The sequence below is a fragment of the Streptomyces solicamelliae genome, assembly GCF_045348655.1.
GTDB classification, from domain to species: domain Bacteria; phylum Actinomycetota; class Actinomycetes; order Streptomycetales; family Streptomycetaceae; genus Streptomyces; species Streptomyces solicamelliae.
In genome coordinates this window covers 4,983,428-5,041,098 of sequence record NZ_CP160404.1, presented here as the reverse complement: position 1 = coordinate 5,041,098, position 57,671 = coordinate 4,983,428, and the positions used below count along the sequence as shown (strand labels likewise).

The window sequence follows — 57,671 nt, the reverse complement described above, 5'->3', positions numbered from 1 at the left end:
CCCAGCAGCTGCGCTACAGCAAGGAGCACGAGTGGCTGTCGCCCGTCGAGGACGGCGTCGCCACGATCGGCATCACCGAGCACGCGGCGAACGCCCTCGGCGACGTCGTGTACGTCCAGCTCCCTGAGGTCGGCGACACGGTGACCGCGGGCGAGACCTGTGGCGAGCTGGAGTCCACCAAGTCCGTCAGCGACCTGTACTCGCCGGTGACCGGCGAGGTCGTCGAGGCCAACCAGGACGTCGTCGACGACCCGGCGCTGGTGAACTCGGCTCCGTTCGAGGGCGGCTGGCTCTTCAAGGTGCGCGTCGCGGAGGAGCCGAAGGACCTGCTCTCCGCCGACGAGTACACCGAGTTCTCCGGCAGCTAAGGACACACTCCCGATGTCGCTTCTGAACACCCCTCTCCACGAGCTGGACCCGGACGTCGCCGCCGCCGTCGACGCCGAGCTCCACCGTCAGCAGTCCACCCTCGAGATGATCGCCTCGGAGAACTTCGCTCCGGTCGCGGTCATGGAGGCCCAGGGCTCGGTCCTCACCAACAAGTACGCCGAGGGCTACCCCGGCCGCCGCTACTACGGCGGCTGCGAGCACGTCGACGTCGCCGAGCAGATCGCCATCGACCGGGTGAAGGAGCTGTTCGGCGCCGAGTACGCCAACGTCCAGCCGCACTCCGGCGCCTCCGCCAACCAGGCCGCGCTCTTCGCGATGGCCCAGCCGGGCGACACCATCCTGGGCCTGGACCTGGCCCACGGCGGCCACCTCACCCACGGCATGCGCCTGAACTTCTCCGGCAAGCAGTTCAACGTGGTCGCGTACCACGTGGACGAGGCCGGTCTGGTCGACATGGCCGAGGTCGAGCGCCTCGCCAAGGAGCACCGCCCGAAGGTGATCATCGCCGGCTGGTCGGCGTACCCGCGCCGGCTCGACTTCGCCGAGTTCCGCCGGATCGCGGACGAGGTCGAGGCGTACCTGTGGGTCGACATGGCCCACTTCGCCGGCCTGGTCGCGGCGGGTCTGCACCCGAACCCGGTCGAGTACGCGGACGTGGTCACCTCCACGACGCACAAGACCCTGGGCGGCCCGCGCGGCGGCATCATCCTGGCGAAGAAGGAGTTCGCGAAGAAGCTGAACTCCTCGGTCTTCCCGGGCTTCCAGGGCGGTCCGCTGGAGCACGTGATCGCCGCCAAGGCGGTCTCCTTCAAGGTCGCGGCCTCGGAGGACTTCAAGGAGCGCCAGCAGCGCACCATCGAGGGCGCCCGGCTCCTCGCGGAGCGTCTGACGCAGACCGACGTCGCCGAGCACGGCGTGTCCGTCCTGTCCGGCGGCACGGACGTGCACCTGGTCCTGGTCGACCTGCGCAACAGCGAGCTGGACGGCCAGCAGGCCGAGGACCGCCTCCACGAGGTCGGCATCACGGTCAACCGGAACGCGATCCCGAACGACCCGCGTCCGCCGATGGTCACCTCCGGTCTGCGGATCGGCACCCCGGCCCTGGCCACCCGTGGCTTCGGTGCCGAGGACTTCGCCGAGGTCGCCGACGTGATCGCGGAGACCCTGAAGCCCGGCTTCGACGCCGAGGCGCTCAAGGCCCGGGTCACCGCGCTGGCGGAGAAGCACCCGCTGTACCCCGGCCTGAAGTAATTTCGTACGCTTTTGTTCGTACGGACCTCTGGGGCACCGCGCACACTGGAAGTGAGCGCGGTGCCCCGCCCCACGTAGCGATCCTGCGTGATCACCCCCACTAGGTTTCCCTCCCCCTCCCCCTGGCGTTTCTGCACCACCCCGGCAGACAACGGCGTCTAGCCCCACAAGGAGTCCCCGTGGCCATCTCGGTCTTCGACCTGTTCTCGATCGGCATCGGCCCGTCCAGCTCCCACACGGTGGGCCCGATGCGGGCGGCGCGGATGTTCGCGCGCCGGCTGAAGAACGAGGGGCTGCTGGCCCCGACCGCGCGGATACGGGCCGAGCTGTACGGCTCGCTGGGCGCGACCGGCCACGGCCACGGCACCCCGAAGGCGGTGCTGCTGGGCCTGGAGGGCAACTCGCCGCGCACCGTCGACGTCGAGACGGCGGACGAGCAGGTGGAGCGGATCAAGTCGAGCGGCCGGATCGACGTCCTCGGCGCGCACGAGATCCCCTTCGACTTCGACGAGGACCTGATCCTGCACCGCCGCAAGGCGCTGCCGTACCACGCCAACGGCATGACGGTCTTCGCGTACGACGCGGAGGGCGAGCTGCTCCTGGAGAAGACGTACTACTCGGTCGGCGGCGGCTTCGTGGTCGACGAGGACGCCGTGGACGGCCAGAGCCCGATCATCCCCGACGACACCGTCCTGAAGTACCCCTTCCGCACCGGCGACGAGCTGCTGCGGATGGCGAAGGACACCGGTCTGTCGATCTCCGCGATGATGCTGGAGAACGAGAAGGCCTGGCGCACGGAGGACGAGATCCGGGCCGGCCTGCTGGAGATCTGGCGGGTCATGCAGGCCTGCGTCTCGCGCGGCATGACCCGCGAGGGCATCCTGCCCGGCGGCCTGAAGGTCCGCCGCCGCGCCTCGGCCCTGGCCCGCAAGCTGCGCTCCGAGGGCGACCCGGCGGCGCACGCGATGGAGTGGATCACCCTCTACGCGATGGCCGTGAACGAGGAGAACGCGGCCGGCGGCCGTGTGGTGACCGCCCCGACGAACGGCGCGGCGGGCATCATCCCGGCGGTGCTGCACTACTACATGAACTTCGTGCCGGGCGCGGACGAGGACGGCGTGGTCCGCTTCCTGCTGGCGGCCGGCGCGGTCGGCATGCTCTTCAAGGAGAACGCCTCGATCTCCGGCGCCGAGGTCGGCTGCCAGGGCGAGGTCGGCTCGGCCTGCTCGATGGCCGCCGGCGCCCTGGCCGAGGTCCTGGGCGGCACCCCGGAGCAGGTGGAGAACGCCGCCGAGATCGGCATGGAGCACAACCTGGGCCTGACCTGCGACCCGGTCGGCGGCCTGGTCCAGATCCCGTGCATCGAGCGCAACGGCATGGCCTCGGTGAAGGCCGTCACCGCGGCCAAGATGGCCATGCGCGGCGACGGCAGCCACCTGGTCTCCCTCGACAAGGTCATCAAGACCATGAAGGAGACCGGCGCCGACATGTCCGTCAAGTACAAGGAGACCGCCCGCGGCGGCCTCGCGGTGAACATCATCGAGTGCTGAGGCCGTACCGGGCCGTGCGGCCGGTCATGGCCGGCCGGCTTCGTTCCATGTGGTGAGGAGCCCGGAGAGGGCTTCCCGCACGGCCTCGGCCCGGGGTTCGTCGCCACGGGCGTCCGGGGCGAGTTCGGCGTGGACGAACGTCGCGCCGTACCGCGTCGCGCCCTCTCCCTGGACGTTCTGCGTTCCTTCCAGCGGGCACCGGTCGGACCATCCCCTGCACACCCGCAGGTCGCTGCTCTCCATGCGGTCGGCGACCGCGTCGGCCTCCGCGGGCGCCGTCTCCGCGGCGCCGGTCGAGAGAATGGCCTCGTAGGGGCGGTTCGAGGCCCTCGCGAAGCCGTGCAGCTGCAGCCCCGGGATGCGCCGTCGCTGCATTTCCATGACGATCGCGTGGAAGACGCTGTCGGTGCGGTGGGCGACGTCCGCCGCGTCCCCGCGGCCCGCGGTGCGGTGGGCGCCGGCGACGACGAGGGCCCCTCCCGGTACGTCCTCGAGAAGCCGGGCCCCGAGGGCTTCGGTGCCGCGGTCCGCGACGGGGTGGGGCACCTGCACGTTCCAGCGGACGCCGGAATCGGCATGGACGTACAGCCTTCCCCACCGTGCCTCGGTACCCGGCTCACGGGCGGCGACCTCGTTGTAACGCCGCCCGGAAGCGGTGTCCGTGAGGCGGTTCACCCGGAAACCCACGGAGTCGAGGAGCCGTTCGGCCTCTTCCAGGTCACCGTCCAGCAGGCGGCCGACGCCCTCGGCCAACTGCCGCCGTTGCTTCTTGCCGGGGGGCGTGTAGCGCTCACGGGATCCGGCCTGCTTGGCGTATTCGACGATCCTGTCGTCGAGGTCCACGAGTTCGCGGCCCTGCGAACCCCCTGCGGCGTCGTCGCGAGAGGTCGACTGGCAGCCGAGGAGGGCCAGTGCGATACCGAGCACAGCGAGGGCCCGCAGGCAATGTGATGATCTCGTGATGATGTATGGGTTTTGGGTTTCGAATCGCATGCGAAGCTCTTCTGGTGACATGGTGTGATTCTCTCCGCATAGGTCGTGCGCTCGCAGGAGCCACGGCCTTCTCCTTGTTCGCCGCCGGCTGCGCGTCGAGCCCTGCGGAGCCGCAGCGTACGCCGGGAGGGCGCGTCTTCACCGTCGCCGCCGCGGGAGATGTTCTCATCCATCCCGAGCTGGTGGAGCAGGCCGCCGCGGACGCGAAGCGTACCGGCAAGGGGGAGGCCGGGCTCGACTTCGGCCCGATGATGGCCGGCGTGCGCCCCGTGATCAGCAAGGCCGACCTGGCCATCTGTCACATGGAGACCCCCGTGGGCAAGCCCCGGGGGCCCTTCCAGGGGTACCCGGAGTTCCTGGTGCCGCCACAGATCCTCACCACGTTGAAGGATGTGGGCTACGACACCTGCTCGACGGCCTCGAACCACACCTACGACCACGGTCTGAAGGCGGTCCGCCGGACTCTCGACGCGATGGACCGGGTGGGGCTCGGCCACACCGGCTCGGCGCGCACCCCCGAGGAGGCGAAGCGGATCAACATCCGCAGCGTCAAGGGGGTCAAGGTGGCGCACCTGTCCTACTCGTGGGAGTCGTTCCTGAACCCCACGCCCAAGAAGGAGAGCTGGGCCTTCAACCGGATCGGTACGAGCGCGATCAAGCAGGCCGAGGCCGAGGCCCGCCGGCAGGGCGCCGAGGTGGTGATCCTCTCCGTCCACTGGGGCCTTGAGCACTACAACGAGCCGAGCGTCCCCCAGCTGCAGCTCGCCGAGCGCATCACCAAGGAGACGGGGATCAACCTCGTGATCGGACACCACGCCCACGTGGTGCAGCCGATCCAGAAGCTCAACGGCACCTGGGTCGCCTACAGCCTCGGCAACCAGGTCGCCCGGCACTCCTCGCCCACGGGACTGACCGAGGAGGGGGCCATCGGCTGGTTCGAGTTCCGGGAGACGGCCTCCGGCTGGGACGTCGCCGCCCGCTACCGCACCACGCTGGTGGACATTCCGCCCGAGGCCGAGGAGGGCGAGAAGCTCCCGGAGGGCACGGTCCGTGATCACCGGCTCGTCGACGTGCGGCAGGTACTCGACAACCCGGGCTCCCTGCCCGCGGACCGTCTCGCCCGGTACCGCCTCGCCGCGGAGCGGACGAGGGGCTTCCTCTTCAACCGGGGGGCTCCTGGAGGCGACGGCATGGCAGAGCTGTCCCTGACGGACTGAGCCTCAGGCCCGCCCCCGTCCACACATCACCGCAGGATCAGAAAGAGCATCAGTGAGTTCGAGCAATGCCGGCTACGCCGTGCGAGGCGGGCGACGCAAGAGCCGCCGGCGTGCGGACATGCCGCTCCTCGGCGGCATCCGTCCGCCGATCGCGATCATGTGTGTCCTGGTCCTCGCCCTGGCGGGCCTGTCGGCGAAGGTGCTCGGCCCCGGCGACGACACGGCCGTGCCGAAGGCGGTGCTGTCCTCCCAGCAGTACTTCGCCGAGGACGGTGCCATCGCCCTGCGCGCCTCCATCGACGAGCGCGTCACGGACCTGGAGCGCACCGCCGCGACGCTGAGTGCGGGCCGCCCGGTCGAGCCCGGACGCATCCTGTCGGACCTGGGCCGGACGTACCAGAAGTGGACCGGCACCACCGTGGTGGACCTGGAGGGCGGAGACGTCCTGGCCGCGCGCGGCGAGAAGATCCCGCTCGCCTGGCTGGACGAGGACGTCCTGACCGGCGAGCGGGCTCTGACGCCCCGGATGGTCCGGCTGGAGACCGGTGACGTACGGCTGATGACCATGGCGGTGCTGGACTGGAAGGACCGGCCCCAGCACCTGCTGATCGCGTCCAGCAGTCTTTCCGTGCCCGCCATCAACCTGGGCCCGTTCCGCTCCATGGCCGTGGTGGCGGAGGGCGGCGAGGTCCTCGGCACGGCCGGCTTCGAACAGGCCGAGGCGCTCAACTCCGACCAGGAGCGCAAGGAACTCGCGTTCCTCCAGAAGCAGATGAGCAAGCTCGCCGTGCGGGCCGCGGCAAGGACCGAGGAGCATCCGGTCCGCGCCAAGGAGCCCGGCTCCCGCGGCTACCCCGGTGTCAGCGGCACCCTCCTCGGCAGCGAGTACAACGGCCGCCTGGCCACCGCCGGGTACGCGTCGCTGGCCTCCTCGGACCCGGCGGAGAAGCAGAGCGTCGCCGCCGGCCTCGGGCTCACGGTCGTGGCCCTGCTGCCCGTGGTCCAGCAGCAGACCGGGCAGCCCGACCGCGAGCTGTACGGCCTGGCCGCCGCCGGCTTCCTCGTCCTGCTCGGGCTGCTCGCGGTGAGCGTCCTGTGGGCGACCGTGCAGCGACCCCTGCTGCGGCTGTTTCTGGAGTCGCGCCGCATCGCCCGCGGCGACCTGACGCGGCCCGTCACCGTGCCCCGCTGGGGAGAGGCGGCCCGTATCGGCACCGCCCTGGAGCGCCTGCGGCGGCAGCTGAGGGGCGAGGACGACGGTTCCCGCTCCGTCCCGCGCCGGGGAGGCCGGCTCGGGGGACGCGGACCGCTCGCGGTGACGGCCGCGCTGCTGCTCGTGTGGTGCGTGCCCGTCGGCCTGCTGCTGAACCGTACGGACGGCTCGGTCAGCGTGCCGACCACCATGGTGAACGACCAGCGGGACCGTACGGATCTCATCGCCGACCGGCTCCGCAGGGCACTCAACGAGGCCCACGCCGACCTCGCCTCGGTCGCCCGCCCCATCGGCGAGGAGACGGCGGGCGACGACACCCGCCTGCTCGAGGACGCCCTGGTCAAGCACCCCCGCTATCAGGCCCTGTACGTGGTGGACGCCGACGGAAGGGTGAGCGCCCGTGCGGGCGAGGAGCCGCATGCCTGGAGCGCCGGTGAGGACCTGCCTCCGGTCCGCGTGTCCGGCAAGGGCGGCAAGGAACCGGTGATCCAGGCCGGCGCCCAGGTACCGGGGCGCAAGGGCAGCACGCTGGTCGGGGAGATCCGGGTGGAGTTCCTCAACTCGCTGCTGGCCCGGCCCGGCCTGGGAGAGGTCCGTGTCGTGGACGCCGACGGCCTCACCGTCGCCGCCAGCGACGGCTTCCTGGCGTTCGAGGAGCTGTCCGGCCAGGCCCTGACCGACCTGGTCCGCGCGGCGGGCGTCCGGGTCGGGGCGGGCCCCGTCGAGAACGGACTGCTCATTCGCGAGAAGGGCAAGGTGACGGTCGCCGCGGCGGCCCCGTTCTCCGGCGGCGGCGTCACCGCCGACATCGGCTGGACGGTCGTCAGCAGGCAGGACGCCGAGCGCTTCCAGATCGCCGCGTACGAGCGGGAGAGCCGCAGTGTGCTCGCCGGCATGCTCGGACTGGCCTTGATCATCCTCTGCCTCGGCTGGGTCTACCTGGTCGTCGTACGGCCGCTGCGGGCCCTGGCCGCCGGCGCCGAGAGGCTCGCGGACGGCGACGTCAAGACCGTGCTGTATCCGCGCTACCAGGACGAGGTGGGCGCCGTGGTCCGCAGCCTCGAACTCCTGCGCCAGCAGGCGCAGGCCCACCGACACAACCAGGCGCGTCGGCCGGCGGAGCACCCGTCCGGCGTCGGCGGAAGGTGACAAGGCCGTGCTCTACCTCTACTTCGTGCTGCTGACCGGCAGCGTGTTCCTGCTGATCGCGGGCATCGTCGAACAGCGCAGGCACTATGCCGCCCTGCACACGATCCCCACGCGGGTGCTCGTCAACGGCATCCGGGGAAAGTCCTCCATCACCCGGCTGTGCGCGGGGGCCCTGCGCGGCGGCGACCTGGTCACGGTCGCCAAGACGACCGGGACGGCCGCCCGATTCATCCACCCCGACGCGACCGAGGAGCCCGTCTACCGCAAGTTCGGCATCGCCAACGTGGTGGAGCAGATCGGCATCGTGCGCCGTGCGGCCGCCTACCGGCCGCACGCCCTCGTCATCGAGTGCATGGCGGTCATGCCCGCCCTGCAGGAGGTGAACCAGAGCAAGCTCATCCGCTCCACTATCGGCGTGCTGTGCAACGTGCGTGAGGACCATCTCGCCGAGATGGGCCCCACGCTGGACGACGTGGCCCGCTCCCTGTGCCGCTCGATGCCCGAGGGCGGGATCTGCGTGACCGCGGAGAAGGAGCGGTTCCACATCCTGCAGGAGGAAGCGGACGCCCGCGACTGCCGACTCGTCTACGCCGACCCCGACACGGTCACCGACGACGAGTTGCGGGGCTTCAGCTGGTTCACCTTCAAGGAGAACGTGGCGATCGCCCTGGCCGTGGCCGAACTCCTCGGGATCGACCGCCGGACCGCGCTGCAGGGCATGTACGACGCGCCGCCGGACCCCGGTGTCCTGTCCGTGGAGCGCTATGTGACGCCCGAGGGCAAGCGGCTCGCCTTCGCCAACGTCTTCGCCGCGAACGACCCCGAGTCCACCCTGATGAACGTCAACCAGCTTCTCGACCTGGGAGCCATCAGCCGGCCGCTGAACGTCGTCATCAACTGCCGGCCCGACCGCGTCGAGCGCAACGGCCAGATGGGCGAGATCGTCCCCGAGCTCCAGCCGGAGAACGTCTTCGTCATCGGCCACCCGTCCAAGAGCGCCATCGACGCCATCCCCGCCGCGTGGCGGGACCGGGTGGTCGACCTGGGCGGCGACCGGCGCCCCGCGGACGAGTTCATGCCGGCTCTGCTCAGCCGGATGCCCGACGGCTCCTCGCTCGTCGCCATCGGCAACATCCACGGCCAGGGCGAGGAACTGCTCGACCACCTCGCCGAACTCCCGGCGGACGAGACCCCTTCGGGCACCGGCCCCGACCAGGCCACCGCCGTGGCTGCCCAGCCGGCGCACCTGGACCCGTACGCCTCCTACCCGCCCGCTTACGAGGAGCGGTACCAGGCGTCCCGCACCATGGAGCTTCCCATCGTGCGGATCCCGGTCCAGCCCACCGCCGCACGCCCGGAGCCCTCGCCCTCGTTCGCCTCCCGGCCGCTGTCCGAGGACGAGCCGAGCCCGCACGAAACCCCGGAGTCCTTCGGCTGGTTCGATCAGCCGCCGCAGGAGAGCGACGGCCCGCGTCCGCGCTCCTGACCCTGCCGGCTGCAGCCGCCCCCTGTCCCGCCTCAACCCGTACCCGCGTCCGGAGCCCCCGTTGACCACCGCCCTGACCCCTGAGATGGCCGCCCTGGGCATCGCCATAGGTCTGTTCTTCTCCCTGTTGTGCTACCTCACGACGAACCTCTCCCCCGGTGGCATGATCACGCCGGGCTGGATCGCCCTGACCCTCATCGAGGACCTCCAGCGGGCGGCCATGGTCGTCGGGGTCACCGCCCTGACCTACGCGGGCACCAAGGTCATGCAGCGCCTCGTGATCCTCTACGGCAAGCGGCTGTTCGCCGCGGTGGTCCTGCTGGGCGTCCTGCTCCAGGCCACGGTGATGATCGTCCTGTCGATCAAGTTCCCGCTGCTGTACGGCAACCAGACGCTCGGTTTCATCGTCCCCGGCCTCATCGCGTACCAGCTGGTCCGCCAGCCCAAGGGACCCACCCTGTTGGCGACGGCCTCCGTCTCCCTCATGGCCTACATCGTGGTCGCCGCCGGCCTGCTGCTCGGCGTCATGCCCGCCGTCTGAGAATCGAGGAACAACGATGACCGCGAGGAAGAAGACTCGCCCGATCCTGACGGGACTCATGGTCCTCGGGCTCGTCGCAGCCTCGGGATACCTGACCGTGGAACTGCGCAAGCAGGAGGACCGGGGCGTCACCGAGGTGCGCAACGTCGGCATCCTCAACGGCCGCAAGGGAGATGCCGGCCAGGCCAAGGAGACGGCCGGGGCGAAGTGGTCCCGGCTGGAGAGCCCGGCCCGCAGCGTGCTGCGCGGCTCCGACGGCCAGGTCCAGGCCGTCTTCACCGACGGGTCCCGGACCGCGACGCTGACAGGACCGGCCCGCACCTTCGCGGAGCCGACCTCGACGGCCTCCAAGGTCTCCACGACGGACTGGGTCCGCCTCATGCCGAAGCCCTGGGCCAAGGGCGCGGAGAAGAAGGCGTGGTTCAAGGACTGGTACAAGGAGTTCGCCGGCAGCAAGGAGGACGACCTCTTCGCCTTCGCGTTCCAGTACGTGACCGGCGCCCCGCAGCGCAAGGACGGACAGGGCGTCCCGTACGCGGGCGACGCGAACTTCGGTCCGCTCAACAGCGCCGGGTCGGCGGGCAACGACCTGCGTCTGGAGCAGTCCGACTTCTACGACTACCTCGGCACCCCCTACCCCTTCCGCGACGGTGTCGTCGGCAAGCCCGAGGCCATGCGGGCCCGCTCGCTGGACTGTTCCGGCTTCATCCGCATGGTCCTCGGCTTCCGCGCCCGCTATCCGCTGATGTCGTCGGACAAGTCCGGTGACGGCCTGCCGCGCACCGCGAACGGCATGGCCCGTTCCAAGCTGGGAGCGGACATCCTGCCGCTCACCGGCGTCACGGCGCAGGACCGCCCGACGGCCATCGACCAGCTGCAGCCGGGCGATCTCGTCTTCTTCAAGCTCGACGCCCGCACCGCACAGCGCCTCGACCACGTCGGCATGGTCCTGGGCCACGACACCCAGGGCCACCTCATCTTCGTGTCCAGCCGCGAGGAGGTGAACGGGCCCACCATCGGCGACGTCGGCGGTGTCTCCCGGCTCGACGGCAACGGCTACTACGCCAAGACGCTGCGCAGCGCGAAGCGCCTGTGAGCCGGAGGCCCTGACCGGCGCGGGACCTGCCTTTGTCCCGCATCCGATTATCTGACGGATTCCCCCTCGTTTCCGGCCTGTGCGGCCGGAACGGGACGTTCACCGTGCCAGTGTGCGGCGCATCGTCGCCTGCCGGGGGGCGGGCTGAGTTCAGGGGGGATTCCTCATGCTGTCCAGACGTACGGTCGTGCGTGCGGGTGCTGCGGTCGGGGCCTTCGGGGCCCTTGCCGGCGGGGTGGTGCCGGTGGCCGGGGCGGTCACGGCGGGGGTGCCGTGGGGGAGGCTGCGGGGGCGGCTCGGCGGGGAGCTGGTGCTGCCGGGGGACCCGGGGTACGAGGTCGCCAAGCAGCTGCAGATGGCGCGGTACGACGTGGTGCGGCCGCAGGGCGTGGCGTACTGCGCGTCCGCCGGCGATGTCGCGAGCTGTCTCCGGTTCGCGCAGGACCACGGGGTGCCCGTCGCCGTGCGCAGCGGGGGGCACAGCCAGGCCGGGTACTCGACGTCGAGCGGGCTGGTCGTGGACGTGTCGCGGATCAGCGCGGTGCGTCCGGCCGGGAGCACCGTGCGGATCGGGGCCGGGGCGCAGGGCGTGGACATCGTGAACGCGCTCGACCCGTACGGGCTCCAGGTCGCCTCCGGCACCTGTCCGACGGTCGCCATCGGCGGCTGGCTGCAGGGCGGCGGCTTCGGGCTGGCCGCGCGGAAGTTCGGGATGGGCGCCGACCGGCTGGTGTCGGCACGGGTGGTCCTGGCCGACGGCACGTCCGTACGGGCTTCCGCCCACGAGCGGCCGGATCTGTACTGGGCGCTGCGCGGGGGCGGCGGGGGCAACTTCGGTGTGGTGACCGAGTACGAGGTCGCGCCGGTGCGGATCCCCTCGCTGAGTCTGTACAACCTCGGCTTCGACGGGGCGGACGCCGTCGACGTGGTGCTCGCCTGGCAGGAGTGGGTGCGGCAGGCCCCGCGCGAGCTGTCGGCGGAGCTCTTCCTGCTGCTGCCCGAGGACTCCCCCGCCGGCACCCTGCCGACGGTCGTGCTCTCGGGCGGGTTCATCGGCGCGCAGGCCGGCTGCGACCGGCTCCTGGACGAGCTCGTGAAGGGGCTCGGGCGCCGCCCGGTCAGCCGCGAGGTCGTCGAACTGCCCTTCCGGCAGGCGATGATGAAGGTGTTCGGGTGCGCCGACAGCAGTGTCGAGGCCTGTCACCGGGTGGGGTACTCCCCGCACGCCCGGCTGCCCCGGGAGCAGTACGCGAGCTACCGGAACGTGTTCTTCGCCCGGACGTGGAACCGCGCCACCGCGGAGGCCGCCGTCGGCGCGCTCACACGTGAGCCCGTTCCCGGACAGTTCCGGTTCCTCGGGCTCTTCGCGTACGGCGGCCGGGTGGGCGATCTCGCGCCCTCGGACACCGCGTTCGTCCACCGCGACACGCTCTTCGAGGCGGGCTATCAGGTCGGGCTGCCCGTACCCGACCCGTCCCGCGAGCAGCGCGAGCAGGCCCAGGCCTGGGTGGACCGGGGGTACGCCACCCTCCTGCCGTCGTCCACCCGCCGGTCCTACCAGAACTACATGGACCCGGCGCTGGCGGACTGGCGCGAGGCGTACTACGGGCGCAACTACCCGCGGCTGCGGGCGGTGAAGCGCGCCGTCGACCCGCACGGGTTCTTCCGGTTCGCGCAGAGCGTCGACTGACCGGAGCAACGAACGGCGACACGACCGGCGAAACGTTTCACGCGGTCATGACGCCGCCGCGCAGGCCAGCCGGCGCGCCGTCAGGGTACGGACGCCCAGCCGGCCCACCGCGCCACGGCGTCCGGGGTCGGTGTGCCGGCCCCGGTCGCCGCCGGCGAAGGCGAGCCGGAACAGCTGGGGGACGCACAGCAGGTGCTCGCCGTTCCACACCGCGGGACGGATCACGTGGAAGGCCGCGAGCAGTTCGACGGAGCGCTCGATGGACGGGACCGAGCGGTGCAGCCGGCGGGCGAGGTACGCGACGGTGACGTCGACCCGCTCGGCCCGGCTGATCTCGGTGAGCACGGCGCGCGCGCTGTGCGGCAGCCGGTCGGCGGACTCGACGAGGTAGCGCCGCACGTCCAGGTGCGGGCTGCTCAGCTCCTCGAGCCGTACCTGGTCGTCGGAGAGCCGGGCCGCGAACTCGGCGAGGCTGCGGCCCGGCCAGGCCGCGATCCGGCTGCCGACCGCGCGGACGGCGGCCGGCAGACCGCCGCACCAGGCCACCACGTCCGCCGTGGCGTCCGGCTCGCGGGCGGCCCGCTCCTCGCCGATGACCCGGGCGAGCAGCCGCCGTCCGTCGGACTCCACCAGGGGGCCCAGTTCGACGGAGGTGACGGTGCCGGGCAGGCCCTCGAGCCGGCGCCGGGAGGTGACGATCACGGCGTTGCCGGGGCCGGCCGGCAGCAGCGGGCCGAGCTGTTCGGCGTCCGCGGCGTCGTCGAGGAGCAGCACCATGCGGCGGCCGGAGGCCCAGGTGCGGAAGAGCCGGGCCAGGTCGTCGGTGCGCTCGGGCAGGTCGGCCCGGTCGTGGCCGGCCGCGGCGAGCAGTTCGCGCAGCGCCTCGGCCGGCTGCTTGGGCGTGCCGTCCTCCAGATGCAGGGACGCCTTGAGCTGCCCGTCCGGGAACGCGCCGCGCATCCGGTGCGCCACCTGCAGGGCGACCTCGGTCTTGCCGACGCCCAGGCCTCCGGTGACCGTGACGATCCGCACCCCGGCGGGCTCCGCGCCCTCGGGGAACGCGCTCGGGGCGAGGCCCATGGCGATGTGCCGCACCTCGGGGCCGCGGCCGACGAAGTCGGCGATGGCGGGCGGGAGCTGGCACTGCACGGGTCCGGCGGCGGGCCGCGCCGGGGCGGGCCGCCGTTCGTTCCCGCCGGCCAGCACGGCGCGCTGGAGCTCCTGGAGGCGGGCGGACGGTTCGAGGCCGAGCTCCTTCGCCATGGCGCGGCGCAGCCGGGCGTACGCGGAGAGGGCCTCGCCGCGCTGTCCGCAGCGGCGCGCCGCGGTCATCAGCTGGGCGCAGAACTCCTCGTGCAGCGGGTACTCGTAGGTCAGGTCGCGGGTCTCCTCCAGGACGGCCCGGTCGTGGCCGAGCGTCAGGTCGGCGGCGATCCGCCGCTCCAGCGCCTGGATCCGCAGGTCGTCGATGCGGGCGGCCTGCGCGGCGAGCACCGGGCCGGTGTCGACGTCCTCCAGGACGCCGCCGCGCCACAGGTCCAGCGCCCGGCGCAGCGCCTCGGCGCCCTCGCGGGCCCGGCCGCGGGCGAGGGCGTCCTTGCCCTCGCGCACCAGGCTCTGGAAGTCGAGCAGGTCCACCCCGCCGTCCCGGACCGGGAGGCGGTAGCCGTGCGGGTGGGTCTCCACCAGGTCGAGGCCCCGGGTGTCGCCGTCGCGGCCGGCCAGGGCCTTGCGCAACTGGTAGATGTACGTCTGGACGGTCTTGCGCGCGCACTTGGGTGGCTGGTCGTCCCAGAGTTCCTCGATGAACCGGTCCGTGGGGACCACCCGGTCCCCGTGCGCGAGGAGGACCGCGAGCACCCGGCGGGCCATGGGCGCGGTCGGCGTCCGCAGCTCCCCGTCGACATGAACCTCCATCGGACCGAGCAGGGCGAAGTGCAGCATCTACGGTGTCCTCACCGGTGGTTGGCTTCGGGGACTGGTACGCACGGCGGTCGGCGGAACCGCCGGGGCCGGCGCGCGAGGCGCCGGCCCCGACCGGTCAGGGGAGCCGCACCGACAGCGCGTGCCGGAAGACGTCGCGCGGGTCCCAGGCGGCCTTGGCCGTCCGCAGCCGGCCGGCGTTGCCGAGGAAGTACAGCTCCTCCCACGGGACGCCGGAGGTGTTCCACTCGGGGTCGGCCATGTCGGTGTCCGCGAAGTTGACGTAACAGCCCTGGTCGGCGTCGCCGGGCACCGGGACGCCGCCGGTCTTGGCGTACAGGTCGCGGAAGAGGCGGGCGATCCAGGCGAGCGCGGCGGTGTCCTGCGCCGGGTCCTGCCAGGTGTTCATGAAGAACGCCTGCATGACGGAGTCGCGCTGGGCGGACGCGGTCGCGCCGGCGGGCACGGTGTTGACCCGGCCGCCGTACGACTGGAGCGCGATCAGAGCGCTGTCGTGGTCGTGGTCGGTGCTGTCGAGGTAGTCGTACAGGGTGTCGATCTGCTCCGCGGTCCAGGCCCGGCGCAGGAAGCTCGACTTGACCTTCTGGCGGCCGGTCTCGGCGTCCTGGGCCTGGGCGAGCGCCTTCTTCGCCTCCAGCCAGGGCACCGCCTCGGTGGGCAGGACGACGGGGAAGTCGCCGAGGCCCTCGGTGACGGCCGCCAGGTAGTCGCTGAGCAGCAGCTCGGCGTCCGGGCGGGTGGCGTCGACGTGGGCGAAGACGACGGCGCCCATGCCCGGGTCGTCGGTGCGGGGGCGGCCGTTGAGGATCAGGCCGGAGAAGAGCGAGGCGTACGGGGAGTCGGCGGCGCTGTTCTCCTCGTGCCAGCGGCCGAAATTCCCCGCCAGGGTGTGCAGGGCGGCGCGGTCGAGGCCGGCCCGGTTGAACAGGACGGTGCCGGTGAGGACGGAGGCGGGCGGGACCGGCAGCGCGGTGCGCGGGTCGTCGCCGGCGGCGTCCGGGGAGCGGAACCAGTAGCGGGTGACGACGCCGAAGCTGCCGCCGCCTCCGCCGGTGTGGGCCCACCACAGGTCGTGGTGCGGGTCCTCGGGGTCGCGGGTGGCGACGACCGCGCGGACCTCGCCGTCGGCGTCGGCGACGACGACCTCGACCGCGAGCAGGTGGTCGGCGGCGAGGCCGGCGCTGCGGCACAGCGAGCCGAAGCCGCCGCCGGCGACGTGGCCGCCGAGACCGACGGTGGCGCTGTCGCCGGCCGGCAGGGCGACGCCCCAGTTCTCGTACAGGGTGCGGTACAGGTCGGCCATCCGGACGCCCGGCTCCACGGCTAAGGCGCCGCGCTCGGCGTCCCAGGCGATCTCGCGCATCTCGCCGAGATCGATGACGACCCGGACCTCCGGGTCGCCGGCGGTGTTCTCGTAGCCGTGGCCGCCGCTGCGGACGGCGATCCGCCGGCCGTCGCGGACGGCGTCGCGGACGGCGACGACGACCTGCGCGGTGCTGGTGGCCACGTGGAACGCCTCGGGCTCGGCGGTGAAGCGCTCGTTCAGGCCCCTGGTGGCCAGGCCCCGGTAGGCGTCGTCGCCGGGGCGGACGATGCCTGGGGCGGGGGTGTGCTCGGTCATTGCCGGTCCTCAATCGTCAGGTGGAGTCGGTCGGTTCGGGCCGCCGGGCGGCCCGGGGCCTCATTCCGCGGCGCTGGCGGCCGGGGCGGGCGCGGTGCGCCGGACGCCGCCGAGCACCACCAGGGTGACCAGGGCGAGGGCGGCGCCGATCCACAGCACGCTCGTGGTGGAGATGCCGTCGACGGCGAAGCCCCCGAAGAGGGCGCCGAGGGCGATGGAGAGGTTGAAGGTGGAGACGTACAGCGAGGAGGCGGCCTCGGTGGCGTCGGGCGCCGCGTCGAGGATCCAGGTCTGGAAGGTGACGGGCACGGCGCCGTAACCGAGGCCCCACAGGACGAGCAGGGCGCCCGCGGTGAGCGGGGAGTTGCCGACGAGGGCGAACAGCACCATGGCCGCGGTCAGCACGATCGAGATGCCCACGACGACCTCGCGCAGACGCTTGGCGATGAGCGCGCCGGCGATGAAGTTGCCGCAGATGCCGGCGACGCCGAAGGCGAGCAGCAGGCCGCCGATCATGCCGTCGGCGATGCCGTCGTCCTGGAGGATCGGGCGGACGAACGTGTAGGCGAGGAAGTGTCCGGTGATCACCAGGAAGGTGATCGCGATGCCGGCCCGGACGCCCGCGTTGCCCTTGAAGACCTTGGGCAGGTCGCGGAAGGTGATGGTCTGTTCGGCGGGCACCTTCGGCATCAGCACGACCATGGCGGCGAGCGAGACCAGGCCGAGGACGCCGACGGCGGCGAACGCGGTGCGCCAGCCGCTGAGGTCGCCGATGATGGTGCCGGTGGGGATGCCGAGGACGGACGCGGTCTCCACGCCGCCGAAGATGACGGCGGTGGCGCGGGGCACGTGCCGCTCGGGGACGAGGCGCAGCGCGATGCCGCCGGCGATGGACCAGAAGCCACCGACGCTGATGCCGATGAGGAAGCGGGCCACCAGCACGACGGCGAAGCTGGTGGCGAAGGCGGAGGCGAGGTTCGCCAGTCCGACGATGCCGATGAGGACGACGAGGACGAGGCGGCGGTCGACGCGGCCGGTGATGACGGTGACCAGGGGCGCCGACACGGCGGCCACCAGGCCGGGGACGGTCACCATGAGGCCCGCGGTGCCCTCGGAGACGTCGAGGGCGGAGCCGACCGGGGTGAGCAGGCCGACCGGCAGCAGCTCCGAGGTCATCAGGGAGAAGATGCCCAGGGTCACGGCCAGGACGGCGAGCCAGCCCTTGACGGGCGAGCGGTCGTCCGTCGGCGGGGACACCGGGGTTTCGAGGGTGGTCACGGCAGGGTCAGCCCTTCGTGAGGCGGGGACGGGGTGGGGGGCCCGCTCTGCGGAGCGGGCCCCTGCGGACCGAGTGCGGCGGCCCCGTGGGGGCGGCCGGCGCGCTCGGGGCGGTGCGGCAGGTCACTCGGTGCCGGGGGTCTTGCGGGTGGTGACGTTCATCCGGTTCCAGGCGTTGACGGTGAAGATCAGCGCGATGAGCTGGGCCAGCTCCTTCTCGCCGAAGTGCCGGGCGGCCTCGTCGTAGACGGCGTCCGGCACGCCGTCGGGGAGCCGGGTGACGGCCTCGGTGAGGGCGAGCGCGGCCCGCTCCTGCACCGTGTAGAGGGAGGACTCCTCCCAGCCGTTGAGCTGGTAGATGCGCTCCTCGGTCTCGCCGGCCTTGCGGGCGTCGGAGGTGTGGTAATCGATGCAGTAGGCACAGCGGTTGATCTGCGAGGCGCGGATCTGCACCAGCTCGAGGAGCACCGGGTCGATGCCCTCACGGGCGGCGGCGTCGAGGGCCAGAACGGCCTTGAACACCTTGGGGGCGACGGTCGAGAAGTTCATGCGCTGGGGTACTTCGTAAGCGGTCATGAGACGACCGTAGGCCCGGAATCGGCCCACGCTATGGTTCATTGCCGTGACAGAACAGTGGGTCAATCACGAGCAGTCGCCGGACGCCGCGGCCTTACCGGACGCGGTCTCCGGCACCGATTTCCACCTCGCACTCTCCGGCGAGGGAGGTTTGCGTGAGCAACTCATGGATGCGGTACGGGAGGCCATCCGGTCCGGCCGGCTGGTGCCCGGTACCCGGCTTCCGCCCTATCGCAGCCTCGCCCAGGACCTGGGCATCGCCCGCAACACCGTGGCCGACGCGTACGCCGAGCTGGTGGAGGAGGGCTGGCTGGCGGCCCGTCAGGGCTCCGGCACCCGGGTCGCGAAACGCGCCGCTCCGCTGCGCCCGGAACAGTCCGGCGGCCCCCAACGGCGCACCAGGCGGCGGGTCCTGCACGATCTGATGCCGAGCTCGCCGGACGCGGCCGCCTTCCCGCGCACCGCGTGGACGGCGTCGGCGCGGCGTGCGATCGGGGCGGCGCCCAACGACGCGTTCGGGGTGGGCGATCCGCGGGGCCGGCCGGAGCTGCGCGAGACGCTCGCCGAGTACCTGGCGCGGGCCCGCGGGGTGCGCACCGAGCCGGACCGGATCGTGATCTGCGCGGGGTTCGCACATGCGATGCGACTGCTCGGTACGTTCCTGGAGGGCTCGGTGGCGGTGGAGTCGTACGGGCTCGACTTCCACCGGAGCCTGCTGCACGAGGCCGGGCTGCGCACCGTGCCGCTGACGGTGGACGCGCACGGGGCGCTGACCGACGAGCTGCCGGGCACCGGCGCGCGGACCGTCCTGCTCACGCCGGCCCACCAGTTCCCGACCGGCGGCCCGCTCCATCCGGAGCGGCGGGCGGCGGTGGTGGACTGGGCGCGCTCCGGCGGCGGGCTGGTCGTGGAGGACGACTACGACGGCGAGTTCCGCTACGACCGCCAGCCGGTCGGCGCGGTGCAGGGCCTCGACCCGGACCGGGTGGTGTACATCGGCTCGACCAGCAAGAGCCTCTCCCCCGCGATGCGGCTGGGGTGGATGGTGCTGCCGGGCTGGATGGTGGACCGGGTGGTGGCTGCGAAGGGGCCGCGCGAGATGTGGTCGGGGGTGATGGACCAGCTGACGCTGGCCGACTTCATCGCCTGCGGCGCGTACGACAAGCACCTGCGCAGGATGCGGCTGCACTACCGGCGCCGCCGGGACCTGCTGGCCTCGACGCTCGCCGAACGCGCCCCGCACATCGCGGTGAGCGGGGTGGCGGCGGGCCTGCACGCCGTCCTGGAGCTTCCCCCGGGCACCGAGGAGGCCGCCCTGCGCGCCGCCCGCCGGGCGGGCCTGGCCCTGGACGGGCTCGGCCCGTACCGGCACGTCGACAGCACGATGCCGCCGCGCGACGGTCTGGTCATCGGGTACGGCACCCCGCCGGACCACGCCTTCGGCGCCGCGCTCGACGCGCTGTGCCTCGCGCTGCCGGACCTGCCCGAGGACGGTCCGGCGACGGCGCGGCGCACGTCCCGCCGGGGCTGACCTCAGCGGGCGCCCGGGACCAGCCCGACCGCGAGCTCCCGCTCCAGGCGGTCCAGGTCCCGGGTGTGCCCGTGGGCCGCGATGTGGCCGTCCGGGCGGACCAGGTGGTAGCCGGGGCGGGGGCACAGGCCGCGGGTGCCGGCCGGCAGGTGGGTGACGCGCACCTGCGGGAAGCGGGCGGTGATGTGGCGGGTCTCGGCCAGCCATCGGCGGTCCGCGCCGGGGGCGCGCAGCAGCAGCGTCCAGCCCGCCGGGTCGGCGCCGGGTCCCGCCGTACCGAGGGCCAGCCCGGCGGCGCGCGGGACGACGGCGCCGGGTCCGGCCGCGGCCGACAGCCGGCCGCGTACGCCGCAGCCGCCCCGGCCGGACGGCCGCTGGCTCTCGCGCTCGGGGGTGTAGGCCAGCCGGCGGCCGGCCAGCACCGGGGCGTAGAGCCGGGCGGCCGCGCCGGAGCGGTCGAAGAGCGTGAGGGCGGCGTCACGGACGGCCGCCCGGGCCGGGGTGCGGGCGGTCAGGGCCCGGGTGTGGACGTCGGTGTCGCGGACGATCCGGCGGGTGGCCTCGGCGCGCTCGGCGCCGTAGCTGTCCAGGAGCGACGCCGGGGAGCGGCCCTGGAGCACGGCGGCCAGCTTCCAGGCGAGGTTGTGGGCGTCCTGCAGGCCGTTGTTCATGCCCTGGCCGCCGGCGGGGCTGTGCACGTGGGCGGCGTCCCCGGCGAGGAAGACCCGGCCCCGGCGGAAGTCGGTGGCCCGGCGGGCGTGCACCCGGAAGACGGTCTCCCAGACGGGTTCGGTGATCCGCACCCCGCGCGGGCCCCGGGTGTCGATGATCTCCTGCATCCTCTCGCGGGACATCGTGCCGCCGGCGGGCATGACGGACAGGAAGCGGAACACGCCGTCGGGCTGCGGTACGACCACCAGGGTCCCCTTCAGGGTCTGGTAGTAGGCGATCTCGTCCGGCGGCAGATACCCGTCGATGCGGGTGTCGACCAGCGCGAACGCCATCTCGTACGTGCTGCCCTCGAAGCCGATGCCGAGCTGACCGCGGACCGCGCTGCCGGCGCCGTCGGCACCGATCACGAACGGCGCCCGGTGGCGTTCCACCGTGCCGTCGTCGTGCTCCAGGACGGCGGTGACCGTGCCGCCCGGCTCGATCCGGCCGGAGAAGTCGACGTCGTCGAGGCAGAGCAGCCGCACCCCGCGCTCGACCTTGCCGCCGAGCGCGTGCAGCCGTTCGGTGAGGATGCGCTCGGTCTCGTACTGCGGGAGCTGACGGGCCGCCAGCTCCTCGGTGAAGGTGAGCGTGGCGACCGGGCGGCGGTCGGAGAAGTACCGAAAGGCGTGCACCGGCACGGAGACCCGGCGCACCTCCTCCCCCGCGCCGAGGTCCGTGAGGATGTCGCGGACCCGCGGCCACAGCGACAGGGCCTTGGGCACGCCGAGCCCCTCGTGCGCGCGGTCGACCATCCGCACCCGCACGCCGCGGCGCAGCAGTTCGCACGCGGTGAGCAGCCCGGTGGGTCCGCCGCCGACGATCAGGACGTCGGCGTCGCCGGTGGGCGTGTCTGCCGTGGTCATGGGTGTCCGCTCCTCTGTCGTCGCCCGGTGCGCCGCGGTCAGTTCGTCCGCTCGGCGGCGCGCCGGCGCAGCCGGGCCGCGAGCTCGATGCGCTGCACCTTCATCGTGGCCGTGCGCGGCAGTTCGGCCAGCTTCATCTGGACCGGCTCGGCGAGCGTCGGCCACTCGGTGGTGGCGGCACGCCAGCGGGCCCGGTCCAGCGGCAGGTCGTCGCGGGTGCACAGGACGGGGACGGGCTCCTGGTCGGGGCCGGGGACGACGACCAGTTCGGTGAGCTCTCCGAGGCGGCCGAGGACGGTGTCCTCGATCTCCAGGGTGGAGGCGATGCCGGGGATGGCGTCGACCTCGCGGTCGAGCAGGTGCAGACAGCCCTCCTCGGTGCGGTAGCCGAGGTCCATGCCCCGCCACCAGCCGCCGTGGACCTGGGTGTCGTACCGCTCGCGCTCGCCGAAGTAGCCGAGGCAGCGGCCGGCGGCCTGGACGTCGATGTAGCCGGGGTTCTCCCGGGTGACCGGCTGCCCGTTCCGGCTGACCAGCTTGAACTTGGTGTCGCTCGGGAAGGCGTAGCCCTGGCAGCGGCCGTCGGCGCCGTGCGCGGTGGCGCGGGTGAAACCGCGGCCGACCAGCGGGCCCGTCTCGCTCTGGCCGTAGATCTGGTAGAAGAGCGGCGAGCTGCGGTCGCTGGCGTGCAGCAGCTTGTCCATGGTGCTCGGGTGGATGGCGTCGAACGTGGTGCTGAAGTACTTCACGTTCGCCAGCGGCTTCAGCGGGTGCTCGGTCAGCACCTCCCACTCCATGAAGGAGTTGGGGTGGGACTCGATGAACCCGGGCCGGGTCTCGGCCCACAGCGCGGCGGCCTTCTCCGGGTCGGCGTCGTTCATGACGACCATCCGGTTGCCGCGGGGCAGCAGGACGGCGAGGGCGAGCGGCATCCGGGAGTGCACGTACGACACGTGCAGCGCCACCGTCTCGGTCTCGCGGATCATGTCGAAGAGCTTCGCCTGCGGCCGGTAGCGGCCGTGGAGGGTACGGGCGGAGTGGACGACCAGCTTCGGCAGGCCGGTGGTGCCCGAGGTGTGGGTCATCAGCGCCGGCAGGTCCGGGTGCGGCACGACCGGCTGCTGCCGGGGCGCGCCGGCCAGGTCGGCGATCGACACCGTGCCGGGCCGGGAGCCGTCCGCCACGAGCACCGCGGCCGTCAGCTCGCCGAGCGGGGCGCCGGCGAAGGCGCCGTCGAGCTTCGCGGTGTCGGTGATCAGGTACGGGCCGCCGAGCCGGCGCAGCAGCGCGAGCACGCTGTCCGCGTCCAGGTACGGCGAGAGCTGCACGGGCACCGCGCCGAGGCGGGAGACGGCGCTGGACAGGATGTTGATGTCGAAGCCGTTGGACTTGTGCAGGGCGACGTGGTCGCTGCGGCGGATTCCCGCGGCGTACAGCCGGGCTGCCATGTCGTCGATGTGTTCGGCGAGTTCGGCGAAGGTCATCCGCCGGCCGGCGTCCGGAAGCAGGTCCAGGTCGTGGTCGAGGATGATCAGCTGGTCACCGTGGTCGGCCGCGGCCCGTTCGGCCACCAGGCCCATGTAGAGGCCCTTGTCACTGGCCCGGACAGGAAGCATGAGCAGGCTCCTCTGGTCGTGTTTCCGGCGGCGGAATGGAAATTCCCGTGCAGAAAAGAGTGTTCAGTATTCTGCGGGGGACCAAGAAGGCCCCCGAGGGCGATCCGTCATATCGCCCCGAGGTCATTGCTGATCCGTCAGGTCGGCGCGGAGAAATGCGCCGGGCAATTCCGCGGCCGCGGCAGGACGGATTCCGCCCTGCCGCGGCCGGGTGGAATCACCGCAGGGTCTCGCGGCCGCGGCGCAGGAGGTCGGCGATCTCGACGGTGCGGCGGGCCTGGTACTCGATGGCCGCGAGGTTGTCGTCGTCGACGTTGCCGCCCTGGTTGAGCGACACGCTGCTGACGCCGTAGGGGTTGCCGTTGGTGGGGGCGAGCTGGATGTCGTCGGCGACGCCGGGCGGGACGATGAGCGCGCCCCAGTGGTAGAAGGCGTTGTTGAGGGCGAGGATCGTGCTCTCCTGGCCGCCGTGCAGGGTGGCGGTGGAGGTGAAGGAGGACATCACCTTGTTCACCAGGCCGCGCTTCATGTGCAGCGGCAGGGTCAGGTCGATGAACTGCTTGAGCGAGGCGGCGGGCAGACCGTAGCGGCCGGAGGTCCCCCACATCACCGCGTCGGCCCACGCCAGGTCGTCGAGCGTCGCCTCGGGGATGTCCTTGACGCTCTCCAGGTGGTCGGCCCAGACCTGGTTCCAGGTGTCGTTGCCGGGGACGATGCTGTCGGTGGTGAGCTCGGCGGTGCGGCGCAGCCGGACCTCGGCGCCGGCCTTCTCGCCGGCGGCGGCGGCCGCGGCGGCGAGCTTGTGGACGTTGCCCTGGGACGAGTAGTAGATGACGGCCAGCTTGGTGGTGCTCATGACAGAACTGCTCCTCTGGTGAAGGACGGTGCTGAAGGCGGGTGCTGCAGGCGGGTGCGGACGCGGGTGCCGACCGGTGCGCGGTCAGACGGCGGTGGGCAGCGCGCGGCCTGCGGGCCGGCCGGAGAGCATCGCGACCGCGTGCGCGGCGGAGGCGAGCGTGGCGTGCCGGTGCCAGCCGGTGAAGGAGCGCCCGGTGAAGTCGCGGATGCCGACCTGACGGCCGACGTCGGACAGGTCGTGCTCGACGCGGCGGGCGAGACGGGTCAGGTGCCGCAGCTCGCCGATGCCGAGGGTGGTGAGGTCGGTGAGCCACAGTTCGGCGGGCCAGCGTCCGCCCTCGGCGACGCCCATCAGGAGCAGGGAGCCGGCCGGGCGCTCGGGCCGCTGCCCGGGCGCGGGGGCGGGAGAGGACCCGGAGAGCATGACCCGGACGGTGACGACGGGGCTGCGCAGGCCGGGCTCGTCGCCGGGGCGGCGCACCGGGCGGCGCATGTGCCAGACGGTGGACATGATCTGCTGCGCGGTCACGCTCACGCCGCGCCGCGGGAAGACCGGTTCGTCGACGGCGAGCCGCAGGGCGCCGTCGACCCGCAGCATCATCGGGGTGTCCGTGGCGCGCAGATGGGCGGCGACGGCGGCGACGTCCGCCTCGCGGGCGTCCATCACGACCGGCCGGACCGGCAGCCGGCTCTTGGTCAGGAGCTCGCGGCAGGCCCGGACCGAGCACTGCGCGAGGCTCTCGGGCACTTCGCCGTCGGGTATGGACGCCTGACGGCGCTGGTCGTGGTCGGTGAGCCAGCGCGGCGAGAGCTGCAGCCGCCAGTTCAGCGGGGTGCTCCAGTCGTGGCCGGCGGCCCAGACGCCCACCGCCTGCTGGGCGTTGACGACCTGCCCGAGGGCGGGGACGAAGCGCCGCTCCACGCCCACGGAGGTGTCCCCCGCCTTGGGGATGACCATGGGGTGGACGACGTACGCGTGCGGCTGGGCGACGCGTTCGACGTACTGGGCGAGGGCGCGGCGCACCGGGGCCCAGTCCCAGGTGGAGCTGGTGATGAAGTGGTGCAGGCTCTGTTCGATGGCGTCGCCGCCGAAGAGGGCGGCGATGTTGCGGATGGACTTGCGCCCCTCGGCCTCCAGCAGGCCCCTCAGGTAGACCATGCCTTTGGTCCGCTGGTCGCGGCGGGACATCGAGGAGAACAGTTCGGAGCCGAGCTCCGCGAGCAGGAGCTCGCGGAGCCCGTTCCGGACGGTGCGGTCGGTGGGTGTGTCACGTCTCAGCAGCGCGACGTTCATGGTGGTTCCCCCAGTGCGGCCGATGCGGTGTCGGTTGCGGGCGAACGTGCCCCTCGCCGCCCACGTCCGGAGCCTCACACGGGGTGACCAACAGGCGACCTAGGACCGGCAAATCCCCAGGTCAGCACCGCAGGGCCGGCCGCACACCGGGGCGCCGGGCCGGTCAGGCGGGCGCGTACTGCTTCTCGACCACGGCCTTGATCCGGCCGAGGGTCTCGTCGAGGTCCGCCTCGAGCTTCGCCGTCCAGTCGGCGACGAAGCGCTCGCGCGCCGCCTCGTCGAGATCCGCGACGATCTTGTGGATCCCCTCGGTGGCCGTACTCATCCGGAAGTGGTGGGTGAGGATCGCGCCGTCGCCGTCGGCCTCGATGTCGAAGCCCCAGACGGATTCCTGGTTCTCGCGGGTGTGCGTGAGCATCGCCCAGCGGAAGGTGCGGCCGGGCTCCGCCGCGGTGATCCGCGCCTCGGTGTACCAGGTGCCGCGGACCAACGGGGCCCAGGCCACCACGTCGTCGGCCCGCAGGTTCTCGCCACGGAATATGGCGCCGACGGTCGACGGCTCGCCGATCCACTCGCCGCCCCGGCACTCGGGGCTCCACTCGGAACTGCGCGGCAGGTCGCTGACGACGGCGTAGACCTCTTCGGGGCGCGCGGAAATTCGGGTGCTCGCGCGCAGCTCGAACAACGGGTTCTTTTCGATGATGGTGTTCGCCATGCCAATGATGTTTCCCGCGCCCGATAACTCCGGTCAATGAGCGATCAATGAGCGAAAAACTATCCGTCAAGTGTTTCCGATGACCCGTCAAAAGAATAACGCCCCGTCGAGAAAGCCGGCCGACGGCCGTTTCTCTTCGGGGCGATTCGGCGCGGCGCGCCCGCGCGTCAGGCGTTGCTGAGGTGGGCCCAGAACTCGTCCCAGGAGAGCTTGCCGTCGCCGTTGTCGTCGCGCTGCTTGATGAGGGCCTCGGCCACCGTCTCGGTGACGTTCCAGTCCCCCAGCTGGGCCATGACGCTCTTGTACTCGGCGGCGGTGATGAAGCCGTCCCCGTCCACGTCGTACTTGTCGAATGCCGTGCGTGCCGACTCGATGTCCGCCACTGGTCCACCCCTTCTCGGTGCTTTTCTGCCGGGTGTCAGGTTATCCGGCGGGACGGGCCGCCCGGCTGCCGGGCTTGCGGGTCCCCCCACGCCCGCGGGGCGGAGGGGGAGGATCATGGAGGTATGAGCGACGACGTGGCACGGATCCTGGAAGCGGCGGCGCGCGGCGACTTCCCGCCACCGGACGGCTCGGCCGTGGTCGTGCCGCAGCCGAGCCGGCGGGACGCCGGCGTGCTGGCCTTCACGGCGCACTCGGTGATCTTCACCGACGAGGACCCCGCCTGGGTGCACGCGGCGCTGGCGGCCACCGACGCCGATCCGCTGGCCGCCTCGATGAACCCGGTGTTCCTCACGGGGCTCCTCGCGAAGACCGGCCGCCGGATGAACACCGTCGACCTGCTGACCGTCGCCGACGGACTGCCCGGCGAGCCCGGGGTGGAGCTGCGGGAGATCCGGGACCTGTCGCATCCGCGGGTGGCGCGGGCCCTGAAGTACCGGGACGAGGTACGGGTCTGGACGGCGGACGGCGGTGTGCTGATCCTCGGCCGCGGGGTGGCGGGCCGCTGGGAGGCCGCGATCGAGGTGGACGAGCACGTCCGGCACCAGGGGCTCGGCAGGGCCCTGGCCCGGGCCGCGCGGCACCTGACGCCGGGTCCGGTGGTGTGGGCGCAGCAGTCGCCGGGCAACGCGCGCAGCGTGCGGACGTTCCAGGCGGCGGGGTACCGGCCGGTGGCCTCCGAGGCGCTGTTCGTGGCGGGCTGAGCGGGCCGGGCGGGACCGGGGCGGGCCGATCGGGCCGGGGACATGCGGACGGCCCCGGCCCCGTCGTACGGGGCCGGGGCCGAAGCGCCCGGGTCTCAGCGGAAGACGCCGGTGTGGCCCAGCGAGTAGCGGCCGGGCTGCGGGTAGACGGCGAGTCCGTGCGGGCCGCCGCCCACCGGGATCCGGGCCAGCTGCTTCCCGGTGGCGGTGTCGATCGCGTACACCTCGGAGTCGTACCGTCCGGACAGCCAGAGCACCTTGCCGTCGGCCGAGACGCCGCCCATGTCCGGGGAGCCGCCGTCCGGCAGGTGCCACTTCTTGGTCAGCTTGTTCCGGGCGAAGTCGAAGACCGAGATCGAGCCCTCGCCGCGGTTGGGGATGTACATCTCCTTGGAGTCGCGGGAGACGTAGAGGCCGTGCGCGCCCTTGCCGGTGGGCAGCAGGGTCGGCGTGGTGAACTTCTCGCCGTCCAGGACCCACATGCCGTGGGCCATCATGTCGGCGATGTAGAAGGTCTTGCCGTCCGGGGAGATCTTCACGTCCTGCGGCATCGCGCCCTCGAAGGGCAGCTTCTGCTGGCCGATCACCTCCAGCTTCTCCGTGTCGACCTTCAGCAGTTCGCCGGAGAACTCGCAGGACACGACGAAGTACCGGCCGTCGGCGGAGAAGTCGGCGTGGTTGACGCCGTAGCAGGAGACCGGGACGGTCTTCTTGCGCTCCATGGTGTGCGGGTCGCGGAAGACCAGCTCGCGGTCCATGGAGGCCATGACGACGGCGTACTTGCCGTTCGGCGTGAAGTAGAGGTTGTACGGGTCGTGCACCTCGACCGGCTTGCCCGCGACACCGGTGGCCGGGTCGATCGGGGTGAGCGTGTGGCCGCGGTTGTTGTTGACCCAGAGCGTCTTGAGGTCCCAGGACGGGACGACGTGCTGGGGCTGGATGCCGACCGGGATGGTCTCGATGACCTTGTAGGTGGCCGGGTCGATGACCGAGACGGTGTTGGAGTTGGTGTTGGGCACGTACACCCGGGACGGGAAGCCCTTGACGACCGGCGAGAGCATGCCCGGCCGGTCGGCCGCGTAGACGTCCTTCGGGTCGAGGACCGGCGGCATGCCGGGCAGCCCGTCGGGGACGGCCGGCTTGAGCGCGACCGGCGGCGGGGCGGCCTTGGCGCTGCGGCCGCCCGTGGGCCGGCCGTCGTCGGAGCCGCAGCCGGCGAGCGCGACGAGCAGGCAGCCGGCGAGCAGCGCGCCCGCGCGGCGGGTGAGGGGCAGGGTGTGGATCGGCATCAGGTCAGCAGCTCCGTGGTGGTCACCGCGCGCAGGCCGCGGCGGTCGAGGTCGGCGAGGAGGGCGGGCAGCGCGGCGACCGTGTCCGCGTAGCCGAGGTGCAGGCTCACCACGGATCCGTTGCGGACCGACCCGGTGACGTTGCGGACGACGGCCGGAGCGCCGGGCGAGGTGAAGTCGAGGGAGTCGACGTCGTACGACAGGACGTGCGGGTAACCGGCCCGGGCGGCGGCCCGTCGCACGTGGGGGCTCGCGTGCGGGGTCCGCGAGGGGCGGAACCAGGCGCCGATGGAGCCGGTGAGCCGGCGCAGCCGGCGGGCGCAGGCGTCGATCTCGGCGTACGCCTGTGCCTCGGTGAGGGCGTTGACGTCGAGGTGGCGCTGGGTGTGGTTGCCGAGTTCGTGGCCGCCGTCCAGGATCCGCCCGGCGAGCCGCGGGTGCCGGTCGAGCCAGTCGCCGACGGCGAGGACGGTGATCCGGGCGCCGGCCCGTTCGGCCTCGGTGAGCACGGCGCGGGCGAGGGCGGGGTCGCCCTGGCCGTGGAAGGTGAGGGCGATCCGGGCGCGGTCCCGCGGGCCGTGGGTGATCTCGGCGGGGCTGCCGGGGAAGCGGCGCGGTCCCGGCGGGGCGGTGGGCGCCGGGGACGGTGCGCCGGGGGCGGGGGTCCCGGCGGGCCGGTCCGTGCCGCAGGCGGCGGTGAGCGCGCCGGTGAGGGCGGCTGCGGCGCCCGCCCGCAGTGCGGCGCGGCGGTCGGTCGGAGTCACGCGACCATTTAAGAGGTGGTATGCCCGAAAGGTAACGATTAAGCCAACTCAGGACGTTTGACGTCGCCGCGACACGAGCCCCCACACGGGCGTCCACCGAGGAAACAAGCGGTGAACGCCATACTTATTCACCCTTTATAAGGTCAGTGCCCTATGTCACCAATGATTCACCAGGCGATTGTCCTGATTTGACCGAATCTGTACGGGTAGGGACTTTTGGCGACAAGGCCCCTGGTCTGCCATAGTCGGACCCACGACCCCCATTGACCCGGGCCAGGTCGTCCTACGCGCCGTGGATACACCCCTTCATCCGCGGCGCTGCACATGAAGCCCCCCACCGGGGGCTTCTGTGCGTTCAGGGGCGGTCGGCGACGCGCATCTCGAACCACGTGGTCTTGCCGCGGGGTAACAGGTCGACGCCCCAGCGGTCGGAGAGCTTGTCGACGAGGAAGAGACCGCGCCCGCTGGTGTCGAGTTCATGGACCGGCATCAGACAGGGCAGCCCCCGGGAGGGGTCGCGCACCTCGATCCGGATCCAGCCGCGGCGGCGCAGCATCCGCAGCCCGAAGACCCGGGCCCCGGTGTGCCGGACGGCGTTGCCGACCAATTCGGAGACGAGCAGGACGGCGTGCTCGGCGATCTGCGGGGAGAGCGCCCAGTGGCGCAGGACGACGGACTGGGTGAGCCGGCGGGCCGTCGCGGCCGACTCCGGCTGGGACGGCAGACACACCTCGCCGTCCGCCGGATTCCCGTACAACTCCACGGCTTTGACGGCCCGTTCGTCCTCCGCGCCCGGTACCCACCGGGCAGCGGCCGAGCCGCCGCGCTGCCGTGGTTGCTCCACACCCTCCAGGCCCGCCATGCCCTCCATGATGGACGCCCGGAAGCACCCGCGGGGCCGTTCCGGAGGAATAGGTACCGGAGAGATCAGGACCCCTCACAGACCATTAGGCATATGCCAGAGGCAGAAAACACCCGGAAAAATCCCCTCTGACCTGCGGCGACGCACCGTGTTCACATGATCACGGAAGGGTCGACTATCGGCCAGCGAAGATGTGTCCCCCGTGGCGGCGTCGCGCGGCACAGCCGGTTGACGCCGCCCCGGGCGCTCCCGTCAGAGGAACTTGGCCTTGCCCGGGCCCTCTTCCACGAAGCTGCGCATGCCGCGCTCGCGGTCCTCGGTCGCGAAGAGCCCGGCGAACCAGTTCCGCTCGATGGCGAGACCGGTGTCGATGTCCGTCTCCAGACCCGCGTCGATCGACTCCTTGGCGGCGCGCAGCGCCAGCGCCGGGCCCTGTGCCAGCTTCGCGGCCCAGGCGTGCGCCTGCTCGTACACCTCGGCGGCCGGGACGACCCGGTCCACCAGGCCGAGCGCGAGCGCCTCGTCGGCCTTGACCATGCGGCCGGTGAAGATCAGGTCCTTGGCCTTCGAGGGGCCGACGAGCCGGGCCAGCCGCTGGGTGCCGCCGGCGCCCGGGATCAGGCCGAGGAGGATCTCCGGCTGGCCGAGCTTGGCGTTGTCGGCAGCGATCCGGTAGTCCGCGCAGAGCGTCAGCTCGCAGCCGCCGCCGAGGGCGTACCCGGTGATCGCGGCGACGACCGGCTTGGGGATGCGGGCGACGGCGGTGAACGCGTCCTGCAGCGCACGGGACCGCTTGACCATGGCCGCGTGGTCCATGACCTGCATCTCCTTGATGTCCGCGCCGGCCGCGAACACCTTCTCCCCGCCGTAGAGGATCACCGCGCGCACGTCGTCGCGGTCGGTCGCCTCCTGGGCCAGCTCGCGCAGCCGGTCCTGGGTGGCGATGTCCAGGGCGTTCATCGGGGGGCGGTCGAGGCGGATCGTGCCGACGCCTTCGGCGACTTCGAGGTTCACAGTCATGGAGGCAGGTTAGCCCTCGTTAACGCCCGCGGACCCGGTGCCGTTGCTCACAGGAGCAACGGCACCGGGTCCGCGGGGCGTCCGTGCGGGAGGACCTACTTGGTCCACTCCTCCCAGGACATGTTCCAGCCGTTGAGGCCGTTGTCCGGGCGGATCTGCTTGTCCTTGGAGTTCTTCACGACCACGACGTCGCCGATGATCGAGTTGTTGTAGAACCAGGCCGCCGGCGTGGAGCCGTCACCGGCGCCGCGGGCGTCCCGCAGGCCGACGCAGCCGTGGCTGACGTTCGAGTTGCCGAAGGTGCCGGCGGAGGCCCAGTAGTTGCCGTGCACGAAGGTGCCGGAGGTGGACAGACGCATCGCGTGCGGCACGTCCTTGATGTCGTACTCGCCGCCGAAGCCGACCGTGGCCCCGTTCATGCGGGTCACCTTGTACTTCTCGCTGATGACCATCTGGCCGTTGTACGTGGTCGTGGACGGCGCGCCCGCGGTGATCGGGATCGTGCGGATGACGTTGCCGTCGCGGACGACCTTCATGGTCTTGGACCTGGCGTCGACCGTGGAGACCTGGCTGCGGCCGATGGTGAAGTTCACCGTCTTCTTCTGCTTGCCGTACACGCCCGGCCGGCCCTCGACGCCGTCGAGGTTGAGCTCGACGGTCACCTTGGTGCCCGCGGCCCAGTAGTCCTTCGGACGGAAGTCGAGGCGGTCGTTGCCGAACCAGTGGCCCTGGATCTCGACGTTCGGCACGGCGGTGACCTTGATGGCCTTCTCGACGGCCTCGGGGTCGGTGATGCCCCGGGTGAAGTTGATGGAGACCGGCATGCCGACGCCGACGGTCGAGCCGTCCTCCGGCGTGTAGTGGCCGATGAAGGTGTTCTTCGGGACCAGGGTGGTGAAGGTGGTGTCCTTCGCCGACTCACGGCCCTCGGCGTCCTTGGCTATCGCGTGGACCTTGTACTGCGTCCCGGCGGCGAGGTGCCGCAGGGGCTCCCAGCCGGCGCCGTCCGCGGTCAGCTTGCCCTCGACCGGGGCGCCCTTGGAGTCCGCCACCTCGACGGTGGTCAGCTTGCCCTTCTCGGCGGTGACCTTCAGCGCACCGCTGGTGGCGACGTCCTTCGCACCGTCCTTCGGCAGGATCGTCACCACGGCCTGCGAGGCCGCGTTCTCGACCTGACCGCCGCCCTTGCCCTGGTCCTTGTTCGGTACGTCGGTGTCCCCGCCGCCGCACGCGGTCACGAGGAGCAGCAGCGCCCCCGCCGCCAGCGCCTTCAGCCGCACGCCCCCACGCACGCCCCGACGGCCGGCCACGGCCGATGCCCCCGATATCGGCTGCCCGTTCACTCTGGTCCACTCCCCTCGCGGCCTGGCCCCGCCACGGTCCGCACCCCCGGCGCACTCCACTCGCGCGCACGGCGCTAGATAATCACATCGCAGCCATGGAACGTTCACTCGGAATGTCACCGTTCAGTCCCAAGTCGTCCGGGACGTCCACGGGGGCGGCGGGGCGGGAGCGGACGGGGGGCGTGACGCCGGGTCAGCGCAGGGCGGAACCGGCCTTCCAGCGGTTCCACTCCATGTTCCACCCTCCGAGGCCGTTGTCGGGAGCGACCTTTCGGTCACGCGAGTTCACGACCTCGACGACATCGCCGATGAGGGTCCGGTCGAAGAACCAGCCGGCCGGACTGTCGGAGCTGCCGCCCTTCTCGTCCTCCAGGCCGACGCAGCCGTGGCTGACGTTGGCGCTGCCGAAGGTGTCGTCGGAGGCCCAGTAGTTGCCGTGCAGGAAGGTGCCCGAGTTGGTGAGCCGGATCGCGTGGGGCACGTCCTTGATGTCGTACTCGCCGCCGAAACCGACCGTCCGGCCGTCCATCCGCGTCACGTCGTACATCTCCGTGACCACCATCTTCCCGTTGTACGTGGTGGTCTTCGGGGCCCCCGCGGTGATCGGCAGCGTCGCCAGGACCTCGCCGTCCCGGCGCACCTCCATCGTGTGGTCGGCCGCGTCCACGACCGAGACCTGGGAACGGCCCACGGTGAAGCCCACGGTCTTGCGCTGGATGCCGTAGACGCCGGGCGCGCCCTCCACGTCGCGCAGGGCCAGTTCGACGCTGACCTCGGTGCCGGGTTCCCAGTACTCCCGCGGCCGGAAGTCGAGCCGTTCGTTGCCGAACCAGTGGCCGACGACCTCGACCGGCGGGTCCGAGGTGATGCGGATGGCCCGCTCGACGGCCTCGCGGTTCTCGATCGGCCGGTTGAAGCCGAAGGAGACGATCATGCCGGTGCCGACGGTGGAGCGGTTCTCCGGCTTGAAGTAGCCGATGAAGCGCTTCTCGGGGACGACGGTGGCGAAGGTGGTGTGCCGGGCGGAGCGGCGCCCGTGTTCGTCCAGCGCGACCACGTCCACGCTGTACTTGGCGGCGAGCGTCAGGCGCGCCCCGGCGGCCGGGCGCCAGCGCAGTCCGTCCTCGCTGATCGTGCCCTCCAGCCGGGCCGGCCGGGCGTCCTCGATCTGGACCACGGAGACCCGTTCGAGCCGTCCGTCGTCGATGCGGATCTCGACCGGGCCGTCCGCCGGGACGCCCTTCGTGCCGTCTTCCGGGCTGATCCGGATGACATCGCCGGGGGCCTTCGCCCGGCCGGGCAGCGGGAGCGTGTGTCCGCCGCCCTTCCTGTCGCCGGATCCGGCGTCGTCGGTGCAGCCCGTGGTCCCGGCCAGGAGCCCGGCCGCCGCCAGGGCGAGGCCCACGCAGGTCCTCGCCCGCTTCAGTGCATGTCTCACGCCCGGCCCAACGACTGCCCCCCTCCAGGGGAAACGTGGACGCGGGCGATGTTGGGAGCACGGCGCTCCGGGCAGAACAGGTGGGAGGACCCCGTGCGGGGAGCGGCGGCCGGGACGCCGCCCGCTCCCTGACGGCACGGGGCCCGACGAGCCGCGGGAGGCCGACAGGTGTCGAGCGCAGCCGAACAGGAGGCGGTGCGGGAGGGAGAGGTGCCCTCCCCTGCCGTGGAACGGGTCGCGGAACGGGTTCCGGAGCGGGTTCCGGAACCCCCGCGGCCGGCGGTGTGGCCGGGTGCGCCGACGCCGCTGGGGGCGCGCTGCCGGGTCGGCCCCGACGGGGTGGCGGGCACGAACTTCGCGCTGTGGGCGGGCGGTGCGGAGGCCGTGGAGCTGTGCCTGTTCGCGCCGGACGGGACGGAGACGCGGCTGCCGCTGACCGAGCTGACCCACGAGATCTGGCACGGCTTCGTGCCGGGCGTGGCGGCGGGGCAGCGGTACGGCTACCGGGTGCACGGCCGCTGGGACCCGTGGACGGGGGCCCGCTGGAATCCGGCCAAGCTGCTGCTCGACCCGTACGCGCGGGCGGTCGACGGCGACTTCGCGCTGCCGCCGGAGGTGTACGGACACGTGCGGGACTGGCCGCAGCAGCACGTCGCCGACACCGTGCGCGACGAGCGGGACTCGGCGCCGCACGTCCCGAAGGGCGTGGTCGTCCAGGACGACGACGACTGGGCGGACGACCGGCGGCCGAAGACCCCGTGGCCGGACTCGGTCATCTACGAGCTGCACGTGAAGGGCTTCACGCAGCGGCACCCGGGGATCCCGGAGCATCTGCGGGGCACGTACGCGGGGCTCGCGCACCCGGCGGCGATCGAACACCTGACGCGGCTCGGGGTGACGGCGGTGGAGCTGCTGCCGGTGCACCAGTTCGCGCACGAGGACCATCTGCTGCGGCGCGGGCTGCGCAACCACTGGGGGTACAACTCGATCGGCTACTTCGCCCCGCACGCCGCGTACAGCGCGTCGGGGACGACGGGGCAGCAGGTCGGCGAGTTCAAGCGGATGGTGCGGGCGCTGCACGCGGCGGGCATCGAGGTGATCCTCGACGTCGTCTACAACCACACCGCGGAGGCGGGCGAGCTCGGCCCGACCCTCTCCCTGAAGGGCATCGACAACCGGGGCTACTACCGGCTCCAGTCCGACGCCCGCCGGTACGCGGACTACACCGGCTGCGGCAACACGCTGCACGTGGTGCAGCCGCAGGTGCTGCGACTGATCACCGACAGCCTGCGGTACTGGGTGACCGAGATGGGCGTGGACGGCTTCCGCTTCGACCTGGCGGCGGCGCTGGCCCGCTCCATGCACGACGTCGACATGCTCTCCCCGTTCCTCGCGGTGATCGCCCAGGACCCGGTCCTCCGCCGGGTCAAGCTCATCGCCGAGCCGTGGGACGTGGGCAACGGCGGCTACCAGGTGGGCGCGTTCCCGCCGCTGTGGACCGAGTGGAACGACCGCTACCGGGACGCCGTACGGGACTTCTGGCGCGGCGCGCTGCCGGACGTGCGGGACCTCGGCTACCGGCTGTCCGGCTCCAGCGACCTGTACGCCTGGGGCGGCCGCCGCCCGTACGCCTCCGTCAACTTCGTCACCGCGCACGACGGGTTCACGCTGCGGGACCTGGTCACCTACGAGCGCAAGCACAACGAGGCGAACGCCGAGGGCAACCGGGACGGCACGAACGACAACCGCTCCTGGAACTGCGGGGTCGAGGGCGAGACCGACGACCCGACGGTCAACGCACTCCGCCGCCGCCAGATCCGCAATCTGCTGACCACCCTGCTGCTGTCCACCGGCGTGCCGATGCTGGTCGCCGGCGACGAGATGGGCCGCACGCAGGGCGGCAACAACAACGCGTACTGCCAGGACAACGAACTGGGCTGGGTCGACTGGTCACTGCCGGACCAGGCCGGCCCGGACGGCTTCCTGGCCCTGACGACCCGGCTGCTCGCCCTGCGCCACCGCCACCCGGTCCTGCGCCGCCGCGCGTTCTTCGACGGCCGCCCGCAGGGCGCGGACGGCCTGCGGGACCTGGCCTGGTTCACGCCGCACGGCACGGAGATGACCGAGCAGGACTGGTACGCCCCGGCGGCGACCCTCGGCCTGTACCTGTCGGGCCGCGACATACCGGGCCGGGACGCCCGCGGCGCCCAGATCACCGACGACAGCTTCCTCGCGGTCCTGCACGCCGCCCCCCACCCGGTGGACTTCACCCTGCCCGGCCCGCCGTGGGCGGAGTCGTACGAACTCGTCGTCGACACCGCCCACGAGGACCAGTCCCACGCCCCGGGCACCCCGCACCGGGGCGGGGAGCGGTTCACGGTGGCGGAACGGTCGGTGGTGCTGCTGCGGGTGCGGAGCTAGGAGGTCGTGACGTAGCAGACGAAGGCGCCGGTGGCGTGGTCGTCGCCGCCGATCGTCGACGAGACGGCCGTGTCCCCGGCGATGAGGAAGGTGCCCGCCGGGCGGGCGCGGGCCACCCAGGCGGAGGGCGCGGAGTCGAACTCGCGCCGGCACTGACGGTCTGCGTCCCGGTAGGCGTCCTCCTCGGTGGGCGCCTTCGAGGAGGAGGCGAGGGCCACGTTCACATGGGCGTAGACCTGAAGGTCGTGCCGGGCGGAGCAGGCGACCACCCGGACGAGGCGCACGTGGCCGAGGCCGGTGTCGTCGGAGGCGCAGGCGCCGGGCCTGACCCGGTGCAGATCCGTCAGCGCTTTCTCCGCGTCCACGGCGCCCTTCGAGGAGCGCCGGGGCTCGGCCCGGCCGTGCTCGGTGAGCCGGTGGACGCCCTTCATCGCCGTGACCTCCTTGAGGTGGCCCTTGCGGTGCAGGTCGGCGAGGAGGGGCGCGTAGTCGGCGGTCGCCTCGGTGAGCAGTCCGTCCGCGTCGAGGGTCACGGTCATCGGCAGGTCGGGGACGCCCGCGGTGAGGAGCATGTCCATCGACCCCGGCAGGGTCGGCTGCATGAGCAGACCCTTCGCCATGACGCTGTACGTACGGCGGCCGTCCTCGTCGACGGCCGGGCCCTTGGCCGGCCGGGCGACCACGGTGAGGACGTCCTCGGGGGTGCCGCCGAACGGGACGTTGTCACCTGCGCGGTACAGCACCGCTGACGCGTGCTGGGCGAACTCCTGCGATCCGGAGGCCGAGTAGCGCAGCCAGTCCCCCGAACGCATCCGATAGGCCACGTCGCTGCCCGTCACCTCGAACATCTGGGGTTCGCCGCCGGGCCAGGAGCCGAGCGTCCGCTCGGTCTCTTCGGAGAGTCCCCGGGGCAGTGTGAGCGTGCGGGTGGCGTCGGCGGTCCGCTCGGCGTAGTCCTGCGCCCCGGTGACGACCTCCTTGCCCGGGCCCTTGGTGGTCTCGTACGTGAGCGTGTACGTGAACCGGGCCGAGCCGCTTTCGGCCGTCACCTCCTGCGCCGCCCGGATGTGCCCGGAGAGCGGCTGCCCGTAGACCGCGTGGTCCGGGGCGGTCTGGGCCGGCCCGTCGGCCTGGCAGGCCACGGCGGCAAGCAACAACGGCAGTACTGCCACGGCTCTTCGGACGCTCCTCATGGTGCTCCCCACCCCTGGTCGTGCGCGAACGCCTCATCCTAGGGAGCACCCTCGAACGGGTGTGCTTCCGGACGGGTCAGGAGCCGCCGAGGATGCCGCGGTCGTAGGCGGTGGCCACCGCGGCGGCGCGGTCGTTGGCGTCGAGTTTGGCGAAGATGTGGGTGAGGTGAGTCTTCACCGTGGCCTCGCTGATGAACAGTTCGGCGGCTATAGCCTTGTTGGAGGTGCCCTTGGCCACCAGGGCGAGGACCTCCGTCTCGCGGGCCGACAGGGTGCCGTCGACGGGGCGGGCGGGGGCGGGGGTGCGGACGCGGGTGACCAGGCGGGAGGCGACGGCCGGGGAGAGGACGGTGCGGCCGTCGGCGGCGGCGCGTACCGCGGCGAACAGTTCGTCGCGGGGGGCGTCCTTGAGCAGGTAGCCGGTGGCGCCCGCCTCGATCGCGGGCAGGGTGTCGGCGTCGGTGTCGTACGTGGTGAGGACGAGGACCCGGGAGCGCGCGCCGCGGCGGGTCAGTTCGGCGATCGCGTCCACTCCGCCGCCGCCGGGCATGCGCAGGTCCATCAGGACGACGTCGGGGTCGAGGCGCAGGGTCAGGGCGACGCCCTCGACGCCGTTCGACGCCTCGCCGAGGACGGTGAAGGCCGCGTCGGCGGCGAACATGCCGCGCAGGCCGTCGCGGACGACCGGGTGGTCGTCGACGATCAGGAGGGTGATGGTCCCGGGATCAGTCATGGCGGACCAACGGTACGCGGGCGCTGACCGCGGTTCCGGTGCCGGGTTCGGACTCCACGGTGACCTCGCCGGCGAGCCGCGCGGCGCGGGCCTTCATGCCGTCCAGGCCGAACCCGCCCTCGGCGGTGCGCCCTTGGAGGGCGGCCGGGTCGAAGCCGCGGCCGTCGTCGCGTATGTCGAGGGTGACCTCGTCGCCCATGTAGGAGAGGGTGACGCCGGCCCGGCCGGCCGCCGCGTGCTTGGCCGTGTTCGCCAGCGCCTCCTCGGCGATCCGCAGCAGGGTGGCGGCCACCTCGTCGTGCAGCGGCTCCTCGTCGCCGGTGACGGTGAGCCGGGCGTCCACACCGGTGCGTTCGGCCCAGGCGGCGACGGTGTGCTCCAGCGCCTCGGGCAGGCCGGCGTGCTCCAGGGCCGCCGGGGCGAGGTTCTGGACGGAGCGGCGGGCCTCGCCGAGGGAGTGCCGGGCCAGGGCCTGCGCGCGGTCGAGATGGACGCGGGCGGCCGCCGGATCCTGGGCGGCGGTGACCGCCTGGAGCTGGGCGATGACGCCGGTCAGGCCCTGCGCGAGGGTGTCGTGGATCTCGGCGGCGAGCCGCCGGCGCTCGTCGGCGACGCCGGCCTCGCGGGCCTGGACGACCAACTGGGCCTGCAGCGCGGCGTTCTCGGCCAGCGCGCGCTCCAGGGCGGCGATGGTGGCCGCCTTCTCGCGGGCGTTCTCGGCCTCCTTGATGCTGATCTGGCCGAAGACCGCGGAGAGTCCGGCGTTCACGGCGAACAGGCCGCCGAAGACCAGCCATTGGGTCGTCGACCGGGGCGGCAGGCCGCCGGACTGCGAGCCGGCCATGGTGGCGGCGACGACCAGCAGGGCCGGGCGGAACAACCGGGGCCGGACCACATGGGCCACGTCGAAGTAGCCGATCGATGCGTGGATCGCGAAGAACGGGTTGAGCCAGGTGAGCGCGAAGGCGAGCGCGGTGCGCAGCACGTAGTAGCACTCGCTGCGGACCGAAGGCTTCGGCAGGGCGAGGCCGTTGACGCTGCTCCACCACACCTGCAGGGCGAGCTGCGCGACGAGCAGCACCCCCGCCGCGTTCAACTCGCCGGTGGTCATCGTGGTGCCGGCGATGGCGGCGCCGACGGCCGTCGACAAGGCGAGCAGCGCGTACGGGCCGTACGCGTAGAACTGCGCCCAGCGCTGCTCGGCCGGTGTCGGCGCCGCTGCCTGCGTCATTCCCGTGCCCTCACTCCCAGGTGAACCAGCGTCGGGCCGCGGCGACCAGGACCACGGCCCAGACGGCGGTCACCGCGAGGTGCGTCCAGTCCGGCCACTGGCCCGCCGCGGCCTGGTCGAGCGCCTGGGCGGCGGCGCCCAGCGGGGTCAGGCCGACGATGTCGCGCACGGTGTCGGGCATGGCCGCCACGGGCAGCCAGACGCCCGAGGTGAACATCGCCGGGAAGAATACCGCCGAGCCGATCGCCTGGGTGATCTTGGTGGTGCGGCTGACCGCCGAGATCGTCGCGCCGAGCGCCAGGGCGGAGAGCGCGGCCAGGACCAGGGCGACCAGATAGCCGCCGAGCTGACGCGGCAGGGCGACGTCGAAGACGAGCCGGCCGACGGCCAGCGCGATCACGGCCGAGGCGACGACGGCGACGCCGTGCAGCGCGATCTGGGCGCCGATCAGCGCGCCCGGCCGCATGGGCGTGGTCGCCATGCGGCGCAGGATGCCGCGCTCGCGGTAGCCGGTGAGCAGCGGCGGCATCGACTGGATCGCGGAGGTGATGGTGGCGAGCAGGATCGCGATGGGCACGTACAGGTCGACCGTGCGCAGCCCCCCGAGGTCGGGGCTCGGCTCGCGGAACACCGGGATGCAGCCGATGACGACGAGCAGCAGCGTCGGGAAGGCGAGGATCCAGAAGAGGGCGGCGGGCTCCCGGGTGAACAGCCGGGCCTCGGCCTTGAGTACGGCGGTGTGGGTGTCGAGGGTGCGGGTGCTCACGTGTCGGTTCCCGTCAGGTCGAGGAAGGCGTCGTCGAGGGTGGCGTCGGAGACGCGCAGGTGGTGGGCGGTGACACCGTGCCGCGCCAGGTGGGAGAGCAGCGCGCTGGTGGTGTCGTCCGTGCCGGTCACGGTGATCCGGCCGTCCCGCGCCTCCTCCACGGAGACCGCCGACTCCAGGGCGCCGAGGGCGCGGACGTCGAGCGGGGCGGAGGGCAGGAAGGAGACGACGGTGCGGGCGGCGGCCCGGCCGATCAGGCCGGCGGGGGTGTCGAGGGCGGTGATCCGGCCGCGGTCGACGACCGCGATGCGGTCGCAGAGGCGCTGGGCCTCCTCCATGAAGTGGCTGACGAGCAGGACGGTGACGCCGCTGTCGCGGACCTCCTCGACGAGCTTCCAGGTGTCGCGGCGGGCCCGCGGGTCGAGTCCGGTGGTCAGCTCGTCCAGGACGACGGCGCGGGGGTTGCCGATCAGGGCGAGGGCGATGAACAGCCGCTGCTTCTGCCCGCCGGACAGCTTGGCGAACCGGATGTCCAGCCGCTCGGTCAGGCCCAGCCGGTCGGCGAGTTCGCGCCAGTCGGCGGGCCGCGGGTAGCAGGCCGCGTACAGCTCGAGAGCCTCCCGGACCGTCAGCTTGTCCTGCAGCAGGCTCTCCTGGAGCTGCGCGCCGAGCAGGAGGGTGACCTGCTCGCGGTCGGCGACGGGGTCGTGTCCGGCCACCCGGACCGTGCCGGAGTCGGGGGTGCGCAGCCCCTCCACGCACTCCACGGTGGTGGTCTTCCCGGCCCCGTTGGGCCCGAGGATCCCGAAGATCTCCCCCTCGGCGACCTCGAACGAGACCCCGTCCACGACCTTCCGGCCGCCGTAGGACTTGTGCAGTTCCCGTACCTCGATCATTGCCATGCCCCACAGACTGCCGAGCGGGAGGGGGCCGCCGCATCGGCCGATCCGCTCGTCGTACGGATCAACCGATCGGCTGATGGCGGGCCGGAAATGGGGATGAGCGGTGTCAGGGGCGAACCCTAGGATCGGCCCTGATGCCCGAGAAACGTGTGCCCGCCCGGAACCGCTCCACCGTCCGTTCGCTCCTGCGCCTCTGGCCGTACCTGCGGCCCGTGCGGCTGCGCTGGGGGGGCGGCGGCCGTGGTGGCCGTCGTCGCCTCGTGCCTGGGGCTGGTGATCCCGCTGGTCCTGAAGTGGATCGTGGACGGTCCCGTGGCCGGGCAGGACCCCGGCGGGGTGTGGCTCGGCGCGCTGTTCCTCCTGCTGCTCGGCATCGCGGAGGCGGGGCTGTTCGGGCTGCGGCGCTGGCTGGTGGCGCGACCGCTGGCCGGCGTCGAGGCGGCGATGCGGGCGGATCTGTACCGGCGGCTGCAGCGGCTGCCGGTCTCCTTCCACGACCGCTGGGCCTCGGGACAGCTGCTGTCCCGGGGGACGGGGGATCTGAGCCTGCTGCGGATGTTCCTGGCCTTCCCGCTGACGTTCCTGTTCGTCAACGCGGTGACGATCCTGGCGGGTTACGTGATCCTCCTGGGCCAGGAGTGGACGCTGGGCCTGGTGCTGCTGACGCCGGTCGCGCCGCTGGTGATGCTGTGCTGGTGGTTCGAGACGCGGTACTCGCTGGTCGCGCGGCGCGCGCAGGACCAGGTCGGCGACGTGACGACGGTGATCGAGGAGAGCGTCCTCGGCATCCGCATCGTCAAGGGCTTCGGCCGGCACCGCAGCCAGGTCCTCGCCTTCCGCGCGCTGACCGGGCGGCTGCGCGGCACGGAACTGGAGAAGGCCCGGCTGCTGGCCTCGATCTGGGCCCTGATCACGGTCCTGCCCGAACTCGCGGTGGGCGCGGCGCTGGTGCTCGGCACGGTGCAGGTCGCGGACGGCGCGCTGTCGGCGGGCACGCTGGTGGCCTTCCTGTCGACGACGCTCGCCCTGCGCTGGCCGGTGGAGTCGATCGGCTTCCTGATCGCCATGAGCCAGGAGGCCGCCACGGCCACGGAACGCTTCTTCGAGGTGATGAACGAGGCGGAGGAGGACGGGACGGGGGTGGGGGCCGCGTCGAGGCGCGGTACCGTGCGGGCCCCCGAGGCCCGTGACGGGGTGCGGTTCGAGAACGTGTCGTTCCGGTATCCCGATGCGCCCGCGGACGCGCGGCCGGTGCTCGACGGGGTCGACCTGCACATCCGGGCCGGGGAGACCCTGGCGCTGGTCGGAGCGACCGGGTCCGGGAAGACCACGCTCACCGCGCTCGTACCGCGGCTGCACGAGGCCACCGGCGGGCGGATCCTGCTGGACGGGGAGGACATCACCGCCATGCCGCGCGAGCGGCTGCGGGCACTGGTGTCGGTGGCCTTCGAGGAGCCCACGCTGTTCTCGGCGACCGTCGGCGCGAACGTGCTGATGGGGGCGCAGGACGGCGACCAGGAGGCGCTGCACCGCGCGCTCGCCGTGGCGCAGGCCCGGGAGTTCGTCGCCGCGCTGCCCGAGGGCGCCGGGACGGAGGTCGGCGAGCAGGGCCTGAGCCTGTCCGGCGGCCAGCGCCAGCGCCTCGCGCTGGCCCGGGCGGTCGTCGGCCGGCCCCGGTTCCTGGTGCTCGACGACCCGCTGTCCGCGCTGGACGTGCACACCGAGGCCCTGGTCGAGGCGGCGCTGCGGGAGGTGCTGCGTGGTACGACCGCGCTGGTCGTCGCGCACCGGCCGTCCACGGTGCTGCTCGCCGACCGGGTCGCGCTGCTGTCCGGCGGCCGGATCGCGGCCGTCGGCACCCACCACGAACTGCTGCGCGAGCACGCCGAGTACGCCTGGCTGATGTCCGGCGACGCACAGGACCGGGGGATCGATCCGCGATGACCACCGCCACCGAGGCCACCGACCCGTTCGCCCGGGACGACCTGCCGACCCCGCCGCGTGCGACGAGCCGGCTGCTCGGCTCGCTGCTCGCCCCGCACCGCACCCGCGTCGTGCTCGCCGCGCTGCTGCTCCTGCTGCAGCAGGCGGCGGTGCAGGCCGGCCCGCTGCTCGTCGCGTACGCGATCGACCGCGCCGTGCCGGCGCTGCGCCGCGGCGACCACGGCCCGCTGATCGCGGTGGCCGCCGGGTACCTGCTCTGCGCGGCCGGCGCGGGCCTGTTCCAGTACGTCTTCATCCGGGTCTCCGCCCGGATCAACCAGGACGTGCTGCGCGAACTGCGGGACCGGATCTTCCGGCACGCGCAGGCGCTCAGCCTGGACTTCCACGAGCGCTACACCTCCGGCCGGCTGATCTCCCGGGCCACCGCCGACGTCGAGTCGCTGCGCGAACTCCTCGCGGAGGGCCTGCAGGAGCTGATCGGCGTCGTCCTCGCCTTCGTGTACATCTCGGCGATGCTGCTCTGGCTGGACCTCGGGATCGGCGCGGTGGCGGTCGCCTCGTTCGGTCCGCTGTACCTGCTGGTCCGGCGCTACCGGCGGCGTGCGGCGGTGGTGTTCGCCGAGCGGTCGACGGCGATCGCCGGGGTGATCGTGAAGTTCGCGGAGACGATGAACGGGATCCGGCCGGTCCGGGCGTTCCGCCGGGAGCGGGCCAACGACGCCGAGTTCGGCCGGCTCAACCACCGTCACGAACGCGCCAACGGCGACGCGCTGCTCGAGATGGCGCAGTACGTGGTCGGCTCCCGGCTCGTCGCGAACACGGCGGTGGCGGGCATGGTGCTGTGGGGCGCGTACCGGGTGGCGGGCGGCACACTCGCGCTGGGCGTCCTCGCGGCGGCGGTGCTGTACGTGCGGCGGCTGTACGACCCGATCGACCGGCTCGGCATGTTCCTCAACTCGTACCAGTCGGCGGCCGCCTCGCTGCAGAAGATCGCCGGGCTGCTCGCGCAGGCCCCGACCGTGCCGGAGCCGGCCGCGCCGCGGGAGCTGCCCGCGCGGGCGGCCGGCCGGCCCGGGCGGGCGGTGGCGTTCGAGGGCGTCGGGTTCGCGTACCGCACCGGGGGCGAGGTGCTGCCGCGCTTCGACCTGACGATCCCGGCCGGGCAGACGGTGGCGGTGGTCGGCTCGACGGGGGCGGGCAAGTCGACGCTGGCGAAGCTGCTGGCCCGGTTCTACGACCCGACGGAGGGGCGGGTGCTGCTCGACGGGGTGGACCTGCGCGATCTGGCCACGCCGGAACTGCGGCGGGGTGTGGTGATGGTGACGCAGGAGGCGTTCCTGTTCTCCGGCACGGTCGCCGAGAACATCGCGATCGGCCGCCCGGACGCGAGCCGCGAGGAGATCGAGCGCGCGGCGAAGGCGATCGGCGCGCACGACTTCATCGCCGGTCTGCCGGACGGCTACGACACGGACGTGCGCAAGCGCGGCGGCCGGATCTCGGCAGGCCAGCGGCAGCTGGTCGCGTTCGCCCGGGCGCTGCTCGCGGATCCCGCGGTGCTGATCCTGGACGAGGCGACCAGCTCCCTGGACGTGCCGGGCGAGCGGGCGGTGCAGCGCGCGATGGACACGGTCCTGGAGGGGCGTACGGCGGTGGTGATCGCGCACCGGCTGTCCACGGTGGAGATCGCGGACCGCGTGCTCGTGATGGAGGGCGGCCGCGTGGTGGAGGACGGCGCGCCGTCCGAACTCGTCGCCGGGGAGGGGCGTTTCGCGGGCCTGCACCGGGCGTGGCGGGACAGTCTCACGGGCTGAGACCGCCCGCCCGGAGCGTGGCGGAATCGCATCGTCGCGTCCGTTGAGCGAACGGCGGCTTACGGGCAGCGAACAGTTTCCGGCCAACTTTGCGACGCACTCATGACAGGTACCCGTCATTCCTGTCACTCTCTCCCCGGCTCTTCGCACCATCGTTCGCGCACCACAGCTCTGTTTGCACCGCCCGGTCGGTCCACCCAACCGCCGGTACCCCCCTCGCAAAAGGAGTTCGCGTGAGATCCACGCCAAGCCGTCGCGCCACCGCGACGGGCGCTCTGATCGCGGCCGCCGCGATGCTGGCCGCCGGTTTCCAGGGTTCCGCCACCGCCGACCCCGGCGGCTGGGCCGCCGCGCCCAAGGCGCAGGCGGCCGGGAAGGCCGACCCCGGCAAGCTGCCCGCCGCCCTCTCCCCCGCCGAGCGCACCGCGCTCATCAAGGCCGCCGACGCCGACAAGGCGGCCACGGCCAAGGCCCTCGGCCTCGGCGCGCAGGAGAAGCTGGTCGTCCGTGACGTCGTCAAGGACCGCGACGGCACCACGCACACGCGCTACGAGCGCACCTTCGCCGGGCTGCCCGTCCTGGGCGGCGACCTGATCGTCGCCCGGTCCGGGGCCGGGGCCACGCAGTCCGTCACCAAGGCCTCGCGCGCCCAGCTGAAGAACGTCGACATGAGCGCCGACGTCGCTCCGGCCGCCGCCGTCAAGCAGGCGCTGACCGCGGCCAAGGGCGAGGGCTCGAAGGCCACCGCCGCCGAGCGCGCCCCGCGCAAGGTCGTCTGGATGGCGTCGGGTTCGCCCGTCCTCGCGTACGAGACCGTCGTCGGCGGCCTCCAGCACGACGGCACGCCCAACGAACTGCACGTCGTCACCGACGCGACCACCGGCGCGAAGCTGCACGAGTGGCAGGCGATCCACACCGGTACCGGCAACACGATGTACAGCGGCCAGGTGACGCTCGGCACCGCGCCCTCGTACACGCTGACCGACACAGGCCGCGGCAACCACAAGACGTACAACCTCAACCGCGGCACGTCCGGCACCGGCACGCTGTTCTCCGGCTCCGACGACATCTGGGGCGACGGCACCCCGCAGAACGCCGAGACGGCCGGTGCGGACGCGCACTACGGCGCGGCGCTCACCTGGGACTACTACAAGAACGTGCACGGCCGCTCCGGCATCCGCGGTGACGGCGTCGGCGCGTACTCCCGGGTCCACTACGGCAACGCGTACGTCAACGCCTTCTGGTCCGACTCGTGCTTCTGCATGACGTACGGCGACGGCTCGAACAACACCAAGCCGCTGACGTCGATCGACGTCGCCGCGCACGAGATGACGCACGGCGTCACCTCCAACACCGCCGGCCTGGTCTACAGCGGTGAGTCCGGCGGCCTGAACGAGGCGACCTCCGACATCTTCGCGGCGGCCGTCGAGTTCCACGCCAACAACGCGCAGGACAAGGGCGACTACCTGGTCGGCGAGAAGATCGACATCCGGGGCAACGGCACGCCGCTGCGGTACATGGACAAGCCGAGCAAGGACGGCTCGTCCAAGGACTACTGGTACTCCGGCATCGGCAACGTCGACGTGCACTACTCGTCGGGCCCGGCGAACCACTGGTACTACATGCTCTCCGAGGGCAGCGGCGCGAAGACGGTCAACGGCGTGAACTACGACTCGCCGACCTCCGACGGCCTGCCCGTCACCGGTATCGGCCGGGACAAGGCGTCGCTGATCTGGTTCAAGGCGCTGACCACGAAGTTCAGCTCCAACACCAACTACGCCGGCGCCCGCACGGGCACCGTCGCGGTGGCCACCGAGCTGTACGGCGCGGGCAGCCCCGAGGTGCTGGCGGTGGAGAACGCCTGGGCCGGAATCAACGTCGGCTCCCGTCCGGGCGGCGGCGAGCCGCAGCCGGGCAAGGTCTTCGAGAACACCGCCGACGTCACCATCCCGGACTCCCCCGGCGCCGCGGTGACCTCGACGGTCAACGTCACCGGCATCACCGGCAACGCGCCGAGCACCCTCAAGGTGGACGTGGACATCGTCCACACCTGGATCGGCGACCTGGTCGTCGACCTGGTGGCCCCGGACGGCTCGGTCTACAACCTGCACAACCGGTCCGGCGGCAGCGCCGACAACATCAAGCAGACGTACACCGTCAACGCCTCCAGCGAGGTCGCGAACGGCGCGTGGAAGCTGCGGGTGCAGGACAAGGCCGCGTACGACACCGGCTACATCAACGGCTTCAAGCTCACGTTCCCGTAAGCCGGGAGCGGCACCGCTGAAGTGACCGGCGGCCCGGAGGGTTCTTCCCTCCGGGCCGCTTCTTCGTGTCCCCGCCTAGGCTGGCCGGATGATCAGGGTGCTGCTCGCGGACGACGAGACCATGATCCGGGCGGGGGTCGCTGCGATCCTCTCCACGGACGAGGACATCGAGGTGGTCGCGGAGGCGGGGGACGGCCACGAGGCGGTCGCCCTCGCGCAGCGGCACCGGCCGGACGTCGCGCTGCTGGACATCCGGATGCCGCGGCTGGACGGGCTCGCCGCGGCGGAGGAGCTGAAGCGCACGCTTCCGCAGACGGCGGTCGTGATGCTGACGACGTTCTCCGAGGACGCGTACATCGCCCGGGCGCTCGGCGGCGGGGCGAGCGGCTTCCTGCTGAAGTCCGGCGACCCGCGGGAACTCCTCACGGGGGTACGGGCGGTGGCCGGCGGTGCGGCGTTCCTCTCGCCGGAGATCGCCCGCCGCGTCATCGACACCCTCGGCGGCGAACGGCTCGCCCGCACGACCCGCGCCCGGGACCGGCTGGCCCCGCTGACGGAGCGGGAGCGGGAGGTCGTGGCGCTGGTCGGCGCAGGACTGTCGAACCAGGAGATCGCGGCCCGGCTCTACGTGGTGGAGGGCACCGTGAAGGCCCATGTCAGCGCGGTCCTCGCCCGGCTCGGCCTGCGCAACCGGGTCCAGCTGGCGGTCCTCGCGTACGAGGCGGGGCTGGTGGCGGACGCGTGAGCGGTGGGCCGACGCGGAGGGCGGTGGCCGGGCCGTGGCGGCGGGGGGCGGCCGACGCCGGGCTGTGGGTGCTGGTGAGCGTTCCGGTGCTGCTGCGGTCCGACCCGAACGACGGCGGGTCGTGGGCGCGGGTCGCGGCCGGGCTCGCGGTACTGGCGCTCTGCACGGCGCTGTACCGGCGCCGGCCGCTCGTGCCGCCGGTCCTCGTCCTGGGCGCGAGCCTCGCGGTCTCGACGGAGCTGTACACCGCGTCGTTCACCCCGGCGCTGATCGCCTTCGGCTATCTCGCCGGCCGGCGGCAGGACGGCAGCCGCACCGCGCTCTGGCTGCTCGGCGCCGCCGCGACGGCGGGGCTTGCGCTCACCCTCGCCACGGGCGCCTCGCTCGGGCAGTGGTTCACGCAACTGCTTGTCCTGGCCCTCGCGGTGGTCGCGCCGTGGCTGATCGGCCGGTACGTCCGGACGTACGACCGGCTGGTCCGCAACGGCTGGGAGCTGGCCCACCGCATGGAGCGCGAGCAGGCCGCGGTCGCGGACCGCGAGCGGCTGCGCGAACGCTCCCGCATCGCGGGCGACATGCACGACTCCCTCGGCCACGACCTGTCCCTGATCGCGCTGCGCGCGGCGGCGCTGGAGGTCGACCCGACGCTGGGCGCCGCCCAGCAGCGGGCCGCGGGCGAGCTGCGCCGGGCGGCGGCGGACGCGACGGCACGGCTGCGGGACGTGATCGGCGTACTGCGTGCGGACGAACCGGGGGCCGAGGCCCCGACGACCCCGCCGGACGAGCCGGTCGAGGACCTGGTCGCCCGCGCGGCCGCGTCGGGCGTCCCCGTCACCCTGGCCGTCGAGCGGCAGGGCCTTCCCGGCCTGCCGCCCATGTCCGCCCGCGCCGTGCACCGCGTGGTCCAGGAGTCCCTGACCAACGCCACCAAGCACGCGCCGGGGGCGGGCGTGGAGGTGACGGTGGGGCCCGGACCGGACGACGGCGGGACGGTCGAGGTGGTCGTGGTCACGGGACCCCGGACCGCCGGCCCCCTGGGCGTCCCGTCCGGCGGGTCCGGGCTCGTGGGCCTGGACGAGCGGGTCCGGCTCGCGGGCGGGCGGCTAGAGCACGAGGCCCTGCCCGGCGGCGGGTTCCGGGTCCGGGCGCTGGTGCCCGTGACCGCCGCCCCGCCCGCGCCGGTCGCCGCCGCGCCGACGTCCGCGCAGGAACTGGACCGGGCCCGCCGCGAGGTGCGGCGGGGCCTGGCCAGGGTGGTTTGGGTGCCGCTGGCGCTGCTGACGGGGCTTGCGGTGCTGATGGCCGGGGTGGGCCTGTACACCCAGTACCAGTCGTACCTGCCGCGCGACCGGTACGAGGCCGTCCACGTCGGCCAGACGCGGGACCGGGTCGAGACCCTGCTGCCGGAGACGCCCCTCGACGGCCCCCCGCACGGCGCGCCGCCCGAGCCCACCGCCTCGGACAGCTGCCGGTACTACCGCACGACGCTCCTGGCCGCGGTCCCGGTCTACCGCCTCTGTTTCACCGCCGACCGCCTGACCGACCTGGCGGTCATCACCTGACCTCAGGGCACTGGGCGGACGGCGGCACACGACCCTCACGCCAGGCCGCACCCAGGGGGACGGCGGCCCACGGCCCGACGCACCGGCCGCTCGCCTCCTCCGGCGCCGCCCGGCACCCCACCGCCGTCCCCTGCCCCCTCACCGCATCAACACCCCCGCCCCCTCGCCCTTCGCCTCCGACGGGAGGGCCGTGAGGCCCAGGTCGGTGGGGGTGGGGAGGAGGGGGTGGGAGGGGAGGGCGCGGACCGTGCAGCCGAAGGGGCCGGTGCGGTCCAGGACCAGGGGGCCCTCGTAGAGGCGGCGGCCCTCCAGGTCCGGGGTGCCGGTCGGTTTCAGGACGCTGACGCGGGCGCCGGTCAGGGTGTCGTCCGGGTCCACCCGGCCCGCCACCGCCTGGACCTCGACGTCGTCGGGGCGGAGGGTGCCGAGGGCGACCCGTACGCGGACCAGCAGCGTCGCGCCGAGCTCCGCCTCGCCGAGGTCCTCGCCGAACTCGACGTGGTCCACCGTGACCTGCGGCCACGCGGCCCGCACCTCCGCCTTCCACGCGGCCAGCTCCCGCGCCGCCCCGGGTACGAGCGCGCGGGCCGCCTCCGCCGCCGGGGCGTACAGCCGCTCCACGTACTCGCGGACCATGCGGTCCGCCAGCACCTTCGGGCCGAGGTCGGTCAGCGTGCGGCGGACCATCTCCGTCCAGCGCGACGGGACGCCGTCCGCACCGCGGTCGTAGAACCTCGGCGCGACCCGCTTCTCCACGAGCTCGTACAGCGCGTGCGCCTCCAGGTCGTCCCGCCGCTCCTCGTCCAGCGCGGCCGCGCCGTCCGCGGTGGGGATGGCCCAGCCGAAGTCCGGCTCGAACCACTCGTCCCACCAGCCGTCCAGGACCGAGAGGTTGAGCCCGCCGTTGAGCGCGGCCTTCATGCCACTGGTCCCGCACGCCTCCAGCGGCCGCAGCGGGTTGTTGAGCCAGACGTCGCAGCCGGGGTACAGCCGCCGCGCCATGCCCATGCCGTAGTCCGGGAGGAACACGATCCGGTGCCGCACCTTCGGGTCGTCGGCGAACCGCACCAGCTCCTGGACGAGCCGCTTGCCGCCGTCGTCCGCCGGGTGCGCCTTGCCCGCGACGACGATCTGCACCGGACGCTCCGGGTCCAGCAGCAGACTCGTCAGGCGGGGCTTGTCGCGGAGCATCAGCGTCAGGCGCTTGTACGACGGGACCCGGCGCGCGAAGCCGATCGTGAGGACGTCGGGGTCGAGCACCGAGTCGATCCAGCCGAGTTCGGCCGAGCCCGCGCCCCGCTGCCGCCAGGAGGCGCGGAGCCGTTCCCGCACGTCCCCCACCAGCTGCTCGCGCAGGGTCCGCCGCAGGTCCCACAGTTCGCGGTCGGGCACGTCGGTGGCCCGGCCGCAGAGCGCGGCCAGTTCGGGCGCGACCCAGGTCGGCGCGTGGACGCCGTTGGTGATCGAGGTGATCGGCGCCTCCTGGGCGTCGAATCCCGGCCACAGTCCGGAGAACATCTCCCGGCTGACCGCCCCGTGCAGCGTGGACACGCCGTTGGCGCGCTGCGCGAGCCGCAGCCCCATGACCGCCATGTTGAACACGCCCTGGTCACCGCCGGGATACGTCTCCCGGCCGAGCGCGAGCACCCGCGTCACGTCGACGCCGGGCAGCTCGCCGTCCTCGCCGAAGTGCCGGGCGACCAGCTCCCGGTCGAAGCGGTCGATGCCCGCCGGTACCGGGGTGTGGGTGGTGAACACCGTCCCGGCCCGGACCGATTCGAGCGATCCGTCGAAGTCGAGCCCGGAGCCCATGAGTTCGCGGATCCGCTCCAGGCCGAGGAAGCCGGCGTGGCCCTCGTTGGTGTGGAACACCTCCGGTTCCGGGCCGTCGGTGAGCCGCGCGTACGCCCGCACCGCGCGCACGCCGCCGATGCCGAGCAGCATCTCCTGGAGCAGCCGGTGCTCGCTGCCGCCGCCGTACAGCCGGTCGGTGACGTCGCGTTCGGCGGGCCCGTTCTCCTCGACGTCGGAGTCGAGCATCAGCAGCGGCACCCTGCCCACCTGCGCGACCCAGATGTGGGCGTGCAGCCGGCGTCCGCCGGGCAGCGCGAGGGTGACCCGGGCGGGGCTGCCGTCGTGCTCGCGGAGCAGGGTGACCGGCAGTTCGCCGGGGTCGAGGACCGGGTAGTGCTCCTGCTGCCAGCCGTCCCGGGAGAGCGACTGGCGGAAGTAGCCGTGCCGGTAGAGCAGGCCGACGCCGGTCAGCGGGACGCCGAGGTCGCTGGCGGCCTTGAGGTGGTCCCCGGCGAGGATGCCGAGGCCGCCGGAGTACTGGGGCAGGGCGGCGGTGACGCCGAACTCGGGCGAGAAGTACGCGACGGCGGCCGGCAGCCGCTCGCTGTGCTGGGCCTGGTACCAGCGGGGTTCGCGCAGGTAGCGGTCGAGGTCGTCGGCGGCCGCCGCGAGCGCGGCGAGGAAGTCCTCGTCGGCGGCGAGTTCGGTGAGCCGCGCGGCGGTGACCGAGCCCAGCAGCCGCACGGGGTCGCTCTCGGCCGCCTTCCATCCGTCGGGGTCGACGGAGCGGAACAGTTCGCGGGTGGGCTCGTGCCAGGACCAGCGCAGATTGCGCGCGAGGTCGCTGAGGGGTCGAAGGGTGTCGGGGAGGACGGGACGCACGGTGAATCGACGGATTGCCTTCACGCGTTCCACCTTCGCAGGGGAGGTACGTTTTGGAGTGGACGCACCACGCTGTGCGACCGGTGTTCCGCACCCGAAGGTAGGACACGGGGCGGGCACGGACCACGGCGCACCGGGGTCGCGTACACCCGCGCCGCGAGCCTCCGGTTCACCACCCGCACCACCACGGCCCGTTTCTTGTCCGGGAGATGCTGTTGTCGCGGGGGCGACGCCCGAGTAGTTAACAAAGCGTCCGGATTGCCCTCCCGAATCGGGTGGGAAGGCTCCCCGGTGCCCTACCAGACGCCACCCGATCCCAGCCACTGATGTCAGCCATCCGAGTGAACGCGGACAGGAGCGGCCATGCCCGCAACCCCTCTGCCGTCGACGGAGCTACAAAGAGCGCACCACCACCCGCACCCCCGTGAGCAACCCCCAGGTGATGATGCCGTGAACCCGCTGATTGGTCGCATTCCCGTCCTCGACGTCCGCCCGCTGGTCGACTGCGGACGCCGCCCCGCGAAAGCGGTGGTCGGGGAGACCCTCGAAGTGACCGCCACCGTCTTCCGCGAGGGCCACGACGCCGTCGCCGCGAACGTGGTGCTCACCGACCCCTCCGGGCGGCCCGGCCCGTGGACCCCGATGCGCGAACTCGCGCCGGGCACCGACCGCTGGGGCGCCGACGTGACCCCGGACGCCGAGGGCCGCTGGACGTACACCGTGGAGGCCTGGAGCGATCCGGTCGCCACCTGGCGGCACACCGCCCGGATCAAGATCCCGGCCGGTCTCGACACCGAACTCGTCCTCGCCGAGGGCGCCGAGCTGCACGAGCGCGCCGCGAAGGGCGTGCCGAAGAAGGGCGGCGCCCGCGAGGCGGTCCTGGCCGCGGCGGACGCGCTGCGCGACGAGGGCCGCCCCGCCGCGGCGCGGCTCGCGGCCGCGCTCGCCCCGCAGGTGACCGGTGCCCTCGCCACCCACCCGCTGCGCGAACTGGTCAGCTCCTCCGCGCCGTTGACCCTGCTCGTCGAGCGGGAGCGGGCGTTGTACGGCTCCTGGTACGAGTTCTTCCCGCGCTCCGAGGGGGCCCGCCGGGTTCGCGGCAAGCTGGTCTCGGGCACGTTCCGGACGGCGGCCGAACGGCTGCCGGCGATCGCGGCGATGGGCTTCGACGTGGTCTATCTGCCGCCGATCCACCCCATCGGTGTGACGCACCGCAAGGGCCCCAACAACACGCTCTCCGCGGGCCCCCGGGACGTCGGCGTGCCGTGGGCGATCGGTTCGCACGAGGGCGGCCACGACGCGGTCCACCCGGACCTCGGCACCCTGAAGGACTTCGACGCGTTCGTGGCGCGCGCCCGCGAGCTGCGCCTGGAGATCGCGCTGGACTTCGCGCTGCAGTGCTCCCCCGACCACCCGTGGGTGGACAAGCACCCGGACTGGTTCCACCGCCGCCCCGACGGCTCGATCGCGTACGCGGAGAACCCGCCGAAGAAGTACCAGGACATCTACCCCGTGGCCTTCGACAAGGACATGGACGGCATCGTCGAGGAGACGGTGCGGGTGCTGCGGCACTGGATGGACCACGGGGTGCGGATCTTCCGGGTGGACAACCCGCACACCAAGCCCGTGGTGTTCTGGGAGCGGGTGATCGCCGAGATCAACGGCGCCGACCCGGACGTGATCTTCCTGGCGGAGGCGTTCACCCGGCCGGCGATGATGAAGACCCTCGGCGCGATCGGCTTCCAGCAGTCGTACACGTACTTCACCTGGCGCAACACCAAGCAGGAGCTGACCGAGTACCTCACCGAGCTGTCCGGGGAGTCGGCCGACGTGATGCGGCCGAACCTGTTCGTGAACACCCCGGACATCCTGCACGCGTACCTCCAGAACGGCGGCCGCCCGGCCTTCGAGGTGCGGGCGGTGCTCGCGGCGACGCTGTCGCCGACCTGGGGCGTGTACGCGGGCTACGAGCTGTGCGAGAACGCCCCGCTGCGGGACGGCAGCGAGGAGTACCTGGACTCGGAGAAGTACGAACTGCGGCCCCGCGACTGGGAGTCGGCGGAGCGCTCGGGCGCCACGATCGCCCCGCTGATCACCACGCTCAACCGGATCCGGCGGCGCAACCCGGCGCTGCACCGGCTGCGCGGGCTGACCTTCCACGACACCGACAACGACGCGGTGCTCGCGTACAGCCGCCGGGCCGGTTCGAACACGGTTCTGGTGGTCGCAAATCTCGACCCCCACCACACCCAGGAGGCCACGGTCTCGTTGAACATGCCGGAACTCGGCCTGGACTGGCACGAGACCGTTCCGGTGCGCGACGAGCTCACCGGCGACACCTATCACTGGGGCAGGGCCGACTACGTGCGCCTAGAGCCGGGCGTCACGCCCGCGCACGTGCTCACCCTGCGACCGTCCCCGCAGACCGGAGGGTCACCCACATCATGATGATCAACGAACCCGTCCCCGACACCTTCGAGGACACCCCCGCCAAGGACCGTGACCCGGACTGGTTCAAGCGGGCGGTGTTCTACGAGGTGCTGGTCAGGTCCTTTCAGGACAGCAACGGCGACGGCGTCGGCGACCTCAAGGGCATCACCAACAAGCTGGACTATCTGCAGTGGCTGGGCGTCGACTGCCTGTGGCTGCCGCCGTTCTTCAAGTCCCCCCTGAGGGACGGCGGGTACGACGTCGCGGACTACACGTCCGTGCTCCCGGAGTTCGGCGATCTCGCCGACTTCGTGGAGTTCGTCGACGCGGCGCACCAGCGCGGGATGCGCGTGATCATCGACTTCGTCATGAACCACACCAGCGACCAGCACCCGTGGTTCCAGGAGTCGCGCAACGATCCCGACGGGCCGTACGGCGACTACTACGTCTGGGCCGACGACGACAAGCAGTTCCAGGACGCCCGGATCATCTTCGTCGACACCGAGTCGTCCAACTGGACCTTCGACCCGGTCCGCAAGCAGTACTACTGGCACCGCTTCTTCTCGCACCAGCCGGACCTCAACTACGAGAACCCGGCGGTGCAGGAGGAGATCATCTCGGCGCTGCGGTTCTGGCTGGACCTGGGCATCGACGGTTTCCGGCTCGACGCGGTGCCGTACCTGTACCAGCAGGAGGGCACCAACTGCGAGAACCTGCCGGCCACCCACGCCTTCCTCAAGCGGGTCCGCAAGGAGATCGACGCGCACTACCCCGACACGGTGCTGCTCGCCGAGGCCAACCAGTGGCCGGAGGACGTGGTCGACTACTTCGGCGACTTCCCCTCCGGCGGCGACGAGTGCCACATGGCGTTCCACTTCCCCGTGATGCCGCGGATCTTCATGGCCGTACGGCGCGAATCACGCCACCCGGTCTCCGAGATCCTGGCCAAGACCCCGGAGATCCCGGCGGGCTGCCAGTGGGGCATCTTCCTGCGGAACCACGACGAGCTGACCCTCGAGATGGTCACCGACGAGGAACGCGACTACATGTACGCGGAGTACGCCAAGGACCCCCGGATGCGGGCCAACATCGGCATCCGCCGCCGGCTCGCCCCGCTGCTCGACAACGACCGCAAGCAGATGGAGCTGTTCACCGCGCTGCTGTTCGCGCTGCCGGGTTCGCCGGTGCTGTACTACGGCGACGAGATCGGCATGGGCGACAACATCTGGCTCGGCGACCGGGACGGGGTGCGCACCCCGATGCAGTGGACCCCGGACCGCAACGCGGGCTTCTCGTCCTGCGATCCGGGCCGGCTGTACCTGCCGACCATCATGGATCCGGTGTACGGCTACCAGGTCACCAACGTCGAGGCGTCGATGGCCTCGCCGTCGTCGCTGCTGCACTGGACCCGGCGGATGATCGAGATCCGCAAGCAGAACCCGGCGTTCGGCCTGGGCTCCTACACGGAACTGCCCTCGTCGAACCCGGCGGTGCTCGCGTTCCTGCGGGAGTACGGCGACGACCTGGTGATGTGCGTGAACAACTTCTCGCGGTTCGCGCAGCCGACGGAGCTGGACCTGCGCAGGTTCAACGGCCTGCGCCCAGTGGAGCTGATCGGCGGGGTCACCTTCCCCGCGATCGGCGAGTGGCCGTACCTGCTGACCCTGACGGGCCACGGCTTCTACTGGTTCCGGCTGCGCAAGGACGGCACGCTGCGCGCCGGGGCGGGGGTACCGGCCCCGGCCGTCTCGACCAAGCGCAACCAGCAGAGCTGAACCAGCCGTAACTGACGTCGGGTCAAAGACAGCCCCGGGCGGGCGGTTTCCGCCGCGCCGCCCTGGGCAGTCTGACCCCCATACACCGAATCGGGTCCATACGGGCCTTCTTGTCGGGCCCATACGGATCTTCCCCATCCGACACGTCCCGCACAGCCGGACAGCCGTAGCCGCAATCCGGGACACTCTGCGCGTTCACACACGAGCTGCGCCCGGGGAAAGGACGCGACGTACATGCCGGAGACCGCCTCCACCACCCGGGCCCCGGCCGCCCTTCTCCCGTCCCTCGCACCTCTGCTCCACGAATGGCTGCCCCGGCAGCGCTGGTTCGCGGGCAAGGGGCGCGCGGTGAACGGATTCGCCCTGGACACGGCGACGGAACTGCTGCCGCTGGACGGACCGGGGCCGGGGCTGCTGCATCTGCTGATCCGCGTCGAACAGCCCGGCCTGCCGGCCGGAACGCCCGCGGACTGCTACCAGTTACTGCTCGGCGTGCGCACCACCGTGCCGCCGCGGCTCGCGCCCACGCTGATCGGCCGGGCCCGCCAGGGCCCGCTGGCCGGCCGCGCGGTGTACGAGGGGCTGCGCGATCCGCGGCTCGCCGGGCTGCTCTACGAACGGCTGCGCACCCCCGGCACCCTGGGGCCGCTGCGGTTCGCCAGGACCGCGCCGCTGCCGCCGGCGCTCGCGCCGCGGATGCTGGACGCGGAGCAGTCCAACTCCTCGCTGGTGTTCGGCGACTCCTACATCCTGAAGATCTTCCGGCGGGTCAGCCCGGGGGCCAATCCGGACCTGGAGCTGCCGCTGGCGCTGGCCGGCGCGGGCTGCGCGCGGGTCCCGGCGCCCGTGGCCTGGTTCGAGTCGGGCTCGGCGACGCTCGGCGTGCTCCAGCCCTTCCTGCGCGACTCCCGGGACGGCTGGCGGCTCGCCCTGGACGCGCTGGCCGCCGGCCGGGAGTTCACCGAGGAGGCGCAGGCCCTGGGCCGCGCCACCGCCGAGGTGCACACGGCGCTTGCGGCCACGCTGCCGACCGAGCCGCTGCACCGCACGCAGACGTCGCAGCTCGCCGAGGCGATGGCGGCCCGGCTCGACGCGGCGGTGCAGGCCGTTCCGGCGCTGCTGCCGTACAAGAAGGGCCTGCGGGAGGTCTTCGCCGAGTACGGACGGCACATTCCCGCCCGGTCGGACGGCGCGACCCGGCTCGCCCAGCGGGTGCACGGCGATCTGCACCTCGGGCAGACGCTGCGCACCGCCGACGGCGCCTGGTCGGTCATCGACTTCGAGGGCGAGCCCGCGAAGCCCCTGGCGGAGCGCCGCCGCCCGCAGCCCCCGGTCCGCGACGTCGCCGGGATGCTCCGTTCCTTCGACTACGCCGCCCGCACCCACCGTCCCTGGAACGACGGCTGGGCGGCCCGCTGCCGCGCCGCGTACTGCGCCGGTTACGCCGAGGCGTCCGGTCTCGACCCGCGCGAGGACCCGGCACTGCTGCGCGCGTACGAGACCGACAAGGCGGTGTACGAGGTCGTGTACGAGGCCCGGCACCGCCCCGACTGGCTGCCGGTGCCGATGGCGGCGATCCACCGTTTGGCGGCGGGTTCGTGACGCCGTCGCCCGCGCCCGCGTTCTCCGTTCCGCTCACCCCGATCCGTTCCCAGGAGGCCACGAAGTGACCGCCCGACCGCCCACGCGCAAGACGGCCCGGAAGACGGCCGAAGAGGAGATCCCGACCGTGAGGAAGGCGGCCGCGAGCGAGGGCGCGAAGAAGCCGCCC

The 57,671-nt window shown here is 72.5% G+C and carries 43 protein-coding genes and 1 pseudogene (2 of these 44 running past the window's edge); 21 read left to right on the top strand and 23 right to left on the bottom strand.

From position 1 onward, the window contains the following. The 3 genes from gcvH to ABZO31_RS23580 form a co-directional block, all read left to right on the top strand. On the top strand, window positions 1–368 hold the 3' portion of the coding sequence (gene gcvH / locus ABZO31_RS23590) for a glycine cleavage system protein GcvH (RefSeq protein WP_406863265.1). It extends 10 nt beyond the left edge of the window; the window shows 368 of its 378 coding nt (coding positions 11–378); its start codon lies beyond the left edge, outside the window; the stop codon is at window positions 366–368. 13 nt (window positions 369–381) lie between these two features. Continuing rightward, window positions 382–1,641: a serine hydroxymethyltransferase gene (gene glyA, locus ABZO31_RS23585; protein WP_406863264.1), complete on the top strand. Its 1,260-nt coding sequence runs from the start codon at window positions 382–384 to the stop codon at window positions 1,639–1,641. Window positions 1,642–1,820: 179 nt separating this feature from the next. After that, window positions 1,821–3,191 carry an L-serine ammonia-lyase gene (locus tag ABZO31_RS23580; RefSeq protein ID WP_406863263.1) on the top strand — a complete coding sequence of 457 codons (1,371 nt, stop codon included), beginning with the start codon at window positions 1,821–1,823 and terminating at the stop codon, window positions 3,189–3,191. A 24-nt stretch (window positions 3,192–3,215) separates the two neighbouring features. Here ABZO31_RS23580 and ABZO31_RS23575 read toward each other — a convergent pair whose 3' ends face one another. Next, window positions 3,216–4,184 carry a hypothetical protein gene (locus tag ABZO31_RS23575; RefSeq protein ID WP_406863262.1) on the bottom strand — a complete coding sequence of 323 codons (969 nt, stop codon included), beginning with the start codon at window positions 4,182–4,184 and terminating at the stop codon, window positions 3,216–3,218. A 14-nt stretch (window positions 4,185–4,198) separates the two neighbouring features. On the opposite strand from ABZO31_RS23575, the gene ABZO31_RS23570 reads away from it, so the two are divergent. The 6 genes from ABZO31_RS23570 to ABZO31_RS23545 all read left to right on the top strand — a co-directional run bounded on the left by ABZO31_RS23570 (window position 4,199) and on the right by ABZO31_RS23545 (window position 12,576). Beyond that, window positions 4,199–5,401: a CapA family protein gene (locus ABZO31_RS23570; protein ID WP_406863261.1), complete on the top strand. Its 1,203-nt coding sequence runs from the start codon at window positions 4,199–4,201 to the stop codon at window positions 5,399–5,401. Window positions 5,402–5,519: 118 nt separating this feature from the next. Then, a complete protein-coding gene (locus ABZO31_RS23565) occupies window positions 5,520–7,763 on the top strand; it encodes a HAMP domain-containing protein (RefSeq protein ID WP_406865449.1) in 2,244 nt (747 codons plus the stop codon). A gap of 7 nt (window positions 7,764–7,770) precedes the next feature. After that, window positions 7,771–9,249, top strand: coding sequence for a poly-gamma-glutamate synthase PgsB (gene pgsB / locus ABZO31_RS23560; RefSeq protein ID WP_406863260.1), 1,479 nt, complete (start codon window positions 7,771–7,773; stop codon window positions 9,247–9,249). A gap of 85 nt (window positions 9,250–9,334) precedes the next feature. Further along, window positions 9,335–9,790 carry a poly-gamma-glutamate biosynthesis protein PgsC/CapC gene (locus tag ABZO31_RS23555; RefSeq protein ID WP_406865448.1) on the top strand — a complete coding sequence of 152 codons (456 nt, stop codon included), beginning with the start codon at window positions 9,335–9,337 and terminating at the stop codon, window positions 9,788–9,790. A 16-nt stretch (window positions 9,791–9,806) separates the two neighbouring features. Next, the gene (locus ABZO31_RS23550; RefSeq protein ID WP_406863259.1) at window positions 9,807–10,886 is read left to right on the top strand and encodes a C40 family peptidase; all 1,080 of its coding nucleotides are present in this window, start codon (window positions 9,807–9,809) and stop codon (window positions 10,884–10,886) included. Between the two features lie 166 nt (window positions 10,887–11,052). Then, entirely contained in the window at window positions 11,053–12,576 is a 1,524-nt protein-coding gene (locus tag ABZO31_RS23545) for an FAD-binding oxidoreductase (RefSeq protein ID WP_406863258.1), read from the top strand. Between the two features lie 45 nt (window positions 12,577–12,621). On the opposite strand, the gene ABZO31_RS23540 is transcribed toward ABZO31_RS23545, so the two are convergent. The 4 genes from ABZO31_RS23540 to ABZO31_RS23525 all read right to left on the bottom strand — a co-directional run bounded on the left by ABZO31_RS23540 (window position 12,622) and on the right by ABZO31_RS23525 (window position 17,995). After that, the gene (locus ABZO31_RS23540) at window positions 12,622–14,520 is read right to left on the bottom strand and encodes an AfsR/SARP family transcriptional regulator (RefSeq protein ID WP_406863257.1); all 1,899 of its coding nucleotides are present in this window, start codon (window positions 14,518–14,520) and stop codon (window positions 12,622–12,624) included. A 97-nt stretch (window positions 14,521–14,617) separates the two neighbouring features. Further along, on the bottom strand, window positions 14,618–16,141 hold the full coding sequence (locus ABZO31_RS23535) for an FAD-binding oxidoreductase (protein WP_406863256.1): 1,524 nt from the start codon (window positions 16,139–16,141) through the stop codon (window positions 14,618–14,620). A 60-nt stretch (window positions 16,142–16,201) separates the two neighbouring features. Then, complete coding sequence (locus ABZO31_RS23530) at window positions 16,202–17,419, bottom strand: MFS transporter (RefSeq protein WP_406863255.1); 1,218 nt, start codon at window positions 17,417–17,419, stop codon at window positions 16,202–16,204. Window positions 17,420–17,542: 123 nt separating this feature from the next. Then, complete coding sequence (locus tag ABZO31_RS23525; protein WP_406863254.1) at window positions 17,543–17,995, bottom strand: carboxymuconolactone decarboxylase family protein; 453 nt, start codon at window positions 17,993–17,995, stop codon at window positions 17,543–17,545. 46 nt (window positions 17,996–18,041) lie between these two features. On the opposite strand from ABZO31_RS23525, the gene ABZO31_RS23520 reads away from it, so the two are divergent. Next, window positions 18,042–19,526: a PLP-dependent aminotransferase family protein gene (locus tag ABZO31_RS23520; protein ID WP_406863253.1), complete on the top strand. Its 1,485-nt coding sequence runs from the start codon at window positions 18,042–18,044 to the stop codon at window positions 19,524–19,526. Window positions 19,527–19,528: 2 nt separating this feature from the next. Here ABZO31_RS23520 and ABZO31_RS23515 read toward each other — a convergent pair whose 3' ends face one another. The 6 genes from ABZO31_RS23515 to ABZO31_RS23490 all read right to left on the bottom strand — a co-directional run bounded on the left by ABZO31_RS23515 (window position 19,529) and on the right by ABZO31_RS23490 (window position 25,969). Then, window positions 19,529–21,103, bottom strand: a complete 1,575-nt coding sequence (locus ABZO31_RS23515; RefSeq protein ID WP_406863252.1) for an FAD-dependent monooxygenase — start codon at window positions 21,101–21,103, stop codon at window positions 19,529–19,531. A 38-nt stretch (window positions 21,104–21,141) separates the two neighbouring features. Continuing rightward, window positions 21,142–22,719, bottom strand: a complete 1,578-nt coding sequence (locus ABZO31_RS23510) for a class I adenylate-forming enzyme family protein (RefSeq protein ID WP_406863251.1) — start codon at window positions 22,717–22,719, stop codon at window positions 21,142–21,144. Between the two features lie 217 nt (window positions 22,720–22,936). Continuing rightward, window positions 22,937–23,575: an NAD(P)H-dependent oxidoreductase gene (locus ABZO31_RS23505; RefSeq protein WP_406863250.1), complete on the bottom strand. Its 639-nt coding sequence runs from the start codon at window positions 23,573–23,575 to the stop codon at window positions 22,937–22,939. A gap of 84 nt (window positions 23,576–23,659) precedes the next feature. Beyond that, window positions 23,660–24,871: an IS701 family transposase gene (locus tag ABZO31_RS23500; protein WP_406863248.1), complete on the bottom strand. Its 1,212-nt coding sequence runs from the start codon at window positions 24,869–24,871 to the stop codon at window positions 23,660–23,662. 163 nt (window positions 24,872–25,034) lie between these two features. Next, on the bottom strand, window positions 25,035–25,586 hold the full coding sequence (locus tag ABZO31_RS23495) for an SRPBCC family protein (protein WP_406863247.1): 552 nt from the start codon (window positions 25,584–25,586) through the stop codon (window positions 25,035–25,037). A 167-nt stretch (window positions 25,587–25,753) separates the two neighbouring features. Then, on the bottom strand, window positions 25,754–25,969 hold the full coding sequence (locus ABZO31_RS23490) for an EF-hand domain-containing protein (RefSeq protein WP_406863246.1): 216 nt from the start codon (window positions 25,967–25,969) through the stop codon (window positions 25,754–25,756). Between the two features lie 123 nt (window positions 25,970–26,092). Here ABZO31_RS23490 and ABZO31_RS23485 point away from each other — a divergent pair, with 123 nt between their 5' ends. Then, complete coding sequence (locus ABZO31_RS23485; RefSeq protein ID WP_406863245.1) at window positions 26,093–26,731, top strand: GNAT family N-acetyltransferase; 639 nt, start codon at window positions 26,093–26,095, stop codon at window positions 26,729–26,731. Between the two features lie 95 nt (window positions 26,732–26,826). On the opposite strand, the gene ABZO31_RS23480 is transcribed toward ABZO31_RS23485, so the two are convergent. The 6 genes from ABZO31_RS23480 to ABZO31_RS23455 form a co-directional block, all read right to left on the bottom strand. After that, window positions 26,827–28,020 (bottom strand): hypothetical protein, encoded by a 1,194-nt coding sequence (locus ABZO31_RS23480; RefSeq protein ID WP_406863244.1) that lies wholly within the window; start codon window positions 28,018–28,020, stop codon window positions 26,827–26,829. Next, entirely contained in the window at window positions 28,020–28,784 is a 765-nt protein-coding gene (locus ABZO31_RS23475; protein WP_406863243.1) for a polysaccharide deacetylase family protein, read from the bottom strand. Before ABZO31_RS23475 ends, ABZO31_RS23480 begins: the two co-directional genes overlap by 1 nt. A 355-nt stretch (window positions 28,785–29,139) precedes the next feature. Continuing rightward, window positions 29,140–29,646: an ATP-binding protein gene (locus ABZO31_RS23470; RefSeq protein WP_406863242.1), complete on the bottom strand. Its 507-nt coding sequence runs from the start codon at window positions 29,644–29,646 to the stop codon at window positions 29,140–29,142. Window positions 29,647–29,898: 252 nt separating this feature from the next. After that, window positions 29,899–30,666, bottom strand: a complete 768-nt coding sequence (locus ABZO31_RS23465; protein WP_406863240.1) for an enoyl-CoA hydratase/isomerase family protein — start codon at window positions 30,664–30,666, stop codon at window positions 29,899–29,901. A gap of 95 nt (window positions 30,667–30,761) precedes the next feature. Further along, window positions 30,762–32,009, bottom strand: a complete 1,248-nt coding sequence (locus ABZO31_RS23460; RefSeq protein WP_406863239.1) for a L,D-transpeptidase — start codon at window positions 32,007–32,009, stop codon at window positions 30,762–30,764. Between the two features lie 193 nt (window positions 32,010–32,202). Further along, complete coding sequence (locus tag ABZO31_RS23455; protein ID WP_406863238.1) at window positions 32,203–33,447, bottom strand: L,D-transpeptidase; 1,245 nt, start codon at window positions 33,445–33,447, stop codon at window positions 32,203–32,205. Between the two features lie 168 nt (window positions 33,448–33,615). On the opposite strand from ABZO31_RS23455, the gene glgX reads away from it, so the two are divergent. Then, on the top strand, window positions 33,616–35,868 hold the full coding sequence (glgX, locus tag ABZO31_RS23450; protein WP_406863237.1) for a glycogen debranching protein GlgX: 2,253 nt from the start codon (window positions 33,616–33,618) through the stop codon (window positions 35,866–35,868). On the opposite strand, the gene ABZO31_RS23445 is transcribed toward glgX, so the two are convergent. From ABZO31_RS23445 to ABZO31_RS23425, 5 genes are all read right to left on the bottom strand, one after another. Further along, window positions 35,865–37,040 carry a hypothetical protein gene (locus tag ABZO31_RS23445; RefSeq protein ID WP_406863236.1) on the bottom strand — a complete coding sequence of 392 codons (1,176 nt, stop codon included), beginning with the start codon at window positions 37,038–37,040 and terminating at the stop codon, window positions 35,865–35,867. The genes glgX and ABZO31_RS23445 overlap by 4 nt on opposite strands. Window positions 37,041–37,137: 97 nt before the next feature. Beyond that, a complete protein-coding gene (locus ABZO31_RS23440) occupies window positions 37,138–37,794 on the bottom strand; it encodes a response regulator (protein WP_406863235.1) in 657 nt (218 codons plus the stop codon). Then, window positions 37,787–39,025, bottom strand: coding sequence for a sensor histidine kinase (locus tag ABZO31_RS23435; protein WP_406863234.1), 1,239 nt, complete (start codon window positions 39,023–39,025; stop codon window positions 37,787–37,789). The genes ABZO31_RS23440 and ABZO31_RS23435 overlap by 8 nt, the downstream gene beginning before the upstream one ends. Before the next feature lie 10 nt (window positions 39,026–39,035). Continuing rightward, on the bottom strand, window positions 39,036–39,791 hold the full coding sequence (locus ABZO31_RS23430) for an ABC transporter permease (RefSeq protein ID WP_406863233.1): 756 nt from the start codon (window positions 39,789–39,791) through the stop codon (window positions 39,036–39,038). Beyond that, window positions 39,788–40,693, bottom strand: a complete 906-nt coding sequence (locus tag ABZO31_RS23425; RefSeq protein ID WP_406863232.1) for an ABC transporter ATP-binding protein — start codon at window positions 40,691–40,693, stop codon at window positions 39,788–39,790. The genes ABZO31_RS23430 and ABZO31_RS23425 overlap by 4 nt, the downstream gene beginning before the upstream one ends. Window positions 40,694–40,827: 134 nt before the next feature. On the opposite strand from ABZO31_RS23425, the pseudogene ABZO31_RS23420 reads away from it, so the two are divergent. From ABZO31_RS23420 to ABZO31_RS23400, 5 genes and pseudogenes are all read left to right on the top strand, one after another. Continuing rightward, a pseudogene (locus ABZO31_RS23420) lies at window positions 40,828–42,637 on the top strand (ABC transporter ATP-binding protein). Then, window positions 42,634–44,448: an ABC transporter ATP-binding protein gene (locus tag ABZO31_RS23415; RefSeq protein ID WP_406863231.1), complete on the top strand. Its 1,815-nt coding sequence runs from the start codon at window positions 42,634–42,636 to the stop codon at window positions 44,446–44,448. The pseudogene ABZO31_RS23420 and the gene ABZO31_RS23415 overlap by 4 nt, the downstream one beginning before the upstream one ends. A gap of 233 nt (window positions 44,449–44,681) precedes the next feature. Further along, a complete protein-coding gene (locus ABZO31_RS23410) occupies window positions 44,682–46,712 on the top strand; it encodes a M4 family metallopeptidase (RefSeq protein WP_406863230.1) in 2,031 nt (676 codons plus the stop codon). A gap of 88 nt (window positions 46,713–46,800) precedes the next feature. Then, on the top strand, window positions 46,801–47,457 hold the full coding sequence (locus ABZO31_RS23405; RefSeq protein WP_406863229.1) for a response regulator: 657 nt from the start codon (window positions 46,801–46,803) through the stop codon (window positions 47,455–47,457). Continuing rightward, on the top strand, window positions 47,454–49,019 hold the full coding sequence (locus ABZO31_RS23400) for a sensor histidine kinase (RefSeq protein ID WP_406863228.1): 1,566 nt from the start codon (window positions 47,454–47,456) through the stop codon (window positions 49,017–49,019). The genes ABZO31_RS23405 and ABZO31_RS23400 overlap by 4 nt, the downstream gene beginning before the upstream one ends. A 138-nt stretch (window positions 49,020–49,157) precedes the next feature. Here ABZO31_RS23400 and glgP read toward each other — a convergent pair whose 3' ends face one another. After that, the gene (gene glgP / locus ABZO31_RS23395; protein ID WP_406863227.1) at window positions 49,158–51,719 is read right to left on the bottom strand and encodes an alpha-glucan family phosphorylase; all 2,562 of its coding nucleotides are present in this window, start codon (window positions 51,717–51,719) and stop codon (window positions 49,158–49,160) included. A 435-nt stretch (window positions 51,720–52,154) separates the two neighbouring features. Here glgP and ABZO31_RS23390 point away from each other — a divergent pair, with 435 nt between their 5' ends. The 4 genes from ABZO31_RS23390 to glgB form a co-directional block, all read left to right on the top strand. Beyond that, window positions 52,155–54,143, top strand: coding sequence for an alpha-1,4-glucan--maltose-1-phosphate maltosyltransferase (locus tag ABZO31_RS23390; RefSeq protein WP_406865447.1), 1,989 nt, complete (start codon window positions 52,155–52,157; stop codon window positions 54,141–54,143). Further along, window positions 54,140–55,900, top strand: a complete 1,761-nt coding sequence (gene treS / locus ABZO31_RS23385) for a maltose alpha-D-glucosyltransferase (RefSeq protein ID WP_406863226.1) — start codon at window positions 54,140–54,142, stop codon at window positions 55,898–55,900. Before ABZO31_RS23390 ends, treS begins: the two co-directional genes overlap by 4 nt. 234 nt (window positions 55,901–56,134) lie before the next feature. Further along, on the top strand, window positions 56,135–57,502 hold the full coding sequence (locus ABZO31_RS23380) for a maltokinase N-terminal cap-like domain-containing protein (protein ID WP_406863225.1): 1,368 nt from the start codon (window positions 56,135–56,137) through the stop codon (window positions 57,500–57,502). Window positions 57,503–57,566: 64 nt separating this feature from the next. Continuing rightward, on the top strand, window positions 57,567–57,671 hold the beginning of the coding sequence (glgB, locus tag ABZO31_RS23375) for a 1,4-alpha-glucan branching enzyme (RefSeq protein ID WP_406863224.1). 2,232 nt of this gene lie beyond the right edge of the window; only the first 105 of its 2,337 coding nucleotides appear in the window; the start codon lies at window positions 57,567–57,569; its stop codon lies beyond the right edge, outside the window.

Bases quoted from the DNA above. Each gene is read 5' to 3' on its own strand.
- glyA (WP_406863264.1), top strand. From the start codon at position 382: ATGTCGCTTCTGAACACCCCTCTCCACGAGCTGGACCCGGACGTCGCC.
- ABZO31_RS23575 (WP_406863262.1), bottom strand. From the start codon at position 4,184: ATGCGATTCGAAACCCAAAACCCATACATCATCACGAGATCATCACAT.
- ABZO31_RS23565 (WP_406865449.1), top strand. From the start codon at position 5,520: ATGCCGCTCCTCGGCGGCATCCGTCCGCCGATCGCGATCATGTGTGTC.
- ABZO31_RS23555 (WP_406865448.1), top strand. From the start codon at position 9,335: ATGGCCGCCCTGGGCATCGCCATAGGTCTGTTCTTCTCCCTGTTGTGC.
- ABZO31_RS23550 (WP_406863259.1), top strand. From the start codon at position 9,807: ATGACCGCGAGGAAGAAGACTCGCCCGATCCTGACGGGACTCATGGTC.
- ABZO31_RS23545 (WP_406863258.1), top strand. From the start codon at position 11,053: ATGCTGTCCAGACGTACGGTCGTGCGTGCGGGTGCTGCGGTCGGGGCC.
- ABZO31_RS23540 (WP_406863257.1), bottom strand. From the start codon at position 14,520: ATGCTGCACTTCGCCCTGCTCGGTCCGATGGAGGTTCATGTCGACGGG.
- ABZO31_RS23535 (WP_406863256.1), bottom strand. From the start codon at position 16,141: ATGACCGAGCACACCCCCGCCCCAGGCATCGTCCGCCCCGGCGACGAC.
- ABZO31_RS23525 (WP_406863254.1), bottom strand. From the start codon at position 17,995: ATGACCGCTTACGAAGTACCCCAGCGCATGAACTTCTCGACCGTCGCC.
- ABZO31_RS23515 (WP_406863252.1), bottom strand. From the start codon at position 21,103: ATGACCACGGCAGACACGCCCACCGGCGACGCCGACGTCCTGATCGTC.
- ABZO31_RS23510 (WP_406863251.1), bottom strand. From the start codon at position 22,719: ATGCTTCCTGTCCGGGCCAGTGACAAGGGCCTCTACATGGGCCTGGTG.
- ABZO31_RS23505 (WP_406863250.1), bottom strand. From the start codon at position 23,575: ATGAGCACCACCAAGCTGGCCGTCATCTACTACTCGTCCCAGGGCAAC.
- ABZO31_RS23500 (WP_406863248.1), bottom strand. From the start codon at position 24,871: ATGAACGTCGCGCTGCTGAGACGTGACACACCCACCGACCGCACCGTC.
- ABZO31_RS23495 (WP_406863247.1), bottom strand. From the start codon at position 25,586: ATGGCGAACACCATCATCGAAAAGAACCCGTTGTTCGAGCTGCGCGCG.
- ABZO31_RS23485 (WP_406863245.1), top strand. From the start codon at position 26,093: ATGAGCGACGACGTGGCACGGATCCTGGAAGCGGCGGCGCGCGGCGAC.
- ABZO31_RS23480 (WP_406863244.1), bottom strand. From the start codon at position 28,020: ATGCCGATCCACACCCTGCCCCTCACCCGCCGCGCGGGCGCGCTGCTC.
- ABZO31_RS23470 (WP_406863242.1), bottom strand. From the start codon at position 29,646: ATGGCGGGCCTGGAGGGTGTGGAGCAACCACGGCAGCGCGGCGGCTCG.
- ABZO31_RS23465 (WP_406863240.1), bottom strand. From the start codon at position 30,666: ATGACTGTGAACCTCGAAGTCGCCGAAGGCGTCGGCACGATCCGCCTC.
- ABZO31_RS23440 (WP_406863235.1), bottom strand. From the start codon at position 37,794: ATGACTGATCCCGGGACCATCACCCTCCTGATCGTCGACGACCACCCG.
- ABZO31_RS23435 (WP_406863234.1), bottom strand. From the start codon at position 39,025: ATGACGCAGGCAGCGGCGCCGACACCGGCCGAGCAGCGCTGGGCGCAG.
- ABZO31_RS23425 (WP_406863232.1), bottom strand. From the start codon at position 40,693: ATGGCAATGATCGAGGTACGGGAACTGCACAAGTCCTACGGCGGCCGG.
- ABZO31_RS23415 (WP_406863231.1), top strand. From the start codon at position 42,634: ATGACCACCGCCACCGAGGCCACCGACCCGTTCGCCCGGGACGACCTG.
- ABZO31_RS23405 (WP_406863229.1), top strand. From the start codon at position 46,801: ATGATCAGGGTGCTGCTCGCGGACGACGAGACCATGATCCGGGCGGGG.
- treS (WP_406863226.1), top strand. From the start codon at position 54,140: ATGATGATCAACGAACCCGTCCCCGACACCTTCGAGGACACCCCCGCC.
- ABZO31_RS23380 (WP_406863225.1), top strand. From the start codon at position 56,135: ATGCCGGAGACCGCCTCCACCACCCGGGCCCCGGCCGCCCTTCTCCCG.